Raw genomic sequence first — 57671 nt, 5'->3', positions numbered from 1 at the left:
TCCTCACCCTGGTGTTCGTCTTCGTCATGCTGGGCTTGCTGGAGGTTGACGATTTCAACGAACGTCTGCGCCTGCCATCGGTACAGCCGATGGGCGCGACCATGCTGCGCGCCAACCGCATGATCGGCACCAAGCTGCGGCGCTTCATGGTGGTGCGCAGCTTCGCCAGCGTGCTGACGGGGCTTTTCGTGTGGAGCTTTTCGCTGCTGGCAGGGCTGGAACTGGCAGCGGCGTGGGGGGCGATCGCCTTTGCGCTCAATTACATCCCATTTCTGGGACCGCTGATTGCAACGATCTTTCCCACGCTTTTCGCCATCGTGCAGTTCGAATCCTGGCAGACGGCCGTCACAGTGTTCCTGTGCCTGAACGCGATCCAGTTCATCACCGGAAGCTACATCGAACCGCGGGTCACAGGTTCCACCCTCACCATATCGCCGTTCGCGGTGGTGTTCGTGGTGTTCTTCTTCAGCTTCCTGTGGGGCTTGCAGGGCGCGTTTATCGGCGTGCCGATCCTCATTGCGGTGGTGGTCTACTGTGCTCAGTTTCCCTCCACACGATGGCTGGCCGTGCTGGCGGCGGGAGGCGGCGCGCAGGCCGATCCGCCGCCGGAGAGCTGACGGGCAAAGTCGTGCCGTTTCCGAAACGCTCTTCCGGCAATCCGCCGCGGATGGCGCCGTGAGCAGCAAAGGCCTGCCGGCCGGTCCCGGGATGAGTTACTTTCCGGCAACACCGGAACATGTTTCCATGAACGCGAAAGGTTTCTGGCAGAACGCTGCAATTGCCATGCATTCGCCCGTCTGTTATCTGCAAACTTGACCCTGCCAATCATGAATTGGTGGCAAGTGGGATGGCAGCAAGAACATGACCATGAATGCCGCACACGACAGCAGAGGTGGCGATGCGGCGCCGGCTGGCCGGATGGGGGCAGCCTGACATGAACAGCGCTTCACTTCAGTCGCTTCACGATCGGGAGGAGAGCCGCATTCTGCGGTTTTTCCAGCGTCGGCTGAAGAACCGCGAGGACGCGGCAGACGCAACGCAGGAAACCTTCCTGCGCATGCTCACCGTTCCCCGCTCCACACTGATCGAGAACCCGCAAGCCTATCTTTTTCAGGTCGCCAGATCGGTCGCGAGGGTCGCGGTTGCCCGCTCCGCAAGGGAAAGCGAACTTTTTGCGGAGGAAGCGGCAGGTCTGGGCACGGCGGACGATGCGCCGGGACAGGAACGCATCATCGCTGCGCGGCAGTCGCTGGTTCTGATGGCGAAGGCTATCGCCGAACTGCCCAACCGTTGCCAGCAGGTGTTCATCCTGAGCCGGTTGCATGGGCTTTCCAACGGCGAGATTGCCGCCGAGCTTGGTATTTCCCGAAACATGGTCGAGAAGCACATCATCAGAGCACTGCTTCATTGCCGTAAACTGCGGGCGGAATTTTTTTTCTGAACCGACGTCAGGTATATGCTTCCGCAGGGCTCTTAATTGTCAGAAGGGCCATGCTAAGGCAGTGTCCCTTGCAGGATGCCGGCGCGGGACAGGATGCGGTTGGACCACAGTTCGCAGGAAGATGATCCGGTTGCCGGTGAGGCGGCCATGTGGGTTGCGCGCTTGCAATCCAGCGATGCGACGCCTGAAGACCACAGCCGTTTCCGGCAGTGGCTTGAGCAGGATCCTTCCCATGCCGTTGCCTATGATGAGCTTTGTGCGTTGTGGGGCGATCTCCGGCATGTTCCCATCCCGGCCGACCGCCTGAAGAAGCTGCGCCGCCGCCGCAGTGCAACCCTTGCCACGATCACCACGCTGGTTGTCGCCGCCGTCGTCTCGGCGGGCGCGTACCGGATGGGCGTCGTCGACCGCTGGCAATCCGACTACTATACAGTGGTCGGCGAGGTGCGATCGATCCGCCTTGAGGATGGAACGCTCGTCGATCTCAACACCGACAGCGCTATCGCCATTCGTTATTCGCAGGATGAAAGGCGCGTGGAACTGTTGCGGGGTGAGGCCTTCTTCAGCGTTGCGCGCAACCCGGAACGCCCCTTCATCGTCGATGACGGGGCGCTGACAGCGCGCGCCGTGGGAACGCGTTATTCCGTACGCACGGCGCATTCGCGGTTCCCGGCCGATGTGCAGGTGGAGGAAGGGCGGGTGGAGGTCGCCACGCCACAGGACCGCGCCCTGCTCGATACCGGTGACGCGGCGACGCTGACAGACAGCGGCGAACTGCAGGTCAGCCGCCGCGACGTTGACAGCCAGACCGCCTGGCGCGATGGAAAACTGGTGTTTTCCGAGAAGCCTCTGGGCGAGGTGCTGGCCACCCTGCAGCGCTACCGGCACGGCCGTATCGTCATTCTGGATGAGACGGCAGCGAGGCAGAAGGTTTCCGGCGTGTTCGACCTCAGCGACACCGACCGCGTTCTGGATGCGCTGTCAGAGAGCCTGCCGGTAAAGGTGACGCACGTTACCGACATGATGATCCTCGTCCGCTCCCGTTGAATTTTTTTCGCAGGAGACGTCAGGAGGCAGACCCGTTTCCCACTCTTAGTCTTCAGGAGGGTGCGCGGCAGCAGCGGCGAGCCTTCCCTGTAATCAGGAGACGGGGCAGTTCATGGCGCTTGCAGCTATTCGGGGCACTATACGTAACAGGATCGTGGCGGCAGGCCTTGCGGGCATATCGCTTGCCGCGCTCAGCACAGCGGCACACGCGCAGGCAGTTCCTGAAAACACGGCAGCGCCCGTAGCGGCTGCCGTCAGCCTCTCGGTTCCCGCTGGTCCCCTCGAAGCGGGCCTGATCAGCCTCGGTCGCCAGACCAGCCTTCGGCTCATCTATCCGAGCGAAGTCACCCGCGGCAAGCGCACAGGCGGTGTCAGCGGCACGCTTGCGCCGCGCGATGCGCTGGGCCGCCTTCTGGCGGGCACGGGCCTTGCCTACCGGTTCACCAACGCCAATACAGTCACCATCGTCGATCCCGCATCCGCGGCCGGCACAGCGCTTGGACGCGACGGTTCACTGGTGCTGGACACGATCAATGTCGAGGGACAGGCTGAAAGCGCATGGGGTCCCGTGGATGGCATCATCGCCCGCAATTCGGCAAGCGGGACCCGGACCGAGACGCCCATCATCGAAACCCCGCAGACGGTGAACGTGGTGGGCGGCACGCAGATGCAGGAGCAGGGCGTTTCCACCGTGGGCGAAGCGCTGCGTTATACGCCGGGCGTCGTCACCGGTACGGCAGGCGGCCAGGCTGACCGGCATGACGCTTATTTCGTGCGTGGCGAAGGCGGCTTTTCCGCAGCCGCCCAATATGCCAGCACGCTGGACGGCCTGCGCTGGCGTTTCAGTGACCGCACATCCGTTCAGATCGATCCATGGATGCTGGAGCGGGTCGAAGTGGTGAAGGGCCCGTCCTCGGTTCTGTTTGGCGCCGGTCGTCCCGGTGGCGAAGTGAACCTCGTTTCCAAGCGCCCTAGCTTCGAGAAGCGCAATCACGTCTTCGCCAGCATCGGCAATTATGACAGCGGCGGAGCCGGCTTCGATTTCACCGGCCCGATCAATGACCAGTTCGCCTATCGCCTGATCGGTCTTGGCCGCGTCGACGGCAATGGTGTGGACTTCCAGACAGGCGAGCGCCTGATGCTCGCGCCCTCTCTGACATGGGCGCCGACAGATGCCACCAGCCTGACCCTGAGCGCGCTCTACCAGCGCGACCCCAAGGCTGCCGATGCCGGCTTTGCTCCGGCCTATGGCTCGGTTCTGGCCATTCCCGGCTACGGCAAGGTGCCGGCCAGCTTCTGGCAGGGCGATCCGGACTGGAACGAATACAGCCGCACCCAGACAGCGGTGGGACTGGAACTCAATCACAGCTTCAGCGACAGCTGGAAAATCACCGGAAAGATGCGCTACGGCCGGCTGGAAAGCACGACACGCGCGATGGATTATACCGCCATGGTCGATCCGACCACGATGATGCGGACCATCTATCTGGCCGAACATGACAACAAGTCGTTCAGCGGCGACTTCTATACCGAAGGCAAATTCAGTACCGGGGCGGCCGAACATACTGTGGTTGCTGGTGTTGATCACCAGAAACTGACCGGGGGGCACAAGGATGGCTGGGATCGGTTCCAGTACCCCGTCATCGATATCTTTGACCCGGTCCGGGGCGTGACGCCGAATGCTTTTGATACGTTCCGCGTTTTCGAACAGCCTTTCCAGCAAACCGGCCTCTATGCGCAGGACCAGATCGCCATCGGAAACTGGCGGTTTCTGGGTGGGCTGCGCTATGACAGCGTCAAGGCTTCGACCTCGACGCTCGTGACATTGAACGGGGCTTCTTCCTATGCCGCGTCATCGGACTCCCAGATGACTGGCCGTATCGGTGCGGTCTATCTGTTCGACAACGGCTTCGCCCCGTTTGTCAGCTATTCGACCTCATTCAATCCGCAACCGTCGCTGAGGGACGATGGATCGCTGCTGAAGCCTTACACCGGCGAGATGTGGGAAGGCGGTGTCCGCTATCAGTCGCAGGACGGATCGCTGTTCTGGAGTGTTGCCGCGTTCAGCGGAAACAAGGATGGTGTCGGCGCGCAGACGACGTGCAACTTCCCCAATCCGGGTCCGCTGGACCGCTGCTTCACCGAAGATACGAAGGCCAGAAGCAGGGGCATCGAGCTTGAAGCCCGCGCGCAGCTGACCAATGGTCTCGATCTCATCGCGGCGGCCACATGGCAGAATGTGCGCTGGAAGGAGTATCTTGGGCAGAGTGTCGATTATCACGTGGTCGGCGTGCCCGATTACACTGCATCGCTGTGGCTGAACTACAGGATTCCGGAAGGCCAGACTGGTCATGGTTTCAGCATAGGCGGTGGCGTGCGCTATGTCGGCTCGACCTATGCGACAATGGATAATCTGTGGGGAACGACAGAGTACGCATATGCCGGCCAGCCATCGAAGGTTCCGTCCTTCACTCTGGTCGACGCTTCGATCGGCTATGATTTCGCAGCGCTCGGCAAGCAGTATGAAGGGCTGGAGGCGCGTCTCAACGTCGCCAACCTTTTCGACAAGCACTATGTTGCCGCCTGTAACGGCTACGGCACATGCTCCTATGGCAAGCGCCGTGAAATATCGCTCAAACTGAACTACAGCTGGTAAGTCCGGTTGGCGCCCAGGCACAAAACGGCGACGCCGAAACGTCGCCGTTTTTGCCGCTGCGGCACGGGCGGAAAGCGATCTGGAGCCGAAGGGATACATGGATCGTGGTTCGGGTTGCTTCGCAACTTCCATCCATGGTTCCTTCCGGAGTGAATGACGCAGCATGAAACCCCTGAAGGTTGTCCAATGATCCGCATTTTCATGTCTGTCGCTCTCATGCTGGCCGCATTCTGTGCGCCGGCGGCGCGAGCCGAAGTGTCGATCGTGGATGACGCCGGCCGAACGGTGACGCTGGCGGCACCGGCCAGCCATATCGTCCTGACAGACGGCATGGGCTTCGTCTCTCTTGCATTGCTTGATCCACGTCCCGAGACCCTGCTTGCGGGCTGGAACCGGGCGCGCATGGATGCGGACATACTGAAAGCATTCCGCACGTCACTGCCGGATCTCGATCAGGTTCCCGACATCGGTGAACCGGGCGCCAGCGGCGCATCTCTTGAACAGATGATCGCCCTTTCGCCAGATCTCGTGGTGCTCGATCCGTTCTATAACCAGTCCGCGGCCGCGATCCGGACAATGGAATCGGCCGGAATAGCTGTTGCCGTTCTGGCCCTGACGCCCTCCGTTCGCGATGAGCCGCCGACGGCCGGCCTTGACCGTCTCGGCGTGCTTTTGGGGCGGCAGGAACGGGCTCAGGCATACACCGCTTTCGTGCGTGAGCGGCTGGATCTCATCCGCAGACGCGTCATCAATCTTCCGGAAGCAAAGCGTCCGGCTGTATTGTTCGAAGCTCATGCCAGTCAGGAAAGCTGTTGCATGGCAACAGGCGCGGGCAGGGGGATCGGCGACTTCATCGGCCTGGCCGGCGGCACCAGCATCGGCGCGGAGGTCATTCCCGCGATGGCCGGGCCTTTGAGCCTCGAATACATTCTGGGAAAGGCACCCCAAGTCTATATAGGCACCGGCGGCGAATATATGGCTGCGCGTGGCGGGCTGGTGGTGGGCTCATCCGTAACCGATGTTCAGGCAGCTGCATCCCTGCAATCCGTTTTGTCGCGCAACGGGTTTGCCGAATTGCCGGCTGTCCGGGAAGGCAGGGCCCACGGCCTCTCGCACGGGCTTGCCATTTCAGGCATCAACATCGTTGCCATAGAAGCGATCGCCGCGTGGATCCACCCGGACCTGTTTTCCGATGTCGATCCGCAGGCGACACTGGACGAAATCGGCCGGCGTTTCCTGCCTGCACCGCTTACCGGCATCTGGTGGACCAGCGCGCCGGCAGCCGCAGACATCCGATAAGTGGATGAAAGGTGCTGGCGGCCGTCAGCACCCTATGTCTCAAAAAAGAATGAGCCCTGCCATCGCCGGCTTCTTTCTGACACCTGAGGTGGTCGCGACGCGCGAAGGACTGGCCGGAGCTTCTTCACTCCGGCCAATCGAGGCAGGATGTGGTCTGGACCGGGGTCGCCGCCCACAATCGCCAGAAACCGGCGCCCTTGTGAAGTTCTGTAAAACCTGATTAAAATGAGCATGTTTTGGCCGATGGTCGCCATATGATCCTGTCCGATCGCGCTCATGAGATGATGTCCAGCAGTTTCGCATGCACCTGCCCTTCGAGGGCACAGGCTCATTTGCGCCTTCGCTGCTGCGGAGGGGCGCGATGACGAACCTCAACCAGTGGCTTGGCGAGCTGTATCGCCGTCATCACCGCGATCTGGTTCGCTATGTGGCCCGTCTGGTGGGCGGACGCGACAATGGCGAAGAGGTCGTGCAGAACACCTATCTCAAGCTGGCCGGCCGTTCCGCGCAATCCTTCGCCATCGAACATCCGAAAGCCTATGTGTTTGCCGCAGCGCGCACCGCGGCCGTGGATTTCACTGCACAACAGAACAGGGAATGGCTGTATCGCGTCGATCTGGCGGATGTGGACCATCTCACCGGCGAGGACCCCACCAGCCTCCTTCACAGGCGCCAGCGCATCGTGCGCCTTGCCGTGCTCCTCAACGAGTTGTCGCCCGATTGCCAGACAGCGTTCATCATGAACAAGATCGAGGGCAGGAGCCATCGCGAGATCGCGGAACGGCTGGGCGTTTCGGTCTCCATGGTGGAAAAGCATATCATGCGCGCCCTCGTCCATTGCCGCGACCTGATGCGCGAGGAGGGCGGTTTCTGAAAATCGCGATGCGCCCTGGGTTTTCTGCATCCTTCCATTGAGGATTTTGGCCACACCGCCCGTCTTATGGGTTAGGAAGCCATTGGGCCAATATGCGGGACTTCATGACGTGACCTCCGAATCCGGGCGACATCGCTTTCCGCCGAAGCACCTGTCCGACCAGGCGCTCGCATGGATCGTGCGCCTGCATTCCGGGGATGCGCCGGACACGGACTGGGCCGCCTTCCGCAGCTGGCGCCGCCAGAGCGCCGATCACGAGGCGGCCGCACTGGAAGCGGAGATGCTGTGGAGCGACGCTTCCGAACTGCACCGCGACCCGGCAACGGGCCTCGTGCGGCCTGGCCGCGGCAGGGGCGGCCCGTCGCGCCGCGCCATCATCGGCGGCATCGCGGTTCTGGCCGGCGCCGGCGCCGCCGGCATGTGGATGAAAACCACGGGCCGGCTGTGGAGGGCGGACCATGCCACCGGCGTCGCGCAGACCCGCATCATCGATCTTGATGACGGTTCGCGCGTGACGCTCAACGCCATGTCAGCCATCGACATCGATTACGGCCCGAGGCTGCGCAGGATCGTTCTGGTCGGAGGAGAAGCCTTCTTCGAGGTGCGCAGCGATCGCGCCCGCCCCTTCGTGGTGGACATAGGCGCCAGCCGGGTGGAGGCGCTCGGCACCGCCTTCAACGTCAACGCAAATCTGCCCGGTGACAGCGTTGCCGTCGCGGTAACGCAGCACAGCGTCAGGGTCGATGCGCGAATGGCGCAAGCCCCGGCGTCTGCAAGCGGCGATGGCATCGTGATTTCGGAGGGCGAGCAGGTGGTCATTTCGCCGGATGGCCACCTCGGCAGTATCGTGCAGCAGGAGGCCTCGGCGGCCACGGCCTGGCGAAGCGGCATGTATGTCGCCGAGGACAAGCGGCTGGACGAGGTGATCGCCGCGTTCAATGCCTATCATGACGGCTGGATCGTCCTGCGGGGCGAGGCCGTTCAGGGTTTGCGTGTCAACGCGGTGCTCGATTTGCGCACGCCCGATGCCTCGCTCGATGCGCTGGCCAGCGGCCTGCCGATCAGGGTGCGGCATGTGTCGAGATATTTGACCGTAATAACAGGTGTTTAGAAGAGAATTCAATTTTTCTGGCGAGTTCCGTTGAGGATTCTTGCCGGAAACCCGGTCTAAGCTCGTGAGGGCAATCACGACCAGTGAAAGGCAGCGATCCCTCTTCAGACCAATCGAAGGCAGGGGATCCATGTCAGGGACACCGGGGTTTAATCGTTTTTTCAAGGCGGTGCTGATCGCTTCCACCGCCATGATGGCACCAGGCGGCATCGCGGTTGCGCAGGCGCAGTCGACGGCGCAGGCAGGGGCCGTCTCGTTCAACATTCCGTCGCAGTCGCTGACGGCATCGCTGACCGCCTTCGCGCGGCAGACGGGCATCAGAATCGCCTATCCCGCCGCCCTGACCAGCGGCAAGTCGGCTCCGGCCCTGCGCGGTTCCTTCACCAGCTCCGAAGCGCTCGGCCATATCCTGGCCGGCAGCGGGCTTTCCTATCGCTTCACAGGTGACCGGGCGGTGACGATCATCGATCCGAGCGCGGCGGATTCCGGTTCGGTGAATGCCAACGGCGCGCTGGTTCTCCAGACAATAGATGTGCACGGCAGCTCCGAGACCGGATGGGGACCGGTCGGAGGCCTCGTCGCGCAGACATCCGAGACCGGCACCAAGACCGACACGCCGCTGCTCGATGTGCCAGCATCCGTTTCGGTCGTCGGCGAGACGGAGATCGAACGGCGCGGGGTGAAGAGCCTCGATCAGGCGCTGAACTACACGTCCGGTGTCAACACGAACCTCTATGGCGCGGACAAGCGCTATGACTTCCTTGCCATCCGCGGCTTCGACGAAACCGGCATGGGCATATATCGCGACGGCCTGCAGAACCGCACCTACAATTTTACCGGCAGCCGCGTAGAGCCTTATGGCATGCAGCGGGTCGAGGTCATGAAAGGTTCGACCTCCACGTTGTATGGCCTGAATTCGCCCGGCGGCCTCGTCAACATGATCACCAAGCGGCCGCAGGATCAAAAGCACGGCGAGATCTACACGACCTTCGGCGAGGACCACATCGAGACGGGCACGGACTTCGGCGGACCAATCGACGCCAATGGCGATTGGAGCTATCGCATCACCGCCAAATGGCAGGACAGCAAGGACGGGCACGACTGGGCGCGTGACGACCGGTTCTATATCGCGCCGGCGCTGACATGGAAGCCGACTGACTTCACCACGCTGACGCTGCTGGCCGACTACAACAAGCGCAAGGGCGCAAACCGCTACGGCATTCCTCTCGGCTCCGGCCTCGACCCCGACACCTTCCTTGGCGAGAAACAGTTCGACCAGAATGACACGAAGGAATGGAACATCGGATATGTGTTCGACCATGACTTCGGCAATGGCCTGACGTTCCACTCGAACGCCCGCTACAACGAGCTCGACCTCTCCAACAAGAACACCTATGCCTCAAGCGCCCACCCGGTGACGAGCCGGCGCTATGCCATGATGGTCGAGGGCGAGCTCGAGCGCTTCTCGATCGACAATCATGTCCAGTACGATGCCAGCTTCGGCCGCTTCGACAGCCGCACCCTATTCGGCGTGGACTACTCCCGGACCAAGCAAAATGAGAGCGATACCCGCGGTCGCATTGCCGGTGTCGGAGACCTTTACACTCCGATCTATTGCAGCCCGAACTGTGTCCTCACGCCGGACCTTCTCATGCTTGGCCCCCCCTATACCGGTTCGGGAACGCAGACGGCGGCAGGCGTCTATCTCCAGGAGGAACTGACGCTGGACGACCGCTGGATCCTGACGCTCGGCACCCGATACGACCGTGTTGACAGCAAGGCCGACGCCGATTTCGACTTGTCGGGGTTACTCCTGTCCGACTCGCAGGACATCAAGGAGCATGCCCTGACGTCGCGGGCGGGCCTTACCTTCAAGGCGACCGAGGAGCTGTCGGTCTACGGCACCTATTCGGAATCGTTCCAGCCGGTTCCGCCCGTACCTTCCTTCTACGGCGCTTTCGGCCTTCCCTCGCTGTCGGGCGACAACAAGCCGGTCGAGGGCGTAATGTGGGAGGCCGGCGTCAAGTACCGGCCAACCGGCATGAACGCGCTGTTCACGGCGGCAGTCTTCAGCCTCGAACAGGAGAATGCTCCCTACTACGTAGGCCTGCAGAGATACCAGATCGGCAAGCTCAGGACCCGCGGGCTGGAACTCGAGGCGAAGGCTGCGATAAACGAGCGCCTGAATCTGACCCTCGCCTATTCATATCTGGATTCGGAAATTCTGGAAGACGGGCTGTCGGCGGTTCAGACCAACAAGGGCAACCGCTTCCAGTTTATTCCCGCGCAAACCGCATCGGCCTGGGTGGACTATACGATCCCCGGCAACGACACGTTCGGCGACCTGACGCTGGGGCTCGGCGCGCGTTTCGTCGGCACGCGCTACGCAGACAACGCGAACACGCTGAAGCTCAGTTCCTATACGGTGTTCGACGCGGCGCTGAACTACCAGATCACCGACAACGCGTCCCTTGCCGTCAACGTCACCAACCTGTTCGACAAGAAATATATCTCGCATGTCGAGACATGGAGCGCGCCCGATACGCTGTTCTACGGCGATCGCCGGTCCATAAAGGGTACGCTGAAATACACCTGGTGATGCAAGCGATGCCTGCGAACGGCGCTTCGAACATCGACGCGAACATATCCACCGACGCCTTCCATCTGGAAGGCGTCGGGCTCGTCATCGGACAGCAGCCGATCCTGAACGGCGTGTCGCTCGGCTTCGCGCAAGGTGGCGTGACCGGGCTTGTCGGGCACAACGGGTCCGGCAAGTCCACGCTTCTCAGGATCATGGCGCGCCAGCTTGCGCCGACGTCGGGCAGCGTCCTCTACGGCGGCAGGCACCTCTCCGCCTATGGCGAGCGCGCCTTCGCCCGCGAGGTGGCCTATCTGCCGCAGGACGTGGGCGCAGGCGCGGAGATGAGCGTGCGGGAACTGGTCGCCTGCGGGCGCTATCCGTGGCACGGACCGCTCGGCCGTTTCACCGACGAAGACCGCGAAAAAGTGGAGGCGGCGATCGCCGCCACCCATCTCGAACGCTTTGCCGAACGCATCGTCGGCACGCTTTCCGGCGGCGAGCGCCAAAGGGCGTGGCTGGCCATGCTGGTGGCGCAGGACAGCAAATGCCTGCTGCTCGACGAGCCGACGGCCGCGCTCGACATCGCCCACCAGATCGAGGTGCTGTCGCTCATCCGCACCCTGTCGCGCGACAAGGGTCTTGGCGTTGTCATCGTGCTGCACGACATCAACATGGCCGCGCGCTTTTGCGACCGCATCCACGCTCTAAAGGCGGGAGAGGTCGTTGCCAGCGGTACGCCCGGGGACATCGTCACCCCCGCCATGCTGAAGACCATCTACGGCATCGAGATGGGCATCCTGCCCGTTCCCGGCAGCAGTGCTCCGCTTGCCTATGCGTGCTGATTGCTTCCCGCCACTCGACCCGTCGCGCCGGGTGCTGCTGGGGGGACTGCTCGGCGGCTTGCCTGCGGCAGCTTTGCTGCGCGCGGTCCCGACCTGCGCGCAAGGGGCTCCGCGCGTTGTCAGCCTCGACTACGGCCTTGCCTCCACCCTGCTTGCGCTCGGCATCGTGCCGGCCGGCGTTTCCGACCTCGCCGGATGGGACAAGTGGGTCGTTTCGCCGTCGATGCCGGCCGGCGTCGTCGATCTCGGCACCTCGACCGAACCCTATCTGGAAATCCTCAAGGCACTGAAGCCGGATTTCATTCTCGCCACGCCCTATCTCGATGCGCAGATCCCGCTTCTGCAGGACTTCGGCCGGGTGCTGCGCCTGCAGACATTCCGTTATGAGGGAACGCCCATCCTGCAGGCGGTAACCGCCACCACCCGCAGCCTCGCCGGCGACCTTGGCCGTCTTCCGCAGGCGGAGCTTTTCCTGTCCGGCGCGGAAGCCTTCTTCGACGATTGCCGCGCACGGCTCGCGCCCATTTCCGCGCCGCCGGTGGCGCTCGTCAATTTCATGGATGCGCGCCATGTCCGCATCTACGGCAATCCCGGCCTGTTCCACGACGTTCTGGAACGCATCGGGCTCAGCAATGCATGGACGGAGCAGTCGAGCGACTGGGGTCTCCAGACCATCGCCATCGAGGAGCTGTCCCGCATCACCGATCCGCATGCGCGGCTTATCGCGTTTGATCCTGTGCCGCCCGACGTCTTGCAGAAGCTCGCGCGCAGCCCGCTGTGGCGGTCGCTGCCCGTCGCCCGCCCGGGCCATTTCCATGTGCTGCCGCCGGCGCTGATGTTCGGCATGGTCAACGAGGCAATGCGCTTTGCCGGGCTGGTTACGCAGGCGCTGGAGCGGGAGGCATGAGCGCGCCGACGCACAGCTTGCGGTTCAGGCCGGCGCTCGTCGCATGTGCCGGCCTTGCACTTGCCGCGGCGCTGGCATGGCTGCTGGTCGCGCCGAACTTCGCTGCCCCTGCCACGCCCGGTTACGATGCGACCCGGATGGTGCTCTTCTATTCGACGCTGCCGCGGCTGGCGACGGCGCTGATCGCGGGGGCGGCCCTGTCGCTTGCCGGCGCGCTGTTCCAGCTCGTGCTGCGCAATCCGCTTGCCTCGCCCACCACGCTCGGGATCTCGGCCGGCGCCAATCTGGCGCTGGTCATCACGCTGCTGGCTTTTCCCGCGCTGCTCGGCTTCGGCCGCGATCTCGTCGCGCTTGCCGGCAGCGCCGCTGCCGCAGCCACCGTCATGGGCCTTGGCGCGCGGCGCGGTTTCTCGCCCCTGTCGCTGGTGCTGTCGGGGCTGGTGATCAGCCTGTGGTGCGGCGCGCTGGCGGCGGTTCTCACCTTCCTCAACGACCGCTATCTCGTCAGCCTGTTCATCTGGGGCGCGGGCTCGCTGGCGCAGCAGAGCTGGGACATTCCCCTGTCGCTGCTGTGGAAGGTGGCGGTGCTGGCGCTGCTGTGCGCAGCGATCGTGCGGCCGCTCGCCCTGCTGGAGCTGGGCGACGGCAGTGCCGCGGCGCTCGGCGTGCGCCTTGCCCGGCTGCGGTTCTTCGCCATCGCCATCGCCGTCGCCCTGTCCGCGCTGGTCACCAGCGCGGTCGGCGTGATCGGCTTCATCGGCTTGGTCGCGCCCATCATCGCACGGCTTTCCGGCGCGCGGCGCGTGGGCGACATTCTGATCTGGTCGAGCCTGATCGGGGCGGCCCTGCTGTTGTGCGCCGACGTGTCGGTCCAACTCCTTGCCGGCGCCTTCAGCGATTTCCTGCCGACGGGCGCCGTCACCGCCATTTTCGGCACGCCGGTGCTGCTTTTCCTGCTGCGCAGGCTGAAGATGCGGCACCGGGTGATCGCGGCACCCCTCGGCAGCTTTCGCCGCCGGCTTCCGGCCGGCCGTGCAGCCGTGCTCGTGCTGGTCGCCGTTGTCGCTGCTATCGCCATCGCCATGCTGTGCGGGCGCGACCCTGACGGCACATGGCAATGGCTCGGCGGGCCGGCATTTGCCGACCTGCTGCCGCTGCGGCTGCCGAGGACGATGGCGGCCCTCTCTTCGGGCGCCATGCTGGCGGTGGCCGGCGTTCTGCTGCAGAGGCTGACCGGCAACGAGATGGCAAGCCCGGAGGTGCTGGGCATCAGCGCCGGCGCCACCTTCGGCCTTTCGATCAGCCTCTTCGCTGTCGCGGCTTCCGGCATCTGGGTGCAACTGGGGTTTGCCGCCGGCGGCGCCTTCGCCGTGCTGGCGGTCATTCTTGCCTTCGCCCTGCGCGCGCAGCTTGCACCGGAGCGGGTGCTTCTGGCCGGCATTGCGCTCAGCGCCATGGTCGATGCGCTGGTCGGCGTGCTGGCCTCGACGGGCGATCCGCGCGCGCTGACCCTGCTGCGCTGGATGAGCGGCTCGACCTATGGCGTCTCCGCCGGCACGGCCGTGGCGCTTGCGCTGGCTGCCCTGCTTTTGATCGCGCCGGCGCTGCTTTGGCGCCGATGGCTCGATCTGCTTCCACTCGGCCCTTCGTCCACCGCAGCGCTCGGCGTGCCGCTGAAATCCGCCCGGCTGGCGCTGTTTTGCCTGGCCGGACTGCTCAGCGCGGTGGCGACGCTGGGCGTGGGGCCGCTCAGCTTCGTCGGGCTGATGGCGCCGCATCTGGCCCGCGAGGCCGGCCTGACCCGCGCCCTGCCGCAGATGGCGGGAGCAGCCCTGCTGGGCGGCGCGCTGATGGTGCTGGCAGACTGGCTGGGGCGCACGGTGCTCTTCCCCTACCAGATCCCGGCCGGCCTGATGTCGGCGCTGGTGGGCGCGCCGTTCCTGATGCTGCTGCTTTTCCGCAAATCGCGAACCACACAGGTGCTTTGACAAATGTCCGAAACCTTCGGAGCCCAGACCTTCAGGGCCACGGCCGTCGTCACGCTGGACGAGATGGACCATGTGCTGGCAACGCTGCTCGATCATCTCGAGGAGCATGCCACCGTCATACGTTCCGCGACGGGCGCGCGCCTGACCAGCCCGTTCGCCACCGTCGACATCGTTCGCCAGCCGGAGGCGGTGCATCTGGACGTCACCTGCGGTTCGGCCGAAATCCTTGCGATGATCAAGGTGTTCGTTGCCGAGCATATCTTCGAATTCGCCACCGGCGTGCCGTCCATCGTCTGGTCGGGCGACGGCAGCGCCGATCCGTTTCCGCCCCACTTCCAGAAGCTGGTCGTGGCGGAAGCGTTCGACGTCACGCCGCGCATGCGCCGCGTCGTCTTCGCCTGCGAGACGGTTGCCTCCTATGGCGACGACGCCAGCTATCATGTGCGCCTGCTGCTGCCGCCGCGCGGGCGGGTGCCCGTCTGGCCGTCGCTGGCGGCGGACGGGCGCATGGTGTGGCCACGGGGCGAGGACGAGCTCGTCACCCGTGTCTACACGATCCGTTCCGTTGATGCCGACCGCAGCAGGATCGCCGTCGACTTCGTGCTGCATGAGGGAAATCACTCGCCCGGCGCGGGCTTCGCCCTGAACGCTGCCCCCGGCGATGTCATCGGCATTCTCGGGCCCGGCGGCGACGGCTGCCCCGATGCGCCGCGCCTGCTGCTGATGGGCGACGAGGCGGCGCTGCCGGCCATCTCACGCATGGTTGAAAGCCTGCCGCCCGGCTGCACGGCCGATGTGGTCGTGGAGGTGGAAGACGAAGGCGAGGAACAGGACATCGCATCGCAGGCGCAGGTGCGATGGACATGGCTGCACCGGCAGGGGACGCCCGCCGCGGTGTCGGATCTGCTGGAGAACGCTCTGGCCGCACGCCTCGACGACGGCGGTCTCGCCGACAGTTTCATCTGGGCAGGCTGCGAGCAGCGGCTGGCCGGGCGCCTGCGCGAAAGATTGCGCGCCCGCCTGCCGGACCGCAAGGGCAGCCACCGCATCTACGGATACTGGAACGCCGGATCCGGGCGGGAGCGGGATCAGACTTCGCCGACAGCATCGGATGAAAGCTGAGCATCAAGCCTCTCATCGCACAGGGTTGAAAGCTCTTTCATCTTGGGCCATGCAATCCGTCCACGAGCTTTTCAGCTATCCGAACCTGCGTGTGAAACCGGGAATGTCTGAGGCATCGTTGCCAGCCGCGATGTCACAGTTTGGTCCGCCCGATTGTCAGCGATTTCAGTGACTGCCGCTTCTTCAGGCAGACGAGACTGGGAGGCAAACCAACAGCCGGATGCTAGCGCAGCGTATATCCTCCGTCGCAGAACAGCGTGTTTCCGGTCATGTTTGTGTTGTCGAGGAGGAACAGGGCGGCATGGGCCTGCTCCTCCACGGTTGCCGGGCGCCGGACAAGGCAGAGTTCACGCCAGTAGGCATAGGCCGGTTCGCGAATCTCGGCCGGGCGGTCGCGCCACAGATCGCTGTCGGTGGTGCCCGGGGAGAGGCAATTGACCCTTATGGGGCTCAGTTCCAGAGCAAGCCCACGGGCCAGCCCCTCCAGCGCGGAATTGCAGGCGGCATAGGCGGGCGCCCCGATCGGGCGAATGGAGGCGGCTCCGGACATCAGCACGACGGACGCGTCAGCAGCGAGATGGGGAACTGCTGCATGTACGGCCCAATATTGCGACCAGAATTTTGCATCGAACAGATCTTCGCTCGTCTCGCGTGCACCGTCACGGAATGCGCCGGTCCGGTAGGAAGCTGCCGGCGTGAAAAGACCGGACAGCTCCGGCGCATCTGCGAAGAATGCACGGGTGGAGGCGCGGTCCGTCATGTCGACGGTGCCGCCAAAAGCTGATGATCCGAGGGCAGCGAGTGTGCTTTCCAGCCTGTCCAGCGAGCGGCCGCCGATCAGCACGCGGTCGCCGCGAGCGGTGAGTTTGCGGGCGAGGGCGAGGCCGATACCGGCCGTGCCGCCGATGATGGCGTAGGTGCGTGTGTTGCTCATGAAGGCAACCATATTCATGCTTCCGACGCCATTGAAGCGAAACAAATTCGCTTTATTCATGTACGAAATTCTCTAATCTCCAGCCATGCAGCATCATCCCGGCGACGACATCGGCGTTTTCATGACAGTTTGCGAGGCGGGAAGCTTCGTTGCCGCCTCGCAGCGGCTTGGCCTGTCTCCCTCCGCGGTGGCCAAGGCGATCGCGCGCTTAGAGGCCCGGCTGTCCGTTCGCCTTCTCCAGCGCACGACGCGCAGCCTTTCGGTGACGCAGGAGGGGCAGGCTTACCGGGATGTCTGCCGTTCTGCCCGGCAGGATGTCGAGCGGATCGAGATGGCCATGCGCAATCTCTCGGACGAACCCGCAGGCCTCGTTCGTGTCAGCCTGCCGCCTCTGTTCGGCGCGCAGGTCATAGCGCCCGCACTCTTTCAGCTAAGCCGCAACTGGCCTCATCTTCGCTATTCCATTTCCGCCTCGACCGCACCGTCCGCCCTACTCGACGGGGACGTCGATCTGGCTGTGCGCATTGGTGAGGTGCCGGACGTGGCCGGCCTGATGACCCGCTATCTTGGCCGGCAGGACATCGTTCTTTGCGGCTCCGAGGCATATTTTTCCCGGCATTCCAGACCGCGAACGACAGAGGACCTCAGGGGTCTCGCCCTCATCGGCACCGTCAGGAACGGCAAGGCATCACCATGGCATTTCCGGCAGGCGGACGGCACTGTCCTGTCATGGATCCCCGACGCGCGCCTGCTGCTGGATGGCAGTCTGCTTACACTTGCCGCGATACGGGAAGGCTACGGCCTTGGCCTCGTGCCGCGATGGCTGGTGGAGGAAGACCTGAGAGCCGGCCATGTGACGACCGTACTGGAAGAAAGCGTGTCGGGGCATCTGCCGGTCCACGTCCTGTGGCCGGCTTCGCCCGTCATGCTTTCCCGCATCCGGGTGACGATCGATGCAATCGTCGCAGCTGCCCGTTCCCGCCTCGCCTGAGGTGCGGCCGCACTTTGCATCATCGCAATCTTGCCGGCAAAGGATAGGCATCGCGCGAGTGGCTGAGCCCCGCAGCGACGATGGCATGAGCTTGACGAATGGTGGCGGGCAGGGGATCAATGACGAGCGCATCGTATCCGCGATCATTGAGACCACTGGCGACTTCTTCGGCAAGGCCGAGCAAACCGGTGCAGCCGAGGATAATAGTATCGGCCTTGTCCTCTTCGACAGCCTTGACGGCTTGCGCGAGCACGGCGGCGCGGACGCGATCCTGGCTGCCGGCAAGTTCACCGGCAGCCATGTCGATCCAGCGACAGCTGGCCATCGAGGCAGCCGTGCCATAGCTGGCGGCGGCGGTCCCGAACAGCACCCTGAGATGCCGCGCCAGCGTCACGACGGAAAACCGGTGGCCGAGGAGAGCGGCCAGATGCATGGCCGTCTGGCTCGGGCCGAGAACCGGGATCGCCACGCGCTCCCGCAAAGCCATGAGCCCCGGATCGGCCATGCAATCGATGACCAGCGCGTCGACACCTTCCTGTTCCGCCTCCACCGCCAGCCGTAGCAGTTCCGGGACCGACAGCGCCGAATCGTGAAGGCTTTCGATCGAACGCGTGCCGTGCGCCACATGCACCTTGCTCAACTGCACGCCCGAGGTGGCGAGAACGGCTTGCTCCGCCTCGAAGCTGCGGTTGGTGCTGACGACGGGCGAAAGGATGCGGATGTGAATGTCGTTCATGCCTGGCTCCCGGATCATTTGTCCGCACCAAAGCTGCGGATGGTGGCATTGGTGAAGGAGAACAGCGCATCGCCGGCAATCACGCCGCCGGCGAAAACCGGGATACGGCTGTCGAAACGCCCCGGCCAGAAGGTGGTGAGCGCAAGCCTCACGGCAATCCCAATAAGAACGGCGAAACCGGCTGCGACATTGCCCAGCAGCATGCCCGTTGCAAACAGCACGCCCATCTGCCGCTTCGATCCCCCGATGAACTGCAGAAGGGCGCCGGGAATGGCCCACAGGAAGAGATTGCGTGCGGCATCGCCGGTGACGCCGGCCTCGATTGCCGAGGCATAGACGAAATTGATGGGCGGAATGCGGCCCATGCCAAACAGGCTCTCCCAGCTGAAGGCAACAACCACGACGGCGACGCCAAAGGCGATCAGCGATGCGAACCATTGCTGGCGGCGCCCGTCCAGATCGAAGGCATGGCCTTCGCCCGCGCGCAGGATGGTGCCGGTCTTGAGATCGTAGCCCATATCGGCGAAGGCCGGGCCTGTCGCTGCGCTGAAGCCCGTCAGCAGGATGAGGCCCGTCAACGGCAGGCCAAGCAGGATGCCGAGGAGAAGGGTGATCAGCGCCACCGCAAAAGCCGGAAACCAGCCCGTATGCATGGCCGAAATGCCGACGATCAGTTCATGCACAAGGGCGGCGGCGGCGGCGAACACAATGAAGCCAACCAGACCCGTCAGGCTCATCTCCTCCATGAGCCCGCCCGTGACCGCGAGCAGGATGGCAATGAGGACATAGGCAATGGAACCGAAGCCGAGGATGCGGCGGGTCGTGCTGGGCCGGACTTCGGGCTCGGTTGCCTTCGTTACTTCTGTGGCCGGCTGCTTGCGCGCCAGCATGACGAAACCCATCTGGAGCAGGGCAACCAGACCCGCACCCACCATGAGGCCATGCGGCGCCAGAGCTTTCATCGGGCTGGCATCGGGAAAGATGCCATGGAAAACGGGGGCGGCAAAAAGGAAGGTGGAATAGCCGCTGATCAGAAGGCCGATCCCGAACATGCCGAGCGCCCAGACATTGCCGATGAAGGCCGTGCCGAAGGCGGACATCGGAATGCCGAACCAGGCGCCGGTGGCGCCAATGGCCGCGCCGGCACCCAGCACGACAGCATTCTGACCGCCCTTGTCGCCGGCGCGGATGGCTTCCGCCGCGGCGATGCCCTGCGGCCATGCCGCATTGGCGGGAAAGAGCGCGCTGCCATACATTCTGTAGAGCAGATAGCCGTCGAGGATCATGGCGAGCGACACCCCCGCAAACATCGGCAGGATGAGGTCGGGCCGGTTCAGCACATAGGGAATGCCGATCGGCAGCAGCAGGCCGTTTGCCGCGCCAAAAGTGGCCGTGGACATGGCGCTCTGGACGAGGTTCTGCACATGGGTCGAGCGGAAGGAGATGAAGAGCCGGTTCGGAATCCGGGCGATGATCATGGCGACGAGCGCGCCGATGATCGAGGTGTTGGGGGTCATGCCCAGCGTCGTCAGTATCTGCAGCCCGATGATGGCGCCAACAGCCGAGACAAGCAGGATGACGATCAGCGTCGCCGGCTCCCAGGCGCGCGGATGAGGCCGTGTTCCCGTCCCGCCGGCGGACGGAATCTCTTTGGCAAGGATGTTCAAGAGGCGTTTCTCCCAATGGCCCCCGCCCCGTTTTTATGGGGTTCTGACAAGGCGGCTTTCACGATCGGCCAACGCTAAGGAGATGCGCCTTTCGGCAAAATACGTGCGACTACCTATCCGCTTTCGCAGGTTAGTCAGTCATTTGGCGGCAGGCCGTGGGCCGAGAGCATGATGGCCCTGCGCATGAGGTCCGCCACCGATTTCGCACCGAGCTTGCTCATGCCGCGCGCCCGGTGGATATCAACCGTGCGATGCGAGATGTTGAGGCGCCGGGCTATGATCTTGTTGGAATCGCCCTCCAGAACCAGCGCCATCACATCGCATTCGCGCGGCGTCAAGGCATGGTCCACGGCGTTGAGGACCGCGACAAGGCTTGCACCATCGAGGTCGGTCTTGGGCAGAAAGGGTGCATCCTCCGCGCTGGCCTCCGCAAGGCTCGCCCGGAGCGCGCCGATGATGATGCGCGTGGCCGTGACCACGGGCCGGCCGCTGACGCGAGCAGCTTCCTTCGCCATTTCCTCGGTGTAGCCGACGGAATGCATGACGATGAGATCGGCATCCGCCATCGACTGGCTGGCCTCGGCGATATTCTGGCTGAGCCGCCCTCTGGCGATAGATCTGGCGGAATGCACCATGGTGCCGAAGCGGACATCCGCGAAATGGCTGTCCTGCTGCGGCAGCGGGTGGATGAGGCCGATCCGGCAATCGCCGAGCACCAGCGCGCCGATCCAGGCATCGACCGCTTTCTGGCCATGGATCAGCGGCGTGCGGGTTGAGAAGGAGCGGAAGATGCCGGTGGACAGCAGGACGAGCGCTGAAAATCCTTCAAGGTCGAGCCGTGCCAGCAGCACTTCCAGCCTTTTAGCGACATAGTCCGCCCGTACCGCAACGCTCTGGCCGCCGGCGATGCGGGTCAGCAGCGCAAGCTCGCCGCCAACAGGGCGGGCGGCGGCGATCTCGCTTGCCGTCAGCCCGTCAAGCGCGCCGAATTCCTCCATGACGCAGCCGTCGATCGGCTCGAAACGGATGTCCGGCCGCGGGGCCTGCCCGGCATAGATCAAGGCAACACGCGCTCCCATCGTTCCCCGATTCCGTTGTGGTGGCCAGATACGCAGCCGCACGTATATCCCTCTCCGGCGCGTCCCGCCTAGACTCAAGCAGCCTTGGGAAGAGTGGTGGAGTGTTCATGCGACAGACGTTGAAGATAGACGATATGCGATACCTTGCAACGGGGGCCTGGATACTGGGAACCGGTGGCGGCGGTTCGCCCTACGTGCCGCAGCTGACGATGCGCGCCTTCTGTGAAAAGGGCGGTTCGGTCGATCTCATCGATCCGCAGGATCTGGGCGACGATGATCTCGTGGCCGTCGTCTCGACGATGGGAGCGCCGCTCGTCTTCGTCGAGCGAATGACCGATCCGGACTTCGCCATGAAGCCGCTGCGGCTGATGGAGGCCTATCTCGGCAGGCGCTTTTCCGCCGTCATGGCCATCGAGGTGGGCGGCGCGAACTCGTTTCAGCCCCTGCTGATCGCCGCAGCCACTGGTCTTCCGGTCGTCGACGCCGATGCCATGGGCCGCGCCTATCCCATGTTGCAGATGACGAGTTTCGCCATCGCCGACCTTGTCAATTTTCCGCAGGTGGTGGCCGACGTGCGCGACAATGAAACGCTCATCGGCCGTGCCGAAAGCTGGACATGGATGGAGCAGATCCGGCGAAAGATCTGCGTCGAATTCGGCTCCATCGCCACCACCTGTCAGGCGCCGCGGACCGGAGCGGAGATCAAGGCCCATGCGATCCACGGCACCATCAGCAAGGCCATCGGCCTCGGACGCGAGGTTTTCCGGGCGCGTGCTGTCCACGGCGACGTGATTGACGCAATCATTGAGGAAACCGGCGCAAATGCGCTGTTTGCCGGCAAGGTCGTGGACGTGCAGCGGCGCACGGAGGGCGGCTATCTGCGCGGCACGGTGCGGATACAGGGCATGGGCGAGGATCGCGACAGCACTCTCGAAGTCGCCTTCCAGAACGAGTTCACCGTTGCCTGGCGCGACGGCGAGGTGCTCGTCACCACGCCCGACCTCATCTGCATTCTTGAGACGGAAAATGGCGAGGCCGTCGGCACCGAAAGCCTGCGCTACGGCCAGCGCGTCAGCGTGCTGGCGCTTCCGGCACCCGCCATTCACCGCACGCCGAAGGGGCTTCAGCATGTCGGCCCGCGCGCCTTCGGCCATGACCTCGATTTCAAAACCGTATTTCCCCTGCAAGGAGACGTGCAATGAGCCGGATTGGCCTTGATGTGGGCGGCACCAACACCGATGCCGTCTTCTTCCACAACGACAGGGTCGTTGCCGCACTGAAGACGCCAACCACGGCCGACGTGTTCGGCGGTGTCGAGAAAGCGCTCTCCACCGTTCTGGAAAAGGCGGAGGCGGCACTGGGCAGACCGCAGCGCGACACGGTCGAAGCCGTCATCATCAGCACGACCCATTTCACCAATGCGGTCATAGAGCGGCGTCATCTCGACAAGGTGGCGGCCGTACGTATCGGTCTGCCCGCCAATGCCGGCACACCGCCCTTCATCGACTGGCCGGACGACATCCGCGACGTTGTGCGCTCGCAGATCCACATGGTGGCCGGCGGACATGAATTCGATGGCCGTCGTATCGCCGTCCTCGACCGGGAACGCCTTGCCGATATCGCCCGCGAGATCGATGCCGCCGGTCTGCGTGCCGTCGCCATCACGTCGGTGTTCTCTCCGCTTGATGCCGGCGACGAGGAGGAGGCGCGCGACATTCTCTCCAGAGAAGCGCCGGATCTCGACATCACCCTCTCCCATGAACTTGGCAGGATCGGACTTCTGGAGCGGGAGAACGTCGCGCTCCTGAATGCCAGCCTGCGTGGTCTGGCGCGCAAGACGACCGATGCATTCCGCCGGGCGATTGCAGAAAGCGGGCTGACCGCGCCGCTCTATCTCAGCCAGAACGACGGCACGATCCTCCGCGAGGAGGCGGCAAGCCGCTTCCCCGTCTATTGCTTCGCTTCCGGGCCGACAAACAGCATGCGCGGCGCAGCCTTCCTTTCCGGCCTCAGGGACGCCATCGTCGTCGATGTCGGCGGCACCACCAGCGACATCGGGTGCCTGCGCGGCGGCTTTCCGCGCGAGGCCAACGCGGCGGTGGAGGTGGGCGGCGTGCGCACGCTTTTCCGCATGCCCGATCTTCTGGCGATCGGCCTCGGCGGCGGCACGATCATCGCGGACGAAGGGGCCCGCATTGGCCCGCAGAGCGTCGGCTACCGCCTTCTCGGCGAAGGCCGGGTGTTTGGCGGGCAGACGCTGACGGCGACCGACATCGCCGTCGCTTCCGGCCGGATCGGGCTCGGCGATGCGGACCGCCTCGCTGACCTGTCACCCGACGTCGTGGACCGGGCCGCGCGCAACATGTCCGCAATCATCGCCGATGGTGTCGATCGCATGAAGACGGAGGCCGCCGCACAGCCGCTTGTCGCGGTCGGGGGCGGCAGCTTCCTCGTGCCCGCCGATATTCCCGGCATATCCGAGGTCATCCGCGTCGAACATGCCGATGTCGCCAATGCCGTTGGTGCCGCGATCGCGCAGATCGGCGGCGAGGTCGACCAGATCTTTGTCGAGCAGCCGCGCGAGCAGGCGCTGGCCGAGGCGCAGGCGGAAGCCGTGCGCCGCGCCGTCGAGGCCGGTGCGGACCCGGATACCATCGACGTGCTCGAGATCGAGGACATTCCCCTGTCATACATGCCGGGAAATGCGCTTCGGGTCCGGGTGCGGGTCGTGGGCGACAGCCTGCGGCGGTCATCTGCGGCCGCTGCCTGAAAGAGAGGGCTGACATGACATTCCTGCCCTTTTCGGCGGATTTCGTCGCGGAACTGCGGGCGCTGTGGGAAGACCTTCACGCCCATCCGGAGCTCGGCTTTTCCGAACTGCGCACCTGTGCGCTCGTAGCTGAAAAGCTGCGGGCGTGGGGCGTGGACGAGGTGCATACCGGCCTTGCCGGAACCGGCGTCGTCGGCATCCTGCGCGGCGGGGTGCCCGGCGAACGCCGCATCGGCCTCAGAGCCGACATGGACGCCCTGCCGATCGCCGAGCACAGCGGCCTTGACTGTGCCTCTACGAATGCGGGTGTCATGCATGCCTGCGGCCATGACGGCCACACCACGATGTTGCTGGGGGCCGCGAGGCATCTTGCAGCCAACCGCCAATTCGCCGGCGAGGTCGTGCTGATCTTCCAGCCCGCTGAAGAGGGGCTTGGCGGCGCGCGACGGATGCTGGAGGAAGGCCTGTTCAGGCGATTTCCCTGTGACGAGATCTACGGTTTGCACAACCTGCCGCAGTCGGTGACCGGCAGGGCCTCAATCAGGCCGGGACCGATGATGGCCGGTGCGGCCTTCTTCGACATTCATCTGACAGGTCGCGGCGGCCATGCGGCCCGCCCGCATTCGACGACGGATGTGCTGATCGCCGCTGCCGATCTCGTCGGGCGGCTGCAGACCGTGGTGTCGCGCGCCGTCGATCCGCTGGAACCGTGCGTGCTTTCCTGCACGCGGCTTGAAGCCGGCAACACCTACAATGTGATCCCCGATAAAGCGCACGTCGCAGGGACGGTCCGCTACTTCAGCCGCGACGTGCTGGAGCGGGTGCGCAGCCGGATGGACCAGATTTGCAGGGGCATTGCGGAGAGCCATCAGGTGGAATTTTCCCTGGAACTGCGCGACACTTTTCGTCCGCTGGAAAACACACCCGCATTTGCCGAAGCCTTTGCGGACGCCGCCGCAGAGGTGCTTGGCAACAAGGTTGTCGACCGCAATGGTCCCATGTCGATGGGCAGCGAGGATTTCGCGGACATGCTTGCCGATGTTCCGGGTGCATTCCTCTATCTGCACCACTCCGGCCCGGAGACGCTGCACAGTCCGAAATTTCGCCTCGATCCCGCAGTCCTGCCGCTCGGCGCTGCAATCTTCGTCCAGCTTGTCAGCCAGCGGCTCCGGCCGGCGGGGTAAAATCCGGATCTGTTGCGTTTCGCCTCAGCCGAGGCACTGTCGCAACCCCGGACTTGGGCAGACCACCTGTGCCTGATCACCATGGGAAACGCAGCACCCATCCCGCTGCCGGCGCGGCAAAACGGAAATGGCGCGCCGGGTCCGGCGGTTGCCGCTGGACTACCCTTCCGCTGGTGCGACGCGCACGATGAGCTTGCCGAAATTGCGGCCTTCCAGCAGGCCGATGAATGCCTCGGGCGCGTTCTCCAGCCCGTCCACGAAATCTTCCTTGTAGCGAAGCTTGCCGGATGCGATCCATTCGCTGGCTTCCCGGTGGAAGTCCGGGAACTGGTCTGCGAATTCGCGCTGGATGAAGCCTCGTATGAGCAGGCTCTTGCTGAGCACGTCGCGCATGGTGGCCGGCAATCTGTCCGGGCCGGAGCGGGAACCGGGCTGGTCATTATACTGGGCGATCAGACCGCAGACGGGGACGCGGGCGAAATCATTGAGCAACGGAAATACCGCGTCCCACACCTTGCCGCCGACATTCTCGAAATAAACGTCGATCCCGTCCGAACAGGCAGCCGCCAGCTGTGCCGGGAAGTCCGGGGCATGGTGATCGACAACGGCGTCAAAGCCGAGTTCATTCCTGACGAAGGCGCATTTGGCGGCACCGCCGGCTATGCCGACGGCCCGGGCACCCCTGATCCGGGCTATCTGCCCCACAACGGAGCCGACGGCGCCGCTGGCCGCCGCCACGACGACCGTTTCGCCGGCTTTCGGCTTCCCGATCGTCAGAAGACCGGCATAGGCCGTGAAGCCCGGCATGCCCAGCACGCCGAGCGCAGTGCTGACCGGCGCGCGGGTGGCATCAAGCTTGCGCAATCCTCTGCCATCGGAAAGGGCAAAGCTTTGCCAGCCTGAATGCGAAAGGACGATGTCGCCTTCTGTGAAGCCGGGATGACGCGAGCGCACGACCTTCGCCACCGTTCCGCCTTCCATGACGTCGCCGATCCCGACCGGCTTCGCGTAAGACTTCGCCGCGCTCATGCGCCCGCGCATGTAGGGATCGAGCGAAAGATAGAGGATTTTCAGCAGCACCTCTCCTTCCGATGGCTCGGGAACGGGCGCGTTTTCTATGCGGAAATTATCCGCTGAAGGGCTGCCAACCGGCCGCGAAAGAAGAAGAATGCGTTTGTTTTCATCAGCTGTCGCCATTGTAATCCCAGTCTCCATCCTGTCTCGCCGGGCTCATGCCACGTAAGGCTTCACAGGTAAGTCTCAAGGTGCCGGGATACCAGAGGTGGGATCGGTTTTCCGGATGAATGGCGAAGGTTCAGAGCCGTTCCGGTTGGCCTGGGCGCGGGGGCGTGGCGCTTCCCTGAGTGATGAGGCGCGAGCTTCTCTGGTCGCGTGTATGAATCCACAGCCAGCTCAGCGCCACGCTCATCCTGTTGCGCACGCCGATCAGGAAATAGATGTGAGCAAGTCCCCAGATCCACCAGGCGAGCGCGCCGCGCAACCTGATCCGGCCGAAGTCGATCACCGCCAGACGCTTGCCGATCGTGGCCAGACTGCCCTGATGCCGGTAGCGGAACGGGCCGGCCGGAGCCTTTTGCGCAAGTCTGGCGCGGATGACATCGGCGACATATTTGCCCTGCTGCTTGGCGGCGGGCGCAATTCCCGGAACGGGCGAGCCATCGGGGGCTGTGACTGCGGCCGTATCGCCGATGACGAAGATCTCATCGTGGCCCTCTATGGTCAGGTCGGCCCGGACGCTGACGCGTCCGGCGCGGTCGGTGCGGGCGGCGAGCCATTTTCCGGCCGGTGATGCCTGAACGCCCGCGGCCCAGATGATTGTGGCAGCCGGCAGCTGTTTTCCTCCATAGGTGACACCTTCGGCCGAGCATTCGGTAACGGGGTTGCCGAGTTCCACTTCAACACCGAGCTTTTCCAGCGATCGCCGTGCGTAGTCGGAAAGCTCCTCAAGGAAGGACGGCAGCACGCGCGGCCCGCCTTCCACCAGCACGACGCGTGTGTCGCGCGTATCGATATTGCGGAAGTCGCCGACCAGCGTGGTGTGCGCCAGTTCGGCGATGGTTCCGGCCAGCTCGACGCCGGTCGGTCCCGCCCCGATGATGACGAATGTAAGCAGCGCCCGCCGAAGCGCGGGATCGGTCTCACGTTCCGCCTTTTCGAAGGCGAGTAGGATGCGCCGGCGGATGGTGGTCGCATCTTCGAGGGTCTTGAGGCCCGGCGCGAAGCGTTCCCAGTCGTCATGTCCGAAATAGGCGTGGCGGGCACCAGTGGCGAGCACGAGCGTATCGTAGGAGATCGTCGAGCCGCCATCGAGCTTCACATGTCTGGCAGCGGTATCGACGCTCTCGACAGTAGCAAGCAGCGTCGTGATCTCCGGTCGCCGGCGCAGGAGGTGGCGGATCGGCCAGGCGATTTCGGATGTCGCCAGCGAGGCGGTGGCTACCTGATAGAGCAGGGGCTGGAACAGATGATGGTTGCGGCGGTCGATCATGGTGATGCGCACCGGCGCACCACTCAGACGGTGAACGACCTCCAGTCCGCCAAAGCCCGCTCCCACCACAACGACATGGTGAGGGCTGTCAGAAGTCTCCGATTCCGTCATGGAAAACACCTTTCTGATCGGGGCGCCGGCCCGCATCACACCCGTATCACCCCGGCATCACCGTTGTGCCCGCCAGTGCAGGACGGTGGTCCGCATGATCAGGTTTCGGTGCCGACATCTGATATAGGACATGGCTCTGCCCTCGCCAGTGCCTTCAGTTCCATCAGCTAGCATTCCTTTGAAGCCTGCTTGCGGTCCGGAGCCCGGATGACGCTGTTGCGCCCTTTTGAAATTCCGTTGCCAAATCATAAAAGTTCGATATAAGCGAACTTAATTCGCAAAATGGTGAGCGGGAGGCATGTTTGCGCTATTGTCCGGATGATGCGGCTTCGCTTGTGCGCGAGCCTTACTGGTGGAGCGCGCGCGACCGTGGTGGAGATGATTTTCCCCCCGCGCAATCTTTCGATGTGGTGGTCGTCGGTTCCGGCTACACAGGTCTGAATGCGGCGCTGGCGCTGGCCGGGGCTGGCACCTCGGTTCTGGTCGTCGAGGCCGGCGATCTGGGCGAGGGCGGCAGCACCCGCAACGGCGGCATGGTGTCCGGCACCCTGAAGGTGTCGCACCCGGATCTGGAGAAAACCTTCGGAAAGGAGCGCGCCGACGCCATTTTCTTCGAGGCACAGAATTCGGTCCTGTTTCTGGAAGAGCTCATTGCCCGCCATGCCATCGACTGCGACTATCAGCGCAGCGGCATGTATTTCGCTGCTTATGCGCCCAGTCACTATGACGCTCTTGCCCGCGAAGCCGGGCAGCTCGACAAGCTTGGCGTCGAAACCCGCATGGTGCCGAAGCATCGCCAGCATATGGAGCTCGGCTCCGACATCTATCACGGGGGCCGCATCACCACTCTGGCCGGCGGTCTTCATCCGGCGCGCTACCATGCGGGGCTGGTGGCTGCGTGCCGCAGGGCTGGCGTTTGTTTCGCCACGCGCTGCCGTGTGCAGGCGCTGGAGCGACAGGGATCGGGCTATGTGCTGAAGACTGAAAAAGGGCTGGTGACGGCCGAAAGGGTGATCGTTGCCACCAATGCCTATACGGGCGCGGAACTGCAATGGTTTCGTCGGCGCGTCATTCCCATCGGCAGCTACATCGTCGCCACCGAGGAGCTCGATCCCGGCTTCCTCGCGGATCTCATACCCGGCCGGCGCATGATCCAGGACACCAAGCGCAATCTTTATTATTACCGGCTGTCGCCCGACGGAAAGCGGATGATCTTTGGCGGGCGCACCAGCTTTCGCAGGATCAGCGAGACGGAAAGCGCGCGGCGGCTGCATGCCTCGATGACGGATGTATTCCCGGCGTTGAGCGAGGCGCGGCTGACGCACAGCTGGACCGGCAATGTGGCCTTCACCTTCGATTCCCTGCCGCATCTGGGTTCCCATGACGGCGTGCATTATGCGCTGGGGTGCTGTGGGCAGGGCGTGGCGCTGATGAGCCATTTCGGCAACTGCATCGCCCGCGACATGCTGGGTTCGGGCGACAGGAGTGCCTTTGCGCTCAACCCCATCCCTACCGTGCCGGGCTACAGCGGCAATCCATGGTTCATACCGGTGGTGGGCGAGTACTACCGTTTTCGTGACTGGCTGGAACGGCCCGCACGATCCCCGGCCGCTTAACCCAGGAGAGGTTTTCCATGATCCGCTTTTCCAATCCCCCCGGCGCCGTGCAGCCGCCCAGCCGCTATTCGCAGATCGCCGTCGTGCCTGCGGGAGGTGACTATGTGTTTCTGTCCGGCCAGATCGGCATAAGAGAAGATGGAAGCATTCCTGCCGATGTCGTCGAGCAGATCGAGCTGACATGGCGCCACATCGAAACTCTGCTTGGCGCGGAAGGCCTGACACTGGCCAATGTGGTGAAGGTCAACGGCTTCCTGACGAGCCTCGATCATGTCGCAGCTTACAAGCAGGTGCGCGACAGGCTGTTGCCGGAGCCGCCGCCTGCTTCCACCGTGGTGCTCGTATCGGGCTTTGTGGCCCCCGGCCTTCTGGTGGAGATTGATGTGATAGCAGTTCGCCCCTGAACCGGAGCGCTCCCGGCGCACGGGGCAAACCCCTCCTGCGCCGGCACACGTGCTGACCGGCTCTGTGCCGGTCAGGACGGGCGCGGCGTGATGACGAATATTACATTCGTGCGTTCGGTTTCGGATGGATTGAAGAAAGTGTGCGGCAGGCGCGGGTCGAAGGTGATGGAATCTCCCGGCGCCAGCTGGAAATCCTGATCTTCGATGATAACGGTCAGGCTTCCCGACAGCACATGGATGAATTCCTCGTCCGCGCGCAGCGAATAGGGTTCGTCGCCATAGGTGCCGAGCGGCTCGATCTCGCTCCACAGCGCCTGAAGGCGGCTGCTGTTGCTGGCCGTGAGGAGATAGTCGCGCACGCCGGTTCCGCCGAAGCTGACCCGTGGCCGTTCATCGGCCCTCACAACCGTCGAGGCGGTGGAATTGAACAGATCGCCCACCGAAAGACCGAGCGCATCGCAAAGCCGTACCAGCGAAGCGACTGAGGGAGAGGTCTTGTCGTTCTCGATTTCGCTGAGAAAGCTCTTGGTGAGCTCAACCGTCTCCGCCAGGCTTTCCAAGGTGACGTTCAGCTGGCGTCGTCTTTCCTTGATGAGACGGCCGAATTTCGGGGCGGATTTGTGCCCGGATGCCTTTTCCGTTCCTGTCGTGCCTTTGCGCGTTGCCGTTGCGGCCATCGTACCTTTTTTCATGTGCATTCCCAAAAACGTCGACTTTTCAAATGGTTATTCAAAAGTTCGCTAATAGCGAATTTTGTTGACTATAAGCTATCTTTACAGCATATGATAGCGGGAAGGCAAAGGGAGCCTTGGGTTTCAGAAAAAAGGGGGAGCAGATCATGTCATCGTCGTTCAGGGTCGCAGTCATCACATCCGCAGTCTTCATGGCGGCAATGCCGGTTGCCGCGCAAGAGGCCGCGCCGTCCTTTATCGCCGACAAAGCTTTCACTGTCTGCACGGATGCGACATTTCCTCCGATGGAGTTTTTCGAGGGTGCGGGCAATGCCGAGCCGATTGGCTTCGACATCGATCTTGCGAAATCCCTCGCCGGGCACTGGGGCGCAGCCTCGCGCATTGTCGTCTCCGAATTCACCGGGCTGCTGCCCGGTCTGGATGCCGGCCGCTGTGATGCGGTTATAAGCGGAATTCCGCTGACGCCGGAGCGTGTCGCTTCCTATCCGGGCGTGCCCTATCTCTCGACGGCTGTGGTTGTATTCACCTCGTCGCGTTCGGACCTTGCCATCGACAATCCGAAGGATCTTTCCGGCAAGACCGTCGCCGTCCAGGCCGGCACCAGCTATCTGGCGCGCCTTGAGAAGGTGAATGAAGAGCTGGCGAAGGATGGGGCCGCGCCGATCAGCATCCAGACCTATCCCAAGCAGACCGACGTCATCCAGCAGGTTCTGGTTGGCCGCGCGGATGCCGCGGTGTCACAGGATACCGAGCTGGCCTATCGCAATCTGCAAAACCCCGGTCAGTTCAAGACCATTCATACATTCGCCGATACGAGCCAGTTCGCGGTCTTCGTTCGCCGTACCGGCGATGACGAAGCCGCCACGCAGGCTGCCGTCGCGGCGCTTCACGAAAACGGAACGCTGGCCGAAATCGCGGGCAAGTGGGGCTTCCCTGCCGAGAACCTCATTCCCGGCAAGACCGACTGAGCGCCGCACTTAAGGGGAGGGGAGGCGGATGGCCTTCGATACAGCAGTTTTTCTGGATGCCCTGCTTTCTCCAGCTTTTCTGAAGGGCGCGCTGGTCACGGTCGCACTGGCGCTGCTTTCACACGCTGTCGGGATCGCCATATCGATCCCGGCCGCGCTTTACATAAGCGGGCCACCCAGCCCGCTGCGCTGGGTGGTCAAGGGCATTCTGGGAATATTGCGCGGTGCGCCGACCCTTCTGCAATTGCTGTTCGTGTGGAACGCGCTTCCCCAGTTCTTCCCGGTTTTCAGGGAGCCGTGGTTTTCACCGTTCCTTGCGGCGTGGATTGCGCTGAGCTTCAACGAAGCGGCGTTCCAGACCGAGATCAACCGCGCCGCACTTGGCGCCATCGATCCCGGCCAGCGCGCCGCCGGCACCGCTCTTGGCATGACGCGCTTTCAGATCCTTCGCTATGTGCTTCTGCCACAGGCGGTTCGCGTGGCGCTGCCGCCGACTTCCAACGAATTCATCACGCTTCTGAAGATCACCTCGCTGGCGTCGGTCATCTCCCTGTCTGAGCTGATGAGCGTTACCTCGCGCGCCGTGGCGACCACGTTCCAGTTCACCGAGTACTATGCAGCGGCGCTCGTCTATTATCTGGTGATGGTCTACGCGCTGGTTCTGCTGCAGTCCCGGTTCGAGCGCCGTCTCGCATGGACCACGGCGATGGCAGCTGCGGATACTCCCGGTTTCGTTCAGAAGGCGCTGGCCTTCACGCGACGCTCCTGACCCTCAAGATCGAAGGCTCAGCCCATGTCCGAAATGATCCGTATCGAGAACGTCACAAAGAGCTACAACAATTTTGTGGTTCTCAGGAATATCAACCTGACGATCGAGGCAGGCTCGAAAGTCGTCATCTGCGGTCCGTCCGGCTCCGGCAAGTCGACCCTCATCAGGTGCATGAACTATCTGTCGCCCCATGACAGCGGCACCATCGCCATCAACGGCGTCGAGCCCCGGGGGCGCCGCAGCACTGAATTGCTGCGGCAGGAAGTCGGAATGGTGTTCCAGAGCTTCAACCTGTTTCCGCATCTCACCGTGCTTGAAAACTGTGTTCTGGCCCCGATGAAGGTGCGCAAGCTGTCCCATGAGCGGGCGGAGGCGCTGGCAAGGCAGTTCCTGTCGCGCGTCCACATCGCCGAGCAGGCGAACAAATATCCCTCGCAGCTTTCCGGCGGCCAGCAGCAGCGTGTCGCGATCGCGCGCGCCCTGTGCATGGAGCCGAAGGCCATGCTCTTCGACGAGCCGACCTCAGCCCTCGATCCCGAGATGGTGGGAGAAGTTCTGGACGTGATGGTGGAACTGGCCCGCGACGGCATCACCATGGTCTGCGTTACCCATGAGATGGCATTCGCGCGCAAGGTCGCCGACAGCATCGTGTTCATGGATCAGGGGCAGATCGTGGAAGTGGCGCCGCCGGAACAGTTCTTCACGTCTGCGGCCTCGCCGCGCGCGCGGGCCTTCCTGTCGCAACTTCAACACTGACCGTTTTCACCCGCCGCAGGCTCCCGCGCGTCAGGCGCCACGGCTTTGCTCACTCTGAAACTGGATCACCGGAAATGACAGATATCGATTTTGAAGCCGCGCGCGAAGAGATGGGGCGCTGGTACTGGTGGGGCATACCGACCTTCTTCCGCTGCGAATGGAAGGAAGCCCCCGCGGACAGTGACATCGCTCTGCTCGGCGTGCCGCACAGCTCCGGCAACGGCTCCACCGAACGCGATCAGCATCTGGGACCGCGCGCCGTGCGCCATGTGTCAGCCCAGTATCGCCGCAGCCATGGCCGCTTCGGCATCACGCCATGGGATATCTGCCGCATCAATGATGCCGGCGACGTTCCCCTGCCGGAGGCGATGGTGAACGATGTCAGCATACAGCATATCGAAGCCTATGCCCGGCGCTTCAACGACGCCGGCACGCGGCTGGTTTCGATGGGCGGCGATCACGGCATCACGGGGCCGCTGCTGAAGGCGGTTGGCGGCGCCCACTCGCGGCTGACGGGAGGGGAGAAGGTGGCGCTCGTCCACTTCGACGCGCACACCGACAGCTATCAGCATATACCGCACTGGCTCGGCAGCAAGCGCTCGGCTGCCCACTGGGCGAGCTATACGGTTGCCGAAGGACATGTCGATGCGCATCGCTCGACCCAGATCGGCATTCGTCCCAATGTCGGGACGCCGGGCTCGAAGAACACAAGCGAGGAACTGGGCTATCGCATCATCGGCATGGACGAGATTGAGGAGATCGGCGTCGGCGGTGTGATCGATGCGGTGCGCGCGCGTGTTGGCGACAGTCCCGTCTATGTCACCTTCGATCTGGATTCGCTGGATCCGGCCGATGCCCCCGGCGTTTCCAATCTGGAACCGGGCTATCCCGGCATCCGCATCGGCGATGCCATGCGCATGCTGCAGGGGTTGCGTGGGCTCAATGTCGTGGGCGCTGATGTTGTCTGCATCATGCCGACCAAGGACAATCCCAACAACATCACTGCCATGAACGCCATGGTCGTCATGTTCGAGCTGTTGTCCCTGATGGCGGACTACAGGCTCAACAATCCAGGAGCATAAAACCGAAGCAGGGGGGCGAGCGGTGCCGTCCGCTCGCCCCCTGACCACGACGCTATAAGCCTGCTGGCCAGATGCGCTGGCTGTCGCGCGCTATCCGCCCGGTGGTGCGTCTCTTCATCGTCTTATCTGCGCAGCCCTGCACACCTTTGCCGCAGCCGAACAGGCCTGCCTGTCGAAAGCGAGGCGAACGACCCGATATTGCCTATTCCTGATAGAAAAAGTAATGTTTATGTTCCGGACACAGTCCGGCATTCACAGGATCGGGAACGACACAATGGCTGGAAGCTCCAGACAGCAGACCCATGTGCTCTATGCCGAGCACCATGGCTGGCTGTTTGGCTGGCTGCGCGGCAAGATCGGAAATGCCAGCGATGCCGCCGATCTCGCTCATGATACGTTCGTGAGAATTCTGGCATCGCGGCATCTGCCCGATAACCTCGGGCAGGAGCCGAGGGCGCTTCTGGCGCATATCGCCAAAGGCCTCGTCATCGACCACTGGCGCCGGCAGGATGTCCAGCGCGTGGCTATGGAGGCGCTTCGGGATTTTCCCGAAAGCTTCATGCCTTCGCCTGAGGAACGGCTGGTGATGGTGGAGGCTCTGGTGCGGGTGGACGCCATGCTGGCAAGCCTTCCCGCCCGCACCCGGCAGGTGTTCCTGCTCGCCCAGCTGGAGGGGCTCACTCTGAAGCAGATCTCGGAACAGGCCGGCATGCCGGTGATCACGGTGCGCCGGCATATCCGCAAGGCGCTTCTGGCCTGCATGTCCACGCTGTAGAGGCCGGGGCAATGCCGCATCGGACCCTCGACGACAATCCTGCCGGTCTCCCGGACCAGAAGCTGCTTGAGGAGGCGGCGGACTGGGCCATCGCCTTTCAGTACGAGGCGCCCGATCCCCGGCGGGAGGCGCAATTCCGGAAATGGCATGGCCTCAGCGCAGCCCACGAACAGGCATGGGAGCGCGCCCGGCAGGTTTTCGCCACCTTCGGGCAGGTGCCGACACCGCTGACGCGCGAGGTGCTTGAGCGCTTGAACCATGCCTCGGCGCGTCGCCGGACCCTGCGCCTGCTGGCGGGCGGGGCCATGCTTCTCCCCGTCGGCTTGTCACTTGCCCGCCATCAGCCATGGCGGGAATGGTTGTCGGATGAACGCACCGCCGTCGGCGAACGCAGGACCATTGCCCTGCCGGACCAGTCGGAACTCGCGCTGAACACCGCAAGCGCGGTCAATATTTCCTTCACTTCGGCGCAGCGCCGGCTGCAACTTGTGGCCGGTGAAATCCTGATCGCCACGCAGCCCGACCTGCCGGGATTGAAAAGGCCGTTCCTTGTCGAAACGCCTTACGGAACAGTACGGGCACTGGGCACGCGTTTCGGCCTGCGCCTGCTGGAGGACGGGTCGTCGCTGGTGTCGGTGTTCCGCCATGCGGTCGAGATCACCCCGCAGCACGGCGCCTCCCGCATCCTGGAGGAAGGGCAGCAGGTCCACTTCACCGCGACGGAGGTGATGCAGCCGATGCCGATCGACGAGAATTCGGGGCTCTGGCAGCAGGGAATGCTGCTGGCGCAGGACATGCGGCTGGGTGATGTCGTGGCCGAGCTCGCGCGCTACCGGCGCGGCTTCCTGAACTGCGACCCTGCCATTGCCGGGCAGCGGGTCTCGGGCTCGATCTCGCTTTCCGATACCGACAGCGCCCTGGATCTTCTGGAGCGGACTCTTCCGGTGCGCATCGTGCGGCGCACATCCTATTGGGTCAGCGTTCAGCCGCGCGGATGAGACGGGGCACCAGCCCGAAAAAAATTCGCTGTGGCATGATCACTTTTTCGCTCTCGTCCGGTGAAGCAGGCAAAGGGTGCCCAGCCAACGTTTGTCGTAGCCCGCTGCCCTTCCTCCCTATCGATCAGGACGAAGCAGCATGAACACATTCCAGCGCCCGCGATCCCTCACGCTTCGCGCGCTTGCCTCCACCACCAGCAGGGCAACTCTTCTGAACTCAATGCGCCTCTTGGCGCTTGGTGCGGTGATTGGTGCCGGGCTTGCCGGACCAGCCATGGCGCAGGCGCGCGACTATACGATCGGGCCGGGCCGGCTGAGCGATGTTCTGGCCCGTTATGCGGCCGCCTCGGGCGTCCAGCTCGTCTATGATCCGGCCTCCCTGTCCGGTCTGAACAGTTCGGGGCTTTCCGGCAGCTACACGGTCGAGCAGGGTTTCACGAAGCTTCTTTCGGGCAGCGGGTATCAGTTGCAGCGGGCCGGGAACGGAAGCTATGTGCTGGCGCGGCCCGGAAGTGCCGCTTCGTCCCCCGTGCCAACGGACGGGGCAACGGTTCTCAGCACCATTCAGGTGACAGGCAAGGGCGGCAACCCCGCCGATGCCCCTTATGAGGCCTCGAATTCAGGCGCCTATATTTCCGCGGAGCAGATCGAGCGCTATCGCGGAACGAGCCCGGCGGACATTCTCAGGAGCGCGCCCGGCGTCTATTCCGGCCAGAGCCGCGCCAGCGGCGGCATCGATGCCAACATCCGCGGCCTGCAGGGGCAGGGACGCGTGCCGGTCACCGTCGATGGCGCCCAGAACGCGACCTCCATGTATCGCGGCTATCAGGGCATCGCCAATTCGACCTTCATCGATCCCGACTTCATCGGCGGCATCTCGATCGAGAAGGGGCCGAGCAACGGACCGGGGGGTGCCGGCGCCATCGGCGGCATGGTCTCCATGCGGACCCTGAACGCCGATGATCTCATTCCGGAGGGCGAAAGCTTCGGCGCCCGCATCAAGCTCGAAGGCAGCGGCAATACCACCTCGCCCTGGACGGAGCAGTCGAAGCGCCATGCAGCCAATTCGGGTGAGCGGGAGACGGCCGATTATCTCTGGAAGCTACCGGACACGAATGTCGAACGGCCCAACCCCTTCAATCTGAAATCCGGTTCTGCAAGTGTGGTTCTGGCCGGCCGCAGCGAGAATGTCGACCTCGTCGGCGGTTTTTCGCGCCGTCTGTCCGGCAACTATCATGCTGGCAAAAATGGCAGCGCCGCCCCGAAGCCTGCGGATTGCGACGATGCCACGGGACGCGACTGCGCGCTCGACTGGTACAGCAAGGGTCTTTCGATCTATCTGCCCGGCGAGGAAGTTCTCAACACGTCTCAGGACGTCTATTCCGGCCTGCTGAAAGGTACTTTCCGCTTCGGCGACGATCACACGCTGGAACTGGGCTACTCGCTCTATGACAGCACGTTCGGCGAACAATACGCCACCGAACTCGCCAGCGACCGCGATTCCACCTACCAGCGCAAGCCTTCCCACGTACGGGTCAACACCTATACCAGCCGTTATCACTGGAACCCCGACAGTGACCTGATCGATCTTAAATGGAATGTCTGGGGCACCTCCCTTGCGGAGGAGACTCAGGCCGTTTCCGATACCATCACCAAGTCCTCGCATATGAGGGGCTCGGACCTTTCCAACACCTCGCGCTTCAATACGGCGGTGGGGGATCTGTCGCTGCAATATGGCCTGTCCTATCTCTACGAGGATACGAAGCCCATCGAACTGAACGGCAATGTGCGTCCACGCGAAGGCGATCGCTGGGAAGCCTCCGCCTTTACCAATGCGAGCTGGCAGGCGCTGGACTGGCTCAGGCTGGATGGCGGCCTGCGCTATCACCGCTACCAGTCCCGCAACAAGGCGCCCGGCAACACCGATGCCGCGCAGAAGGACGATGCGCTCGACTATTCGGCCACGGTCACCGTCATGCCGGTTGAGGGCTGGCAGATCTACGGCAGCTACAAGAACGCCTCGCGCCTGCCTTCCATGCTGGAATCCGCCGGCGGCTTCGCGACCATCGTCGATCCCGATCTGCGTCCAGAAACCTCGAAGACATGGGAAGTGGGCACGAATGTCAGCAGGGACGGGGTCTTCGCCGCGGACGACAGCGTCAGATTCAAGCTCGGCTATTTCGACAGCACCGTTGACGACTACATAAACCGTACGCGCATCAGCTATTCCCAGATGCGCATCCGCAATATCGACCGGGCGAAATTCTCCGGCGTCGATCTTTCCGCGCGCTACGAACTGGGCGGCTTCAGCGCCGAGCTGGGCGGCTCCTATTACACCAATGTGGAATATTGCCCGGTATTGGCCGCATGCGTGAACTCGTCGCTGTCGGGCGACTATGCCACCAATTATGTGCCGCCGCGCTATTCGCTCAACCTCACGCTGACGCAGAAGCTGCTGGAAGACCGGCTGATGCTGAGCGGGCGGGTGACGCGCGTCGGTCCGCGCGCGGCGGATGCAGAGGCAGCCGGACAGGGCGGATCGGCCATCATCGCCCAGATTCCGTGGAAGCCCTATACGCTGGTCGACATTTCCGCCGCCTACAAGCTGACGGACTATGCCACCCTTAATCTGGCCGTCGAGAACCTGACCGATGTCTATTATGTCGAGCCGCTGAGCCTGACCCGCGTGCCGTCCCCGGGCCGCACGGTGCGCATCGGCCTGACGGCGGATTTGTCAGCCGCCACGCTCAATGGCGGCAATCGTGGCGATGCCCCGCCATCCTTCGACTGGACAGGCGCCTATGCGGGCTTGCATGCGGCTTCGGGTCTGTCCGGTTTCCAGATGGCTGATTTTTCGCAGGATGGCGGCCCCGAGCAAAACTACCGTTTTGAGGAAACGAACTTGCGGGCTGCCGGCTTGCAGGTTGGATACGATCATCAATTTGGCAACAACATCGTTCTGGGCGTCGGTGGTGAGTTTTCCTGGCTCAAGGCAGACAAGGAGATGCTGATCGTGGCGTCACAGAGGGGCGAGGCGCGTGCCAACTGGCTGGCCGGCGTGCATGGACGCATGGGCTATGCAATCGGCGACATCCTTATCTACGGTACCGCCGGCTATGCGGTTGCGGATGTGGACGGCAGCTATGCGACGAGGCGGCGTGTCTCTGGGGAATTCGTATGGTCCGGCACTTCCGAAACGAGCCGGTTCTCGGGCTGGACGGCCGGCAGCGGCGTGGAATACGCCTTGTCGAAGAACATCACCGTCAAGGGTGAGTACAGCTTTGCCAACCTCTCGAAAGGCAGCTTTAATCCGCCTGAACTCAATGGTGTGTCCTACAACTGGAAGATCAAGCCGCGCATCGACCAGCTTCGGCTCGGCGTGAACTACAGGTTCTGATCCTTCCTATACTGCCTTGTTGAACCAAACCGTTTCCGGCTGAAATTACGTCGTGCCGGAAACGGAGTTCCCATAAGGACATGGGAACCGGTACACATCATGAACCAGCGGCCAGCTCCTTGCCCTTTGGGAAACTGGCCGCAAGGAGCCAGGCAGAGCCCTGCACCGGCATACCGGCTCTGTTTTTGCGAGACGTGATGTTCAGGACGGGCATACCGTCTGCGATGCGGGCGCCAGAACGCTGAGCTTTTCTCAGAGCATCTTCGGCCCTGTGCCAACAGGTCTGGTCGCGCGCACCCAGTCTCATCCGTAGCTTTTGTGGTTATAAGCCGAATACCGGGTGTCCGCAGGCACCCGATGACGGTTTCTGTCATCCCGCATAAGCGAAACCGGAGAGGTGACCGCGGCTGGCGCTTGCGCGTCCGCCGCCGGCCTGCTTCCCACGCAAGGGAGGCACCCGCTTCATCTCCCGCCACACCTGAACCGATGCCTGCCGTTCACTACGCAAGATTCCAGATCTGGGATCTGCACACAAAAAACGTTTGACATGCTCATGCACACCAGTGGTATACCACTGATATGACAACAGAGCCCCTGAACAAAGATCTGGCCTATCACAGCCTTGTGGACCTCATCGTCCGTGGCGAGATCGATGAGTCTGAAACGCTGTCCGAACGCAGCCTCTCGGAGCGGCTCGGCTTTGGCCGCACCCCGATCCGCGAGGCAATCAAGGATCTGGTTCGCGAGGGTGTTCTGGAGAGCCACCCTGTCAGGGGAACAGTGCTGAAGGCTCTGGATCTGACAGACCTTCAGGATCTCTACGAAATTCGTTTCGCCATTGAAGGGCTGGCGGCTTTTCTTGCTGCCGAGCGCGGCCCGGTCGAGGAACTGCACCCCATCCGCGATCTCCTGACGGCGGCTCTCAGCCAGCCCGGCAGCGTTTCCGCAGAGGAGATTCACGCCGTTGGCGTCGAATGCCATTACGTCATCGTGCGCTTGTCCGGCAATGCCCGGCTGGTGGAAATGTATCGTCCGTTCCGCATCCGTTTTGGCGGACCCTTCGTGCTGACACCGCAAAGCAGCAGCGACAGGATTCTGGAGGCTGCACGCGAGCACCTCGACATCATCAGTGCGGTTATCGGCCGCCAGCCGGAAGAAGCCCGCAACCTGATGTGCAACCACCTGCGCGTCGGGCTCGAACACCGGACCAATCTGCTCCTGAAGCGGAGCAGATACCCACAAGTGGTCTCAACGATCCGCTGACTAACAACTAAAAAAGCTAAAACCCTGGAGGGACAATGGGATACAAGACGATTTTCGCCATCGCCATCAGCGCGGGAACTGTGTTGGGTGCGGCGGCGCCGGCACACGCCCAAAGCACACTTGAGACCGTTCGCAACCGCGACAAGGTGATTTGTGGTGCGAACGGCGGGCGCCCCGGTTTCTCCGGGCTCGATTCACGCGGCCAGTGGCAGGGTATTGATGCCGACATCTGCCGCGCGATCGCTGCTGCAACCCTTGGCGACGCATCCAAAGCCGAATTCCAGAAGGTTTCCAGCCAGACACGCTTCACCGCGCTTCAGACCTCGGAAGTGGACGTGCTGACCGCCAATGTGAGCTGGACGCTGACCCGCGATTCCAGCCTCGGGCTCGATTTCGTGGCACCCATTTTCTATGACGGGCAGGGCTTCATGGTGCCGAAGGAGCTGGGCGTCAGCACCGTCAGGGATCTGGATGGCGCAACCGTGTGCATCGAGCCCGGCTCGACGTCGGAAAAAGTCGTCTCCGATGTGTTTCGTGCCAATGGTATCAGCTACACGCCGGTGGTGATCGAAGACCGCAAGGAACTGAACAACGCCTTCTTCTCGGGGCGCTGCGACGTGCATGTGCAGTCGACTTCGGGCCTGAGTTCAGGACGGGCCACCGCAGCATCGAACCCCGATGACTATGTGATCCTACCGGAAGTGTTCGGCAAGGACCCGATGGGTCCGGTGGTGCGTCAGGGTGATGCGCAGTGGCGCGATATCGTCAACTGGACCATCTATGGCCTGGTCGCCGCCGAGGAATTTGGCGTGACTTCGTCCAATGTCGATGAAATGCTGAAATCCGACGAAGCCGACATCCGCCGGCTGCTCGGCGTGGAAGGGGAGCTTGGCGCGACCCTCGGCCTCAGCAATGACTGGGTTTACCAGATCGTGAAGCAGGTCGGCAATTACGGCGAAATGTTCGAGCGCAGCCTCGGCGCTGGCTCTCCTCTGAAGCTGGAGCGCGGGCTGAACGCACAGTGGAACCAGGGCGGACTGCTCTACGCTCCTCCTTTCAACTGATTGCAACCGGCGGCCTGACGCTGCTCCTGCCTGTTGGAGCGGCGGCAGGCTGAACTGCAGATCGGGTACATTTACATGTCCATGACATCAGGCCTTGCCGAAGCGCGCAAGCCGCCGAAGCCTGCGCCATTGAGCCTTCGCGGGTTCTGGCACAACAAGCGCAGCCGCGCCCTCCTCTATCAGGTTCTCGTGATCGGCCTGGTGCTCGCCGCCGGCGCTTATCTGTTTGCCAATGCGCAAGCTGCACTTGCCCGGCAGGGCATTCAGACGGGCTATGGGTTCCTCACCATGCCTGCCGGATTCGACATCGGCGACAGCATGATTGCTTTCAGCCCGTCAGACAGCTTCTTGCGGGCCTATGGCGTGGCTATTCTGAACACCCTGAAGATCTCCGTCGTATCCATTGCCGTCGCGACCGTTCTGGGGCTGTTCTTCGGTATCGGACGCCTGTCGCGGAATCTTCTGTTTCGCAAGCTTTCGACTGTCTATGTCGAGTTTTTTCGAAACACGCCGCAGCTGGTGCAGCTGATCTTCTGGTATACCATCATCACCAATCTGCCTCGGCCGCGGGATTCCTGGACGCTGGGCGACGCGGTTTTTGTCAGCAACCGCGGACTGGTCATGCCGTGGCCGTCACAATGGAGCGGCACGGCTGTCATTCTGGCGTCTCTCATCGCGGGTCTTCTGCTATCGGCGCTGATCCGGCGCATATGCAAAAAGTTGCCTCCGGCGCTCACCGCAACAACCTCGACGCTCGCACTGATCGCGCCGGCCATTCTTGCCGGATGGCTGGGCGTCGACTGGTCAGTTCCAACGCTGAAGGGCTTCAACTTTGTTGGAGGCATGTCCGTAACGCCGGAGTTCCTTGCCCTGCTTTTGGGACTTTCCCTCTACATCGGCGCTTTTCTGGCCGAAGTCGTCCGCTCCGGCATTCAGTCCGTCGGACGCGGACAGATCGAGGCGGCGCGAACGATAAGTCTGCGCCCGGCCCAGATCTACAGCCGGGTGGTCCTGCCGCAGGCGCTGCGGGTGATGGTGCCCCCGGCTGCGACCCAATATGTGTCGATCCTGAAGAACAGTTCGCTGGGCGTCGCCATCGGCTATCCCGAATTGTTCAGCGTCAACAACACGATAGCCACACTCAGCGGCCACGCAGTTGAGGCCATGTTCATCATGATGACCATCTATCTGGGAATTTCCTTCCTGATTGCCGGGCTGATGAACCTTTACAACCGCTTTGTTCAGATCAGGGAGCGCTGAGCGATGTCCGAAGCCTCCTTCGCCCTTACCCGAAACGACAGGCAGCGTCCGCCGCCTGCGGAAAGCACCGGCTGGAAACGTTGGCTGGTGCAGAATTTCTTCGACGGTCCCGTCAACACCGTCATGACACTGGCCTCGATCTGGTTCCTGCTGATGGTGCTGCCCCGTGCCGTGCGATGGGGCTTCATCGACGCCGTCTGGTTCACTACGGATGCCGATCTGTGCAAAGCCGCTGCCGGTGCCTGCTGGGCTGTGGTGCGCGAAAAATACCGGGTTATGCTGTTTGGCACGTTCCCTTATGACGAGCATTGGAGGGGGATGTTCGTCATCGCCCTCGTTGCGGTGATGAGCGTCGCATCCACGATCCGACGCTTGTGGTCATGGTGGCTGCTGGTCGCCTGGATTGCAGCCATGGCTGCGGTTCTGGTGCTTCTGCTGGGGGGCGTTTTCGGTCTGCGGCCCGTGGGCACGCATGAATGGGGCGGACTGCCGCTGACGCTTGTGATGTTCGTCATCACCGTTGCCACGGGTGTGCCCGGCGGCATTTTGCTTGCCCTTGGCAGACGTTCCGAAATGCCTGCCATCCGGGCGCTCTGCGTCGGCGTCGTCGAACTGGTGCGCGGATTGCCGCTGGTGACCGTTCTGTTCATGGCGTCGCTGATGCTGCCACTGTTCATGCCGGCCGGCGTTTCGATTGACAAGTTCGTTCGCGCGCAGATTGCGATGGCGCTGTTCTTCGCCACCTATGCTGCCGAAGTCATCCGTGGCGGCCTTCAAGCCGTGCCGCGCGGCCAGTATGAAGCGGCCGCGATCGTTGGCCTGAACTGGTTTCAGGCGACCACGCGCATCGTGCTGCCACAAGCGCTCCGCATCGCTCTGCCGTCCATGATCAACGAGATCATCAGAGCGTTCAAGAACACGACCTTCATTGGCATCATCGGCCTGTTCGATGTTCTGCGTGCGACCTCGACCGCTTTGCAGGACCCCGTCTGGGTGCAGTTCTCGATCGAAGCCTATCTGTCCATTTTCCTGCTCTACTTCGTGCTTTGCTATGCCATGTCGAAATATGGCCAGCGGCTGGAGCGTGACACCAACACGGGCCACAAATGACCATATCCCCGAAAACCGTAGCTGATGCCCCTGTCATCACGCTTGAAAACGTCAATAAGTGGTATGGCGACTTCCACGTGCTGCGCGATGTCAGCATGCAGGTCGCGCAAGGCGCGAAAATCGTCATCTGTGGCCCATCCGGCTCCGGTAAATCGACGGCCATCCGCTGCATTAATGGTCTGGAAGAGCATCAGGAAGGGCGCATCAGCGTCGACGGAATCGAACTCACAGACGATCTCCGCAGCGTCAACGCCATCCGCCGGCGGGTGGGCATGGTGTTTCAGAATTTCAACCTGTTTCCGCATCTGACGGTGCTCGACAATCTCACGCTTGGTCCGACGCTTGCGCAGGGCGTGCGCAAGGATGAAGCCGAAGCCGCAGCAATGGAGCTGCTGCGCCGGGTTCGCATTCCCGATCAGGCGCTCAAATATCCCGGTCAGCTATCCGGTGGCCAGCAACAGCGCGTCGCAATCGCCCGCTCGCTCATACTCAGGCCAAGAGTGATGCTGTTTGATGAACCCACATCGGCCCTCGACCCGGAAATGGTTCATGAGGTGCTCGATGTGATGACCGAACTCGCACAGGAAGGCATGACCATGCTGTGCGTCACCCATGAAATGGGGTTCGCCCGCAAGGTGGCGGATCTCGTCGTGTTCATGGATGCCGGCTGCATTGTCGAGGCGGCGCCGCCGGAAGAATTCTTCACAGCTCCCAAAAACGAACGCACGCGCAGCTTCCTCAGCCAAGTGCTGCATTAATTCATGTCAAGGATCGAATTCATGACCTCTGCGGTGGCCACCTCCATCGACTTTTCTACTTTCCGTGCCGGTTTTCCGGTGCTTCGTGAAAAGACCTATTTGTCGATTTGCGACAAGATGATCCTGCACGATCAGGTGCGGGCCTCCGTTGACCGCTTCCTCGATCACCTTGCGCATGCGACGGCAATCCGCACCGAGCATGAGGTGCTGGTCACCTCTTCCCGCGAAAAATTTGCCCGGCTGATGAATGTGCCGGCGGCCACCGTTGCCGCCGTGCGCAATGTTTCCGACGGCGTCAACGCGATCGCCTGGGCCTTCGACTGGAAGGAGGGTGACAATGTCGTCCTGACCGGCGACGCCGAGCACCCCAACAATATCTATCCATGGCTGCGGCTGCGTGAGCGGGGCGTTGAGGTACGGCTGGTTCCGGCCCATGCCGATGGAGGCGTGGACGCGGATGCGTTGATTTCGGCGATGACCCCGCGCACCCGCGTTCTCACGGCGGCTTCCGCCACCTTTGCGCCCGGGCAGCGCACCGATCTGGCGAAACTCGGAGAAGCATGCGCGAAGCATGGCGCGATGCTCCTCGTGGACGGGGTGCAGACAGCCGGCATTTTTGCCCATGACCTGATTGATCTTGGTGTCGGTGCCTTCGCCACCTCGACCTCGAAGGGCCTGCTTGGCCTCTACGGCTACGGTTTCCTCTATGTGGATGCGCGCTGGATCGACCGGCTGCGGCCGGCCTATCTGTCACGGGCCGGCATCCGGGCGCTGGCCGACGACCATTCGGCGATGGGCGGGCTGGACTGGAATTTCCAGCCCGATGCGCGCCGTTTCGAAGTCGGAAGCTTCAATCTCGCGGGCGCTTATGCGGCCGACGCATCGCTGGGACTGCTGCTTGATCTCGGCATCAACAACATCGAACGTCACGTTCTCGACCTCTCAACCCGATTTCACGAAGGCGTTGCAGCGGTAGGCCTGACGTGCGCTTCAAGCGGAAGTGGTCTGCGCCAGTCGCATATTCTCACGCTTGGCCAACTCGATGCCGGGGGCCATGGCTTCTCGTCGGATCCCGTCATCACACCGATTTCGGAAGCCCTTGTCGCCGCAAATGTCGCGCATACGATCAGACGCGGCCAGCTCCGCTTCGGCCTTCATGCTTACAACAATACGGACGATATCGACCGGACACTGGCGGTGATCCGCGAAGCGGTGAGGTGAGACGGCATGGCCGGAGCCGTTCAATTCGGCTCTTCCCTTGCCAACTGGCAGCGACTGCTGCCAGCAAAGTTTTTTGTACCTGCAAGACAGATGTCACCCCCCGAATGGCATCCCGGTGCAAACTGATATGTCCTGATTTGATGATGGGCACGATGGCCCGGCTTCTTCGGACGCTCAAAATCTCATTCAGGTAAGCGCAGGAAAAACCGTTTCCGCTCTCGATGGCGATCTCGCAGGTCGGGTAGTCGACCACTAAAGTCAAAACACAGACTATCGGGCGCGGCAGCCGTCCCGCTTCCCGCGAACGCCGTTTCATGATTGATCATGCTTTCCACATCGGAGAGCCGCCGGCATCGCCAGAGAGCCGATGAAAGCCGGGATGGCCCTCCGTGTGATGCGACGGTTCCTCTTCAGCAGTTTTGTCCTCCTTCACCCAGGCGGGACGGCACTGAGCCGCAGAATCTCGGGATAATAGGGTCGTGATCTGAGATCACAGATCATTGACATTGCCTATTTTGATATGTAGACCTGTATTTATGGAGTGGGCAGCTCGGGAGGAAACCGGACTGTTCACTCCCTGGGTCGCGCTTGGAGAGGGTGCGAATTCACTGCTCCGGTGCAGTTTGGGAGGAAGATCATGAATATCGCTGTGGCGCCCGGTCTGCTGGGTGCGGAGGCTGCTGCATTCCTTCGGGGAAAGCACCAGATGCTGATTGACGGAAAATGGGTCGACAGTCAGTCGGGGAAAGCCTTCGACGTATTTGACCCTGCCGACGGGCAAAAAATCACCAGCGTTCCGGAGGCCGGGCAAGCGGACGTCGACCTAGCGGTAGCAGCTGCACGCAAGGCCTTCGATCACGGGCCCTGGACCCGCATAACGCCGACCGAGCGCTCGGTCATTATCTGGCGACTGGCCGACCTTCTCGACAGGCACGGCGATGAGCTTTCGCAGATCGAGAGTGTGGACAACGGCAAATCCGCGAGCCAGGCTCGCGCCGTGGATGTAGGTTTCGGTGTCGATCTGCTGCGCTATATGGCCGGCTGGTGTACCAAGATCGGTGGCGATGTAATACCGATGTCCGTGCCGGGGGACTGGCATGCGTACACGCTTCGAGAGCCGGTAGGCGTATGTGCGCAGATTGTGCCGTGGAACTTCCCGCTCCTGATGGCGATCTGGAAGATTGCGCCGGCCTTCGCAGCCGGGTGCACGGTGGTTCTCAAGCCTGCCGAACAGACCCCTCTGTCCGCAATCCGTCTGGGCCAGATCATTCAGGAAGCGGGTTTTCCGGATGGTGTCTTCAACGTCGTAACGGGCGACGGTCGCGTCGGCGCCGCACTTGTCGATCATCCGGATGTCGACAAGGTGGCGTTCACCGGATCTACCGAAGTAGGAAAGCTCATTGTCAAAGGGTCCGCCGGAAATCTCAAGAAGGTTTCGGTCGAACTGGGAGGCAAGTCACCGCAGATCGTCTTTCCAGATGCTGACCTTGACCACACGATCAGCGGAACTGCTTCCGGCATCTTCTTCAACTCGGGGCAGTGTTGCACGGCCGGATCGCGCATCTACGCTCACAAGTCCATATTCGACAAGTTGATGGCCGGTCTCGCAGATGAGGCATCCAAGCTGAAAATCGGCCGAGGTCTTCTGCCCGATACGGACATCGGCCCGGTCATCTCGCAGGAGCAGTTCGACAAAGTCAGCGGCTATCTGGAGGCAGGAAAGCGCGATGGCGCCGAGGTCGTGACCGGTGGTGAACGCTGGGGAACGGAAGGTTACTTCATCAAGCCTACCGTTTTCGCCCACACCAATCCACAAATGTCGATCGTGAGGGAAGAAATCTTCGGGCCGGTGGTGTGTGCCATGCCCTTCGATGACGATCAGTTGGAAGCTATCGCGCTCGAAGCCAACAACACGCCCTTCGGGCTGGGTGCGTCGATCTGGACCCGGGATGCGGGCATAGCCCACAAGCTCGCGCGCAAGATCAAGGCAGGCACAGTCTGGGTCAACGCCCATCTGACGAACGATGTTGCCCTGCCGTTTGGCGGTTTCAAGCAATCGGGCTGGGGCCGCGAGATGGGACGCGAGGCGATCGATCTCTATACGCAGGTCAAATCTGTGGCCATGCGTCTCTAACCCGACATAGCCGACCAGAGATCATCAACGGGCCGCTGCCGCAGCGGCCCGCAGAAAAAGTGCACCCCATTGACAGGAGGATGTAATGGGAAAGATGAAAGCTTCGATCCTTGACGGCGTGCGCTCCATCGCACGCGTGGAACAGGTCGACATTCCGGAGATCGGACCTGATGACGCCCTGATCAAGGTAGTGGCTTCAGGCATTTGCCGCAGTGATTGGCATCTGTGGAATGGCGACTGGGCCTGGTTCGATCAGAAGCTGTTCGCAACCCTTGGCCACGAGATCGGCGGCGTGGTCGAGGCCGTCGGTTCGAATGTCAAGAACATCAAGACAGGCATGCGGGTTACTATCCCGTTCAATCTGGCTTGTGGTTCCTGCCCCTATTGCCGCAAGGGCCGACAAAATCTCTGTGACTACCAGCAGGTTCCACATTCATTGCCGGGGTCGGGTGGCTGGGCCGAATATATGCGTGCTCCGAATGCCGACATGAACTGCATCGAACTGCCCGAAGGCGTTGACGAACTCGCTGCGGCCGCGCTTGGCTGCCGGTTCATGACGGCGTGGCGCGCTGTTCAAAGTCAGGGCGCAGTGCGAGGCGGGGAGACGGTTGCAGTCTTCGGATGCGGAGGTGTCGGGCAGGCGGCGGTCGAGATTGCAGCAGTGCTTGGAGCCCGCGTCATCGCGGTCGATGTGGACGACCGCAAACTTGCCAAGATGAAGGATCTCGGTGCGGACGCCGTTGTGAATTCCAGAGGCCTCTCCGGCGAGGAAGCAGCCCAGAAGGTCAAGGCGATCACCGACGGTGGTGTCGGTGCAGACCTCGCCGTTGATGCGCTCGGCATCCGCAACACGATGATCGGTGCGCTTATGAGCCTTCGTAAGGGCGGGCGGTTGGCGCAGGTCGGCCTGACCTCTCAGGCAGAGCAGGGCATGGTCGCATTACCGACTGATCTGATCGTCGTCAACGAATGGGAAATCAGAGGCTCGCTCGGCAATCCGCAGGGTGGCTACCGCGACCTGCTTGCCATGGTGGCGCGCGGCAAGCTGAACCCCACGCGACTGGTGTCGGAGCAGGTCAGGCTTTCCGATGTCGCACGGGTGCTGGACGACATGGATAATTTCCGCACCGACGGCTACGTGGTCATCACCGACTTCAACTGACGCCGGCGTCTCTCTGCTTCTTGCAGATGACCGGCCCGCTCCGGCGGGCCGGACGGCAAGGCATTGCCCGGAGGAGGGCTGTCTCTGGCCGTGGTTCGAAAAGCCTGAATCAAAACAACGTCACCGATCAGAGGGATCGGAGGAGGAGAGCAGCATGACGAACGAAAACAATTTCCGTGAGACTTCCGAAACCGGCCTTTCCCGCCGGGCTTTCATGACTGCCGCAGCATTCACTACGGCAACAGTGGGCTCGATGACGCTTGGCGGACTTTCAACGCCGGCCCGGGCTGCCGGAAAAGACCCTCAGTCGCTGAAGTTAGCCGCAGCTCTCGGCTGGACCGCGTTCGATTCCGGCACGCATATGCTCAATGGTTATAAAGATGCAGTGGCAGCTATGGGTGGTGATCTGACCATCTCCGATGCCGGCTTCGATCCAAACAAGCAGAGCCAGCAGATCGATGCCCATATCGCCAACCGTCCCGACGCCCTGTTCATCACGCCGGCGGATGTCGTGGCTATTACCCCGGCCATCAAGCGCGCCACCGATGCCGGCATCCCTGTCTTCGTTGGCGACAGCCTAAGCATCGGTCCTGCCTTCACGAATACGGTCATGTCCAATCAGTTCGGCATGGGCGAATATACGATGGACTACATCGCAGCCCAGCTGGGCGGGAAGGGCAAGGTCGCAACCGTTCGTCTTCCGGCAAACGAGACCTGGGACCTGAGATCGCACGGAATGCGCGCATCGCTGGCACGCCACAAAGATCTGGAGCATGTGGCCGACTGGGCCTTCGCATTCAACGGTGGTTCCACACCCAGGCAGGCGGTTGACAACATTCTCACGGCAAACCCCGATATTGATGCGATCTGGTGTGCCTGGGACGGCGCGGCCGTTGAGGGTGCTCTCGCCGTGCGCGCAGCCGGCAAGCAGGATCAGGTCATCATCACCGGCATAGACGGCGGCAAGCAGGCATTCGAGTACATCAAGGCCGGCACTTCGCTGAAGCTCACCATGGGCCAGTCGCTCTATGAGGTGTCCTGGCTGAACGTGTTTTACGCCCATCAGTTCCTGGCTGGTCAGCCGGTGCCCCGCATCGTGATCAGCCCGGTTTATCCGGTGGGAGTTGAACAGCTGAAGGATATCGACATCCCCGACGACTTCGACAAGCCGGGTCGTGCCCAGGAACTTGGCTGGACGCGCGCGCTCTGACCGGAGTCTCGTTTCGGCGGCTGCCGCGTGTAGCCGCCGATGCCAGGAAAGGAGGATGAGGTGAGCACCCCCGTACTGCGGATGCAGGGCATCCAGAAACGCTTTGGTCCGGTAAAGGCGCTGGACAATGTTGAATTCGAACTCGAGCCGGGAGAGATCCACGCGCTGCTCGGCACCAACGGTGCCGGCAAGTCGACACTGGTGAAGATCATTTCAGGGCTTTACCAGAGGGACGGCGGTACGATCGAGATCGCTGGTTCCCCGGTTGATATTCTTTCTCCCGCAGACGCGATGTCCAAGGGAGTTGCCGCTGTCCAGCAACATCCGGAACTGCTTGACGATCTCACCGGCGTAGAGAACATCTTCTTCGGAAGCGAAAGCATCGGCCACGGTCGCGGGCTTTTCCGCCGTATCCGTTCGGCTTCGATGCGTGACCGTGCTCAGGTGCTGTTGAAGCGTTTCCCCATCGATATCGATCTAAACCGACCTGTCAGCGAAATGGGAGCGGTCGATCGCGAGATTGTCGCCGTACTTCAGGCGCTGACGGGCGAGCATACGCGAATTCTGATCCTGGATGAGCCGACCTCCACCCTGACCGAACGCGAGAAAGCCAGTCTGTACCAGTTGATGCGCGCGCTCAAAAGCGGCGGCATTTCCATCATCTACATCACGCATCGCCTTGAAGAGGTGTTCGAGATTGCGGATCGGCTGACCGTTTTCCGGGGTGGTCGCAATGTGCTGACGATGAGCGCCGGTGAGGCGCGCGCGAGTGCGACATCGCTGGTGGAGTATCTGCTTGGTGAAGCCCCCGGCGATCTCTATCCGGCGCTGGCGCAGGAACCTCCGGGAGAAACAATTCTGGATGTGCGTGACCTGTCATCTGACGGCGTGTTTCGCAAAATCTCCCTGCAGGCCAAGCGAGGCGAGATCCTCGGCATCTACGGGCTCATAGGGTCGGGTCTCGACGAATTGTCCAAGGCACTGTTCGGAGCACATCCGGTCACGTCCGGGCGCATCAGCTTCAAGGGCAGGGACCGGAAGTTCGCGCTTCCAGCCGAGGCACTTGAAGCAGGCATCTTCCTGGTTCCCGGCGACCGTCGCACCGAGGGACTTGCGATGGGCAACGACGTTGTCTTCAATACCGTACTGGCCAATCTCGGACGTGCGTCTCATGCCGGCGGCCTCATGCGGTGGTGGCACCCGCGCCAGATAGCCGCCCAACTGGCGCAGCGTCTGGTTCTGCACCCTCCTATCCTGTCCAAGCGGGCGCGCGAATTCAGTGGCGGCAATCAGCAGAAGATCGTGATTGCGAAAGGTCTGTACGCGCAGGCCGATCTCTACATCTTTGCCGAACCGACTGTCGGCGTGGATGTGGGTGCGAAGGCTAGGCTTTATTCGGTCATGCGTGAACTCGCAAAGGATGCCGCAGTCATCGTCATGTCCTCTGATGGAGACGAGGTCCATGGCCTCGCCGACCGTCTGATTGCCCTTTACCGCGGCTCCGTTGTCCTTGAGGCGGATAATGAACCGGGCTCACGCGAAAGACTTCTGGCTGCAGGCATCATGGGGAGTGAAGCGGCATGAAACGGCTCACCTTTCGAAATCCGCTGATGCTGAGGATTGCGGCTTTTGCCTTCATGGTGATTGTCGTGGGAGCAATATTCAGTGCTACCGCCCCCAATTTCCTGAGCCTTACCAATGTGCAGGCCATCTTCAGACACATGTCTGCATCGGGTGTTGCCGCGCTTGGGCTGACCTTCGTCATCGTCGTCAATCGTTTTGATCTGTCGTTTCCGGGTATAGCCTCGTTCGGTGCGATGACGCTCGGAATACTTATCTCGATGGGCTATCCTCTCTGGCTGGCCATCCTGCTTGGTGTAGGCGCAGGCACAGTCCTTGGGCTTATCAATGGACTGGCCATCGGTTACTTCAATCTGCCTGACATCGTGACAACGATAGCCGTCGGATCAGTCGCTTCAGGACTGTCCTTTCTCTACAGCGGCGGGATGACCCTCTCCGACAATTTCATGCTGTCGGGCATCCTTGATGTGAATGATCGCAAGATCATTGGAATCTCAGGCCCGGTCTTCGTGATGGTTCTGCTTTTTCTTGCAGCGGGCATTGTAATCCACGCCACACGATATGGTCGCGGGCTGTATGCAGTCGGCGAAAACGCTGTCGCGGCTCATTATTCGGGCGTCCGGGTACGTGCGCTGATCGCCTTTGCCTTTGTGATGTGCGGCGCTTTGGCATGCTGGGCAGCGGTCATGCTTTCGGCACAGTCAGGACGATCTGACGTGACGGCCGGCAGCGGTCTGATGATGCCGGCCTACGCCGCCGTGTTTCTGGGTGCGGCTTTGTTCGGCAAGGCATCTGCCCCTGCCACATTCGCCGGTGCATTGCTTATCTCGATTATCCTGAACGGCTGCACGCTGATGGCAATGCCATACTATTACAGCGACGCTATCATCAGTGCGATCCTGATCCTCGCCATCTCGATTTTCGATCCCCGGATTTCAGATTTTCTGCGACGGCTGACGTCTGGTCGCAACGCACCGACATCTCCAGGGCAGGAGGCCTGAAATGAGCGAGATCACCTACGCGTCCTCCCAGATAGCTGAAAACAGGGATTTGAAAGGACTTGTCGCACGATATGGCTTCATCATTTTCCTTGTCCTGCTGATCGCGGGTCTGTCGGCGGCGATGCCGAACTTCCTCGATGCTTCCAACATACGACTGATGTTGCGCGGCATTGCCATATCGGCACTGATGTTTCTCGGTCTGACCTGGGTCATAGCCTCCGGCAAAATCGACGTCAGCTTCATGGATTGCGCGGCACTGACAACGATGGTTTGCGCAACGATGGTGGTGAGCGGCCATGGCTGGCTTGTCGCCAGTCTGGCCGGGCTTTCGACCGGTATGGCGCTTGGAGCGATGAATGGCCTGCTCATCGGATATGTAGGACTTCCGCCGCTGATCACGACGATCGCGACCGGAAGCCTGGCAAGATCGCTTGCCTGGGTGCTCGGTTCTGGAGCTTCATTGCCGCTGACGGGGTCCGGAGGTTTCGTGCACAATTTCATTGGCACAAACATCGGCGTGGTGCCATTGCTGACAATCGTAACGCTTTGCATCTATGTCCTGGCGTGGTTCGCTCAGGATAAGCTGACCTTCGGCCGTTATCTCTATGCTCTTGAGCGTAACGAGCGTGCTGTGATCGAAGCTGGTATCTCTGCCAGAGGTTTGACACTGGGGCTGTTTATCTTCTCCGGTTTCTGCGCCAGCGTTGCGGGTATCCTGCTGACCGCCAATCTGAATTCCGGTCAGCCTGCCCTTGGCGCCTCCTATTTCCTCGATGGACTGACTGCCGTTTTGCTGGGCGCTATCGTAGCCAAAATCGGAAAACCGAACGTGATCGGCACCTTCACGGGTGTCACCTTTCTGGCTGTGCTTGTGAGCGCGGGGGCGATGCTCGGTTGGCAGAACTATGTGCGCGAGATCATCAAGGGCGTCGCTCTGCTGATTGGAATCATCGTCATTTTTTCCCTGAAGCGGAGGCAGAACCATGCATCGGCGCATTGAAACGGGTACGTCGTCTGTAGGGCACATAGCTGTCGTTGGGGCAGGCTTTATCGGCCAGTCCTGGGCCATCGTCTTCGCCCGCTCCGGGTATGATGTGGCACTCTATGATGCCGATCCCTCACAGTGCGCAAAGGCGGGCGTCTTCCTCGATCAGGCACTGTCGCAACTGGAAGAAGCCGGCTTGCTGAACGGGCTCACGCCGCAGGCGGTGCGCGAAAGGATAGTGCCCGCAGACGCCCTCAGCCATGCTCTGGATGGGGCATTTTATGTGCAGGAGAATGCGCCGGAGAAACTGGATCTCAAGCGGCAGATATTCGCCGAACTCGACGAACTCGCAGAGCCCGGCGTGATCCTCGCCAGCTCAACGTCCGCCCTTCTTCCTACAAGTTTCACAGAGGGTCTGAAGGGAGCGGCACGTTGCATCGTTGCCCATCCGATCAATCCTCCGCATCTCGTGCCGGCGGTGGAAGTCGTTCCGGGGCGCAGCACGTCGCAGGAGACGATTGAACGGACTGCGGCTCTGATGGACGCTGTTGGTCAGTCGACGGTGATAATGCGCAGGGAGATCGATGGCTTTATCATCAATCGTCTGCAGGGAGCGCTGCTTCATGAAGCGTTCCACCTCTTTGCGGAAGGCTATGCGGACACGGAATCCATCGATATCTGCGTGAGGGACGGGCTGGGATTGCGCTGGTCATTCATGGGACCCTTCGAGACCATCGACCTGAATGCCCCGGGCGGCATTTCAGACTATATCGAGCGCTACGGACCATTTTACCGCCAGCTGTGGCAGGAGAACGATCATCTCCCCGACTGGAAGGCGTGCGGGGCACGTCTGGAGAGCGAGCGAGGCCAGATCCTTGCACGCAGCGACATGCAGGCCCGTCAGGTCTGGCGCGACAGCGAGCTTATGAAAATTGCCTCCGCACGGCGAAGGCCGGAACAAGATTGTTGAACGGGATCATGCAATGTCGAAAGTTATCATCACCTGTGCCGTCACCGGTGCGATCCATACGCCATCCATGTCGCCGCATCTGCCCGTTACGCCCGATGAGATAGCGGCGGCAGCGATTGCCGCAGCTGAGGCCGGTGCGGCTGTCGTCCACTTGCACGCCCGCGATCCCGAAACTGGCAAACCCGATCAGACGCCCGGGGCATTTGCGCGATTTCTTCCGCGTATCAAGCAGGCGACGGATGCAGTAATCAATCTGACCAGCGGCGGGAGCCCGTTCATGAAGATTGAAGAACGCATTCGCCCTGGCACGCAGTTTCGCCCTGAGCTTGCATCGCTGAACATGGGATCGATGAACTTCGCATTCTTTCCGATGCTGGAGCGTTTCACGACTTTCCGGCACGAATGGGAACGAGATCATCTGGAAGGCAGTCGGGATCTGGTCTTCAGAAATAGTTTCAAGGATATCGAATACGCTCTGCGCGAGATGGGTAATTCCGGTACGCGCTTCGAGTTCGAATGCTATGATATCAGCCATCTCTACAATCTCGCCTACTTTGCCGAACGTGGCCTTGCAAAACCGCCGTTCTTCATCCAGAGCGTTTTCGGCCTGCTGGGTGGTATTGGCGCACATACGGAAGACATCATGCACATGCGCAGGACAGCTGACCGGCTGTTCGGCAAGGACTATGAATGGTCTGTTCTTGGTGCGGGGAGGAATCAGATGCGGGTCGCCACGATAGCGGCCGCGATGGGCAGCCACGTTCGAGTCGGTCTGGAAGACAGCCTCTGGATTTCAGCCGGCAAACTTGCCTCAAGCAATGCTGAACAGGTACGTAAAGTGCGCGCCATCGTTGAGGAGCTTGGCCACCAGATTGCTACACCTTCGGAAGCGCGCGAAATACTGGACCTCAAAGGCGGTGACCGGGTGAACTTCTGAAAGGGACCGATGCCCCGGTCACGTAAAAGCGGAAAAGAACTTATGATGGCAGGAAAATGTCAAAGAGTATGGGCATTCTTTCAGCTAAAGGCTATCAGGAGCTCATGATGCGACGTTTTACCAATCAGGGGCCCAATCCAAATAGCAGCGCGCTGCCGGTGGTGGATTCCCGCAGCGTGCATGAGCGGGTCTATGACGAAATCCGCATCGGCCTGTCACAAGGGGCATTCGCCGAGGGGCAGGCTTTGACGATACGCGGTCTTGCAACTGCTTTCGGAACCAGCGAAATGCCCGTTCGTGAAGCGATCAAACGTCTTGTGGCGGAAAAATACATCGTTCAGCTCGGAAACAGGGGCTTTCAGGTGCCCCAGCTCAGCTCTGAAGCATTCAGGGATGTCATTTCCGTCCGTGTGAAACTCGAAGGATTTGCAGCCGCACTGGCTGCCAGCAAATCCACCCCGCAGGTTATCCGGCGTCTTCATGACGTAAACGATCAGATGCGCGAAGCGGTGGAGGCTCGTGATACGCGGAACATCCTGCGTCTCAACGAAGAATTTCATTTCAAGGTCTATTCCATCACCGGCTCCGAGACCCTGCTGGACACGATCGAAATGCTCTGGAGCCGGTCAGGTCCCTATCTGGCAACAGTCATATCCATGGATGACCGGCTGTCCGTGTTCAGCAAGGCATCCGAGATGCACGATGCGATCATCTCGGCCATCGAGGCAAGCGACCCCACCGGAGCCGAGGAGACTCTGGTGGCGGATATTAATTTTGCCGTCGAATGGTATGAAAAACAAAGAAGTACCGTGACAGAAAAGCATTAAGGTCCGTACTCAATCATCGCTTTGATTAGGCGTTGGAATATGATTTTCTCCTGACAAAGGAGGGCATGATATGGCCAACGAGTTCTGGTTGAGCGACAAGCAGTGGGCTGCGATCGAGCCTTGCCTTCCCAGGAACCAGCCGGGCGCTCGGCGGGTTGATGACCGTCGGGTAGTCTCTGGCATTGTTCCCGTTCTGCGTTCGGGCTGCCGCTGGCGCGACTGCCCGCCTGTCTACGGCCCCTATACCACCGTCTACAATCGCTGGAACCGATGGTCTCGGCGCAAGGTCTGGCAGAAGCTCTTTGAAGCCTTGCGCTCGGTGTCGCCCGATGAGGACTTTCAGGCCATCGATTCCACGACCGCCAAGGCACACCGTTCGGCCGCAGGTGGAAAAGGGGGGGCGGATGCGCAGGCGATCGGCCGCTCGCGCGGTGGCAGAATGACCAAGATCCATGCGGTCTGTGACGGCGCCGGCAGGGCCATCGCGTTCGAAGTGACGCCCGGCCAACGCGGCGATGTCCGCGTGGCCGCCGCCCTGCCCGGCCCGCTGGCGCCACCAAAGGTCTGAGCCGCCGATACGGCATATGATGCCAATGGCTTGCGTCAGTTCATGATCGAGCGCGCTACAGTGCCGGTCATTCCCAACAACCCGACCCGTAAGCGCCATCATCCTTTCGACATCGTGCTCTACAAAACTGTTTGATCCCATGGTTTAATGGTGCGATCCTTTCTTTGGAATGGAAGGAAGCCCTATGGGACAAATTCATCATGGCAGCGCCACGACTACGCACGCTGTCCGAGCAGCAATACAGCGATCGCAAGCTTCGCTCGCGCAGCTGAGCAGAGAGCTGGGCATCAATCCCAAAACGGTTGCGAAGTGGC

General features: G+C 62.1%; 50 protein-coding genes (2 of these 50 only partly in view). 43 read left to right on the top strand and 7 right to left on the bottom strand.

The window, feature by feature from the left end; genetic code table 11:
* The 13 genes from MIC97_RS23570 to MIC97_RS23510 form a co-directional block, all read left to right on the top strand.
* Positions 1 to 617, top strand: partial view of an AI-2E family transporter gene (locus MIC97_RS23570; RefSeq protein ID WP_239802335.1) — the 3' portion only. 436 nt of this gene lie to the left of the window's left edge; 617 of the gene's 1053 nt are visible here — the last part of the coding sequence; its start codon lies off the left edge, out of view; it ends in the stop codon at positions 615 to 617.
* 58 nt (positions 618 to 675) lie between these two features.
* Positions 676 to 816 (top strand): hypothetical protein, encoded by a 141-nt coding sequence (locus tag MIC97_RS23565; protein WP_239802334.1) that lies wholly within the window; start codon positions 676 to 678, stop codon positions 814 to 816.
* A gap of 118 nt (positions 817 to 934) precedes the next feature.
* Positions 935 to 1441: a sigma-70 family RNA polymerase sigma factor gene (locus tag MIC97_RS23560; protein ID WP_239802333.1), complete on the top strand. Its 507-nt coding sequence runs from the start codon at positions 935 to 937 to the stop codon at positions 1439 to 1441.
* A gap of 99 nt (positions 1442 to 1540) precedes the next feature.
* Positions 1541 to 2488 (top strand): FecR family protein, encoded by a 948-nt coding sequence (locus MIC97_RS23555; protein ID WP_239802332.1) that lies wholly within the window; start codon positions 1541 to 1543, stop codon positions 2486 to 2488.
* Between the two features lie 112 nt (positions 2489 to 2600).
* The gene (locus MIC97_RS23550) at positions 2601 to 5144 is read left to right on the top strand and encodes a TonB-dependent siderophore receptor (protein ID WP_239802331.1); all 2544 of its coding nucleotides are present in this window, start codon (positions 2601 to 2603) and stop codon (positions 5142 to 5144) included.
* A gap of 186 nt (positions 5145 to 5330) precedes the next feature.
* Positions 5331 to 6443 carry an ABC transporter substrate-binding protein gene (locus tag MIC97_RS23545; protein ID WP_239802330.1) on the top strand — a complete coding sequence of 371 codons (1113 nt, stop codon included), beginning with the start codon at positions 5331 to 5333 and terminating at the stop codon, positions 6441 to 6443.
* A gap of 361 nt (positions 6444 to 6804) precedes the next feature.
* Positions 6805 to 7317: a sigma-70 family RNA polymerase sigma factor gene (locus MIC97_RS23540; RefSeq protein WP_239802329.1), complete on the top strand. Its 513-nt coding sequence runs from the start codon at positions 6805 to 6807 to the stop codon at positions 7315 to 7317.
* 109 nt (positions 7318 to 7426) lie between these two features.
* Complete coding sequence (locus tag MIC97_RS23535) at positions 7427 to 8428, top strand: FecR family protein (RefSeq protein WP_239802328.1); 1002 nt, start codon at positions 7427 to 7429, stop codon at positions 8426 to 8428.
* Between the two features lie 130 nt (positions 8429 to 8558).
* Positions 8559 to 11027: a TonB-dependent siderophore receptor gene (locus MIC97_RS23530; RefSeq protein ID WP_239802327.1), complete on the top strand. Its 2469-nt coding sequence runs from the start codon at positions 8559 to 8561 to the stop codon at positions 11025 to 11027.
* Positions 11028 to 11035: 8 nt separating this feature from the next.
* Positions 11036 to 11851: an ATP-binding cassette domain-containing protein gene (locus MIC97_RS23525; RefSeq protein ID WP_239802326.1), complete on the top strand. Its 816-nt coding sequence runs from the start codon at positions 11036 to 11038 to the stop codon at positions 11849 to 11851.
* Positions 11835 to 12758: an iron-siderophore ABC transporter substrate-binding protein gene (locus tag MIC97_RS23520; RefSeq protein ID WP_239802325.1), complete on the top strand. Its 924-nt coding sequence runs from the start codon at positions 11835 to 11837 to the stop codon at positions 12756 to 12758. Before MIC97_RS23525 ends, MIC97_RS23520 begins: the two co-directional genes overlap by 17 nt.
* A complete protein-coding gene (fhuB, locus tag MIC97_RS23515; RefSeq protein WP_239802324.1) occupies positions 12755 to 14746 on the top strand; it encodes a Fe(3+)-hydroxamate ABC transporter permease FhuB in 1992 nt (663 codons plus the stop codon). Before MIC97_RS23520 ends, fhuB begins: the two co-directional genes overlap by 4 nt.
* 3 nt (positions 14747 to 14749) lie before the next feature.
* A complete protein-coding gene (locus tag MIC97_RS23510; protein ID WP_239802323.1) occupies positions 14750 to 15868 on the top strand; it encodes a siderophore-interacting protein in 1119 nt (372 codons plus the stop codon).
* Between the two features lie 223 nt (positions 15869 to 16091).
* On the opposite strand, the gene MIC97_RS23505 is transcribed toward MIC97_RS23510, so the two are convergent.
* Positions 16092 to 16802: an SDR family oxidoreductase gene (locus MIC97_RS23505; protein ID WP_239802322.1), complete on the bottom strand. Its 711-nt coding sequence runs from the start codon at positions 16800 to 16802 to the stop codon at positions 16092 to 16094.
* Between the two features lie 85 nt (positions 16803 to 16887).
* Between MIC97_RS23505 and MIC97_RS23500 the strand changes: the two genes are divergently transcribed.
* Positions 16888 to 17793 (top strand): LysR family transcriptional regulator, encoded by a 906-nt coding sequence (locus MIC97_RS23500; RefSeq protein ID WP_239802321.1) that lies wholly within the window; start codon positions 16888 to 16890, stop codon positions 17791 to 17793.
* 19 nt (positions 17794 to 17812) lie between these two features.
* Here the strand turns inward: MIC97_RS23500 and MIC97_RS23495 are convergent, their stop codons facing one another.
* From MIC97_RS23495 to MIC97_RS23485, 3 genes are all read right to left on the bottom strand, one after another.
* Positions 17813 to 18529 (bottom strand): aspartate/glutamate racemase family protein, encoded by a 717-nt coding sequence (locus MIC97_RS23495; protein WP_239802320.1) that lies wholly within the window; start codon positions 18527 to 18529, stop codon positions 17813 to 17815.
* 14 nt (positions 18530 to 18543) lie between these two features.
* Positions 18544 to 20196 carry an OPT/YSL family transporter gene (locus MIC97_RS23490; protein WP_239802319.1) on the bottom strand — a complete coding sequence of 551 codons (1653 nt, stop codon included), beginning with the start codon at positions 20194 to 20196 and terminating at the stop codon, positions 18544 to 18546.
* Positions 20197 to 20330: 134 nt separating this feature from the next.
* Complete coding sequence (locus tag MIC97_RS23485) at positions 20331 to 21275, bottom strand: AroM family protein (protein ID WP_239802318.1); 945 nt, start codon at positions 21273 to 21275, stop codon at positions 20331 to 20333.
* Between the two features lie 134 nt (positions 21276 to 21409).
* Here MIC97_RS23485 and MIC97_RS23480 point away from each other — a divergent pair, with 134 nt between their 5' ends.
* Genes MIC97_RS23480 through MIC97_RS23470 form a run of 3 tightly spaced genes read left to right on the top strand, consistent with a single transcriptional unit; the run spans position 21410 to position 25229 of the window.
* Entirely contained in the window at positions 21410 to 22477 is a 1068-nt protein-coding gene (locus tag MIC97_RS23480) for a DUF917 domain-containing protein (protein WP_239802317.1), read from the top strand.
* Positions 22474 to 24045 carry a hydantoinase/oxoprolinase family protein gene (locus MIC97_RS23475; protein WP_239802316.1) on the top strand — a complete coding sequence of 524 codons (1572 nt, stop codon included), beginning with the start codon at positions 22474 to 22476 and terminating at the stop codon, positions 24043 to 24045. The genes MIC97_RS23480 and MIC97_RS23475 overlap by 4 nt, the downstream gene beginning before the upstream one ends.
* 14 nt (positions 24046 to 24059) lie before the next feature.
* Positions 24060 to 25229: an amidohydrolase gene (locus MIC97_RS23470; protein ID WP_239802315.1), complete on the top strand. Its 1170-nt coding sequence runs from the start codon at positions 24060 to 24062 to the stop codon at positions 25227 to 25229.
* A gap of 159 nt (positions 25230 to 25388) precedes the next feature.
* Here the strand turns inward: MIC97_RS23470 and MIC97_RS23465 are convergent, their stop codons facing one another.
* A complete protein-coding gene (locus MIC97_RS23465; protein ID WP_239802314.1) occupies positions 25389 to 26426 on the bottom strand; it encodes an NADP-dependent oxidoreductase in 1038 nt (345 codons plus the stop codon).
* Positions 26427 to 26544: 118 nt separating this feature from the next.
* Entirely contained in the window at positions 26545 to 27849 is a 1305-nt protein-coding gene (locus tag MIC97_RS23460) for an NAD(P)/FAD-dependent oxidoreductase (RefSeq protein WP_239802313.1), read from the bottom strand.
* Between the two features lie 302 nt (positions 27850 to 28151).
* On the opposite strand from MIC97_RS23460, the gene MIC97_RS23455 reads away from it, so the two are divergent.
* Together MIC97_RS23455 and MIC97_RS23450 are read left to right on the top strand one after the other, a co-directional pair.
* The gene (locus tag MIC97_RS23455; RefSeq protein ID WP_239802312.1) at positions 28152 to 29465 is read left to right on the top strand and encodes an FAD-binding oxidoreductase; all 1314 of its coding nucleotides are present in this window, start codon (positions 28152 to 28154) and stop codon (positions 29463 to 29465) included.
* Between the two features lie 17 nt (positions 29466 to 29482).
* On the top strand, positions 29483 to 29869 hold the full coding sequence (locus MIC97_RS23450; RefSeq protein WP_239802311.1) for a RidA family protein: 387 nt from the start codon (positions 29483 to 29485) through the stop codon (positions 29867 to 29869).
* A gap of 71 nt (positions 29870 to 29940) precedes the next feature.
* Here the strand turns inward: MIC97_RS23450 and MIC97_RS23445 are convergent, their stop codons facing one another.
* The gene (locus tag MIC97_RS23445; protein WP_239802310.1) at positions 29941 to 30561 is read right to left on the bottom strand and encodes a cupin domain-containing protein; all 621 of its coding nucleotides are present in this window, start codon (positions 30559 to 30561) and stop codon (positions 29941 to 29943) included.
* Between the two features lie 146 nt (positions 30562 to 30707).
* Between MIC97_RS23445 and MIC97_RS23440 the strand changes: the two genes are divergently transcribed.
* From MIC97_RS23440 to MIC97_RS23325, 24 genes are all read left to right on the top strand, one after another.
* The gene (locus MIC97_RS23440) at positions 30708 to 31529 is read left to right on the top strand and encodes a transporter substrate-binding domain-containing protein (RefSeq protein WP_239802309.1); all 822 of its coding nucleotides are present in this window, start codon (positions 30708 to 30710) and stop codon (positions 31527 to 31529) included.
* Positions 31530 to 31557: 28 nt separating this feature from the next.
* Positions 31558 to 32298 carry an amino acid ABC transporter permease gene (locus MIC97_RS23435; RefSeq protein WP_239802308.1) on the top strand — a complete coding sequence of 247 codons (741 nt, stop codon included), beginning with the start codon at positions 31558 to 31560 and terminating at the stop codon, positions 32296 to 32298.
* Between the two features lie 24 nt (positions 32299 to 32322).
* A complete protein-coding gene (locus MIC97_RS23430) occupies positions 32323 to 33054 on the top strand; it encodes an amino acid ABC transporter ATP-binding protein (RefSeq protein ID WP_275592575.1) in 732 nt (243 codons plus the stop codon).
* A gap of 74 nt (positions 33055 to 33128) precedes the next feature.
* Positions 33129 to 34136 (top strand): arginase family protein, encoded by a 1008-nt coding sequence (locus tag MIC97_RS23425; protein WP_239802307.1) that lies wholly within the window; start codon positions 33129 to 33131, stop codon positions 34134 to 34136.
* Between the two features lie 274 nt (positions 34137 to 34410).
* Positions 34411 to 34911, top strand: a complete 501-nt coding sequence (locus MIC97_RS23420) for a sigma-70 family RNA polymerase sigma factor (RefSeq protein WP_239802306.1) — start codon at positions 34411 to 34413, stop codon at positions 34909 to 34911.
* Positions 34912 to 34922: 11 nt separating this feature from the next.
* Positions 34923 to 35909 (top strand): FecR domain-containing protein, encoded by a 987-nt coding sequence (locus tag MIC97_RS23415; RefSeq protein ID WP_239802305.1) that lies wholly within the window; start codon positions 34923 to 34925, stop codon positions 35907 to 35909.
* 139 nt (positions 35910 to 36048) lie between these two features.
* On the top strand, positions 36049 to 39306 hold the full coding sequence (locus tag MIC97_RS23410; RefSeq protein ID WP_239802304.1) for a TonB-dependent receptor: 3258 nt from the start codon (positions 36049 to 36051) through the stop codon (positions 39304 to 39306).
* 579 nt (positions 39307 to 39885) lie between these two features.
* Positions 39886 to 40569 (top strand): GntR family transcriptional regulator, encoded by a 684-nt coding sequence (locus MIC97_RS23405; RefSeq protein WP_239802303.1) that lies wholly within the window; start codon positions 39886 to 39888, stop codon positions 40567 to 40569.
* A gap of 35 nt (positions 40570 to 40604) precedes the next feature.
* Positions 40605 to 41633: an amino acid ABC transporter substrate-binding protein gene (locus tag MIC97_RS23400; protein ID WP_239802302.1), complete on the top strand. Its 1029-nt coding sequence runs from the start codon at positions 40605 to 40607 to the stop codon at positions 41631 to 41633.
* Between the two features lie 75 nt (positions 41634 to 41708).
* Entirely contained in the window at positions 41709 to 42893 is a 1185-nt protein-coding gene (locus tag MIC97_RS23395) for an ABC transporter permease subunit (RefSeq protein ID WP_239802301.1), read from the top strand.
* Positions 42894 to 42896: 3 nt separating this feature from the next.
* On the top strand, positions 42897 to 44003 hold the full coding sequence (locus tag MIC97_RS23390) for an amino acid ABC transporter permease (protein WP_239802300.1): 1107 nt from the start codon (positions 42897 to 42899) through the stop codon (positions 44001 to 44003).
* The gene (locus MIC97_RS23385; protein WP_239802299.1) at positions 44000 to 44761 is read left to right on the top strand and encodes an amino acid ABC transporter ATP-binding protein; all 762 of its coding nucleotides are present in this window, start codon (positions 44000 to 44002) and stop codon (positions 44759 to 44761) included. The genes MIC97_RS23390 and MIC97_RS23385 overlap by 4 nt, the downstream gene beginning before the upstream one ends.
* Positions 44762 to 44782: 21 nt before the next feature.
* Positions 44783 to 45982 (top strand): aminotransferase class V-fold PLP-dependent enzyme, encoded by a 1200-nt coding sequence (locus MIC97_RS23380; protein ID WP_239802298.1) that lies wholly within the window; start codon positions 44783 to 44785, stop codon positions 45980 to 45982.
* Between the two features lie 541 nt (positions 45983 to 46523).
* Positions 46524 to 48116, top strand: coding sequence for an aldehyde dehydrogenase family protein (locus MIC97_RS23375; RefSeq protein ID WP_345773577.1), 1593 nt, complete (start codon positions 46524 to 46526; stop codon positions 48114 to 48116).
* A gap of 85 nt (positions 48117 to 48201) precedes the next feature.
* The gene (locus MIC97_RS23370) at positions 48202 to 49278 is read left to right on the top strand and encodes an alcohol dehydrogenase catalytic domain-containing protein (protein WP_239802297.1); all 1077 of its coding nucleotides are present in this window, start codon (positions 48202 to 48204) and stop codon (positions 49276 to 49278) included.
* A gap of 154 nt (positions 49279 to 49432) precedes the next feature.
* A complete protein-coding gene (locus tag MIC97_RS23365) occupies positions 49433 to 50488 on the top strand; it encodes a sugar ABC transporter substrate-binding protein (protein WP_239802296.1) in 1056 nt (351 codons plus the stop codon).
* Between the two features lie 60 nt (positions 50489 to 50548).
* Positions 50549 to 52072, top strand: coding sequence for a sugar ABC transporter ATP-binding protein (locus MIC97_RS23360; protein ID WP_239802295.1), 1524 nt, complete (start codon positions 50549 to 50551; stop codon positions 52070 to 52072).
* Complete coding sequence (locus MIC97_RS23355) at positions 52069 to 53070, top strand: ABC transporter permease (RefSeq protein WP_239802294.1); 1002 nt, start codon at positions 52069 to 52071, stop codon at positions 53068 to 53070. The genes MIC97_RS23360 and MIC97_RS23355 overlap by 4 nt, the downstream gene beginning before the upstream one ends.
* A gap of 1 nt (position 53071) precedes the next feature.
* On the top strand, positions 53072 to 54070 hold the full coding sequence (locus MIC97_RS23350; protein ID WP_239802293.1) for an ABC transporter permease: 999 nt from the start codon (positions 53072 to 53074) through the stop codon (positions 54068 to 54070).
* Positions 54054 to 55025 carry a 3-hydroxyacyl-CoA dehydrogenase gene (locus tag MIC97_RS23345; RefSeq protein WP_239802292.1) on the top strand — a complete coding sequence of 324 codons (972 nt, stop codon included), beginning with the start codon at positions 54054 to 54056 and terminating at the stop codon, positions 55023 to 55025. The genes MIC97_RS23350 and MIC97_RS23345 overlap by 17 nt, the downstream gene beginning before the upstream one ends.
* Before the next feature lie 13 nt (positions 55026 to 55038).
* On the top strand, positions 55039 to 55962 hold the full coding sequence (locus MIC97_RS23340) for a 3-keto-5-aminohexanoate cleavage protein (RefSeq protein ID WP_239802291.1): 924 nt from the start codon (positions 55039 to 55041) through the stop codon (positions 55960 to 55962).
* A gap of 68 nt (positions 55963 to 56030) precedes the next feature.
* Positions 56031 to 56789, top strand: a complete 759-nt coding sequence (locus MIC97_RS23335) for a GntR family transcriptional regulator (RefSeq protein ID WP_239802290.1) — start codon at positions 56031 to 56033, stop codon at positions 56787 to 56789.
* Positions 56790 to 56859: 70 nt separating this feature from the next.
* Positions 56860 to 57357 (top strand): IS5 family transposase, encoded by a 498-nt coding sequence (locus MIC97_RS23330; RefSeq protein WP_239802289.1) that lies wholly within the window; start codon positions 56860 to 56862, stop codon positions 57355 to 57357.
* A 184-nt stretch (positions 57358 to 57541) separates the two neighbouring features.
* A protein-coding gene (locus MIC97_RS23325; protein ID WP_239800623.1) for an IS481 family transposase crosses the window boundary here: on the top strand, positions 57542 to 57671 show its 5' end (the start). It continues 830 nt past the right edge of the window; the window shows 130 of its 960 coding nt (coding positions 1–130); it begins with the start codon at positions 57542 to 57544; its stop codon lies beyond the right edge, outside the window.

It is taken from the genome of Aquamicrobium sp. NLF2-7, from assembly GCF_022359935.1.
In the GTDB taxonomy this organism is placed as follows: Bacteria; Pseudomonadota; Alphaproteobacteria; order Rhizobiales; family Rhizobiaceae; genus Mesorhizobium; species Mesorhizobium lusatiense.
This window is presented reverse-complemented; position numbering and strand designations above follow the sequence as displayed.

Excerpts from the sequence above, each read along its gene's own strand:
- MIC97_RS23560 (WP_239802333.1), top strand. The coding sequence starts at position 935 with ATGAACAGCGCTTCACTTCAGTCGCTTCACGATCGGGAGGAGAGCCGC.
- MIC97_RS23550 (WP_239802331.1), top strand. The coding sequence starts at position 2,601 with ATGGCGCTTGCAGCTATTCGGGGCACTATACGTAACAGGATCGTGGCG.
- MIC97_RS23545 (WP_239802330.1), top strand. The coding sequence starts at position 5,331 with ATGATCCGCATTTTCATGTCTGTCGCTCTCATGCTGGCCGCATTCTGT.
- MIC97_RS23540 (WP_239802329.1), top strand. The coding sequence starts at position 6,805 with ATGACGAACCTCAACCAGTGGCTTGGCGAGCTGTATCGCCGTCATCAC.
- MIC97_RS23530 (WP_239802327.1), top strand. The coding sequence starts at position 8,559 with ATGTCAGGGACACCGGGGTTTAATCGTTTTTTCAAGGCGGTGCTGATC.
- MIC97_RS23525 (WP_239802326.1), top strand. The coding sequence starts at position 11,036 with ATGCCTGCGAACGGCGCTTCGAACATCGACGCGAACATATCCACCGAC.
- fhuB (WP_239802324.1), top strand. The coding sequence starts at position 12,755 with ATGAGCGCGCCGACGCACAGCTTGCGGTTCAGGCCGGCGCTCGTCGCA.
- MIC97_RS23510 (WP_239802323.1), top strand. The coding sequence starts at position 14,750 with ATGTCCGAAACCTTCGGAGCCCAGACCTTCAGGGCCACGGCCGTCGTC.
- MIC97_RS23505 (WP_239802322.1), bottom strand. The coding sequence starts at position 16,802 with ATGAGCAACACACGCACCTACGCCATCATCGGCGGCACGGCCGGTATC.
- MIC97_RS23500 (WP_239802321.1), top strand. The coding sequence starts at position 16,888 with ATGCAGCATCATCCCGGCGACGACATCGGCGTTTTCATGACAGTTTGC.
- MIC97_RS23495 (WP_239802320.1), bottom strand. The coding sequence starts at position 18,529 with ATGAACGACATTCACATCCGCATCCTTTCGCCCGTCGTCAGCACCAAC.
- MIC97_RS23485 (WP_239802318.1), bottom strand. The coding sequence starts at position 21,275 with ATGGGAGCGCGTGTTGCCTTGATCTATGCCGGGCAGGCCCCGCGGCCG.
- MIC97_RS23480 (WP_239802317.1), top strand. The coding sequence starts at position 21,410 with ATGCGATACCTTGCAACGGGGGCCTGGATACTGGGAACCGGTGGCGGC.
- MIC97_RS23475 (WP_239802316.1), top strand. The coding sequence starts at position 22,474 with ATGAGCCGGATTGGCCTTGATGTGGGCGGCACCAACACCGATGCCGTC.
- MIC97_RS23470 (WP_239802315.1), top strand. The coding sequence starts at position 24,060 with ATGACATTCCTGCCCTTTTCGGCGGATTTCGTCGCGGAACTGCGGGCG.
- MIC97_RS23465 (WP_239802314.1), bottom strand. The coding sequence starts at position 26,426 with ATGGCGACAGCTGATGAAAACAAACGCATTCTTCTTCTTTCGCGGCCG.
- MIC97_RS23460 (WP_239802313.1), bottom strand. The coding sequence starts at position 27,849 with ATGACGGAATCGGAGACTTCTGACAGCCCTCACCATGTCGTTGTGGTG.
- MIC97_RS23450 (WP_239802311.1), top strand. The coding sequence starts at position 29,483 with ATGATCCGCTTTTCCAATCCCCCCGGCGCCGTGCAGCCGCCCAGCCGC.
- MIC97_RS23445 (WP_239802310.1), bottom strand. The coding sequence starts at position 30,561 with ATGAAAAAAGGTACGATGGCCGCAACGGCAACGCGCAAAGGCACGACA.
- MIC97_RS23440 (WP_239802309.1), top strand. The coding sequence starts at position 30,708 with ATGTCATCGTCGTTCAGGGTCGCAGTCATCACATCCGCAGTCTTCATG.
- MIC97_RS23435 (WP_239802308.1), top strand. The coding sequence starts at position 31,558 with ATGGCCTTCGATACAGCAGTTTTTCTGGATGCCCTGCTTTCTCCAGCT.
- MIC97_RS23430 (WP_275592575.1), top strand. The coding sequence starts at position 32,323 with ATGTCCGAAATGATCCGTATCGAGAACGTCACAAAGAGCTACAACAAT.
- MIC97_RS23425 (WP_239802307.1), top strand. The coding sequence starts at position 33,129 with ATGACAGATATCGATTTTGAAGCCGCGCGCGAAGAGATGGGGCGCTGG.
- MIC97_RS23420 (WP_239802306.1), top strand. The coding sequence starts at position 34,411 with ATGGCTGGAAGCTCCAGACAGCAGACCCATGTGCTCTATGCCGAGCAC.
- MIC97_RS23415 (WP_239802305.1), top strand. The coding sequence starts at position 34,923 with ATGCCGCATCGGACCCTCGACGACAATCCTGCCGGTCTCCCGGACCAG.
- MIC97_RS23410 (WP_239802304.1), top strand. The coding sequence starts at position 36,049 with ATGAACACATTCCAGCGCCCGCGATCCCTCACGCTTCGCGCGCTTGCC.
- MIC97_RS23405 (WP_239802303.1), top strand. The coding sequence starts at position 39,886 with ATGACAACAGAGCCCCTGAACAAAGATCTGGCCTATCACAGCCTTGTG.
- MIC97_RS23400 (WP_239802302.1), top strand. The coding sequence starts at position 40,605 with ATGGGATACAAGACGATTTTCGCCATCGCCATCAGCGCGGGAACTGTG.
- MIC97_RS23395 (WP_239802301.1), top strand. The coding sequence starts at position 41,709 with ATGTCCATGACATCAGGCCTTGCCGAAGCGCGCAAGCCGCCGAAGCCT.
- MIC97_RS23390 (WP_239802300.1), top strand. The coding sequence starts at position 42,897 with ATGTCCGAAGCCTCCTTCGCCCTTACCCGAAACGACAGGCAGCGTCCG.
- MIC97_RS23385 (WP_239802299.1), top strand. The coding sequence starts at position 44,000 with ATGACCATATCCCCGAAAACCGTAGCTGATGCCCCTGTCATCACGCTT.
- MIC97_RS23380 (WP_239802298.1), top strand. The coding sequence starts at position 44,783 with ATGACCTCTGCGGTGGCCACCTCCATCGACTTTTCTACTTTCCGTGCC.
- MIC97_RS23370 (WP_239802297.1), top strand. The coding sequence starts at position 48,202 with ATGGGAAAGATGAAAGCTTCGATCCTTGACGGCGTGCGCTCCATCGCA.
- MIC97_RS23365 (WP_239802296.1), top strand. The coding sequence starts at position 49,433 with ATGACGAACGAAAACAATTTCCGTGAGACTTCCGAAACCGGCCTTTCC.
- MIC97_RS23355 (WP_239802294.1), top strand. The coding sequence starts at position 52,069 with ATGAAACGGCTCACCTTTCGAAATCCGCTGATGCTGAGGATTGCGGCT.
- MIC97_RS23350 (WP_239802293.1), top strand. The coding sequence starts at position 53,072 with ATGAGCGAGATCACCTACGCGTCCTCCCAGATAGCTGAAAACAGGGAT.
- MIC97_RS23345 (WP_239802292.1), top strand. The coding sequence starts at position 54,054 with ATGCATCGGCGCATTGAAACGGGTACGTCGTCTGTAGGGCACATAGCT.
- MIC97_RS23340 (WP_239802291.1), top strand. The coding sequence starts at position 55,039 with ATGTCGAAAGTTATCATCACCTGTGCCGTCACCGGTGCGATCCATACG.
- MIC97_RS23335 (WP_239802290.1), top strand. The coding sequence starts at position 56,031 with ATGGGCATTCTTTCAGCTAAAGGCTATCAGGAGCTCATGATGCGACGT.
- MIC97_RS23330 (WP_239802289.1), top strand. The coding sequence starts at position 56,860 with ATGGCCAACGAGTTCTGGTTGAGCGACAAGCAGTGGGCTGCGATCGAG.